Raw genomic sequence first — 57671 nt, forward strand, 5'->3', positions numbered from 1 at the left:
AATTATACGTCGAAGATTATTTCTGTTCATGTAAGACCTTTAGATATTTTTGTTCTTAATAAATTGTGGGTGGGGGGATAAATACTTTCTACGTGTTTGCATCATCTTTCAGTGATCATGAATTTTTCAGAATAATCTCCTGAAAAATCAAGAAATACCGTGACGTCGTTCATATACGTTCTTCGTCAAAATGTCTTATGGATGTCATGCCGGAAAGCTAATATATCGATGTGAGACTAATGAACATCATGTCTGAATCCCTGGCATAATATTTTGTGGAGATAATCATGACTGAAATGGTACACAATATAACCCGGTAAATGGATGGATCTTGTCGCGAGCGTATCAAAACGTGTCCCTCTGGATGCAGGTCCGCTTGTCATCACCTTGCCATGAGAAACGGGTTGAAGGACATCGGTATTTATTTCAAGTAAAAAGAAAAAAACAGCGTTTCAACGAAAAATTACTGCATGACAGATTTACACCCAAGAGACCGGAGGTTTATCAAAACGGAACGGGCAATTCGTTCCGCCTTCATCGACCTTGTCGCAAAAAAAGGCTTTGACGAGTTGTCAGTCAAAGACATAGTCGATGCCGCCGACATCGGCCGCGGGACTTTTTATCTGCATTATAAGGATAAATATGCCCTTCTGGAGACGTTTGAGATCCAGATCGGCAATGATCTCCGGGAAATCATACGTGGAGAGGTGTTTCCGCTGACCGAGGGTCGGACTCTGACAAAAACCGTTGTTGCTCTGTTCACGTATTTTGAAGAGAACATTCAGATAATGCGGGCACTTTTCGGAGAAAACGGATCATGTTCGTTCCAGAGCCGACTGAAAGACCGTCTCTGGCATGATGTTTTTGCGGAAAAACTCGTCACAGTGGCTTTGCAGGATAGTTTTTCCGTCCCGCTCGAGTATCTTCTGGCATACATCAACGCATCGCATTTCAATGTGTTTCTGACCTGGATCCAGAAAGAGGGGCCGGAACGGGAATCTCCGGACGAAATCGCCCGGATCATTCTCAAGATCAGTCTCCTTTCGCCTTATCGGATCAGATGATGCACGGGCTTGAGTCCTGTTTTCTCAAAAGCACGGGTGATTTCCGTCTCCGGGGAGTCTTTTCGATAGAAAAGGTGTGAGTCACAGGAACAGTCGGAACAGCCGAACTTTTCCACTCTGTCTCCGCCAATGTTTTTTGCGAGAATACACTCCAGTCTCTCTTCGGTTTCTGCACAGAAAACGCTCGTGAGGGTCACCCCACCCGCCGCCATCAGATAATCAATGTGCCATTTTGGTTTTCGGTAATGTTCATGAAAGAATTTGATGTGCCGGGTGACCCTTGAGAGTCCGCCTGAACCAAGAGCAGATCCTGCATACAGATACCAGCCTTTTTTGAATTCTGTGGGTCCGAGTGCGCCGATTCGGACCGTACACGGTTCTGCACAACTGAGGATCAGACAGTAAATGCCTTTATCCATATCTTACAACATCGTACTGCGATAAGAGAACATGGCGTTTTGCGTCTTTTACGACCGGCATTTCATGTCCACACCAAAGCGATTCCACCGGCAGTTCTGCGATGCGGTTGATTGAGCTGATCAGTTCTGCGTGATTTCCCGTTGACAGATCAAAGCGTCCGAATGAACCGTTTGGAAAGATCGTGTCTCCAGCGATTAATGCTCCGTCCGATTCTCTAAAAAGGCAGATACTTCCGTGTGTGTGTCCCGGTGTGTGGTACACGGTGAACTCGCCCACTTTGTCTCCGTCCTTCAGGATCTCTACCGGATACTTCGGCGGCTGTTCCCCGAACTGATTTGCGAGGCTGAGTTTTGCATCCGATAAAAACGGCAGATCATACTCGCCGATCATGACCTTTGCACTGCAGAGCTCTGCAAGCTTCACAAGATTTACTGTGTGATCATAATGTCCGTGTGTCAGAATGATCGTGTCGATCTGATCTTTGTATGGATATACTGCATCCGCCGATGCTGCAGCATCAAAAAGGATATTTCCGGCAATATAGGAATTTGCTCTCCAGCCTGTGCCTGAAAGCCAGATTATTGACTCGCTCATACTCAGATATCTTCGTTACTCAGGTTTAACTTTCTTTGTATAACCTATAATGCGAAAGGAAACCAACTAGGTAGGTACATATGCACTCCATCATCCAGAGCTGCCTTCACGGAGATTTATCCGGAGTTGTCGAGGCTGCAAAATCCGAGGGAATGACGCCGGAGGCTCTTTCCAGAAATATCATCGCAGGTCGGACCATTCTTCTGAAAAATGAGGCGCGTGAATATAATCCTTGTGCGATCGGCGAAGGAGCGACCGTCAAGATCAATGTAAATATCGGGACGTCCGGCGTCACCTGCGATCCGGCAAAAGAATTGGTAAAAGCTCAGGCTGCAATTGACAACGGCGCTGACGCAATAATGGATCTTTCGACAGGCGGGGACCTTCCTGCAATGAGAAAAGAGATCCTCAAACTCGGTATCCCGGTTGGGACCGTTCCGATCTATGAAGCAGTCCGCCGTGCCGGAAACGTGGTCGACCTGACGGCCGATATCCTGTTCTCCGTGATCATCGATCAGGCAAAACAGGGAGTTGATTTCATGACGCTTCACTGCGGTGTCAATCTCGAGGTTCTGGATGCTCTGACTCTCGATCCCCGGGTGATGGGGGTCGTCTCACGCGGAGGATCGTTCCATACGGCAATGATGCTTTCAAGCGGCGAGGAGAATCCGCTCTATAAAGAATATGATTATCTTCTTGAGATCCTTGATGAATACGATATCTCTCTGTCGCTTGGCGACGGTATGCGTCCGGGAGCCTATGTCGACTCAACGAAACTTGCCAAGTCCCAGGAGTATCTGACGCTTGGAAAACTTGCCAGACGTTCTCGGGACAAAGGGGTCCAGCGAATGATCGAAGGTCCGGGGCACATGGACTATAACGAGATCTCCTACAATGTCAAAATGATCAAGGAGATCACGGACTTCGCGCCGCTGTATCTTTTAGGTCCGCTGGTCACGGATATCGCTCCAGGGTATGATCATATCACGGGTGCGATCGGCGGGGCAGCTGCAGCGTGTGCCGGAGCGGATTTCCTGTGCATGGTTTCCCCTTCAGAGCATCTCGCTCTCCCAAATGTAGATGACATCATCGAGGGTACCCGGGTCTGTAAAGTCGCAGCTCACGTCGGCGATCTTTCCCGCAGGAGGAATGCTGAACTTCCCCGTCAGACAAAGATGGCTGAAGCCCGCAAAAATCTCGACTGGCAGGCGCAGTATGACCTCTCACTGTTTGGCGAACATGCAAAAGAGATCCACGATCGGGATGGGGAGTGCGAGACCTGTTCGATGTGCGGGGACCTTTGTGCGATAAAGATAGTCGAACAAGCTCTGCAAAAAAAGATCTAAATTACTTCTCCGGATGAGACGATGCCGGAGATACTTCCGCAGTCTTCACGGAGCAGGGTGTTTCTCCACCTGAGAAGCTTCTCAGTTCCGTCTTTACAACGGACCGCTCCTTCATAGACATGATCGTCATCATGGATATTTCCGGCAATGATCTTCTGGAAAGATTCAAACCTCTTTTGCGAGCAGTGCTCCGGGATCACGGTCGTGAACCAGTTTTTTCCCATCAGATCCGCCTCGGTGTAGCCGAGGATCTTCGTGCCGTATCGGTTCAGCATCTCTACATTTCCGTCCCGGTTCACAACGACAAGCAGGACGCCTGCCACATCAAGATAACTTCTTGTCCGGTCGCGTTCCCGCCGGAGTTCTTCCTGAACAAGACACCGGGATGCAACCGTACTGATCTGGAATGCTGTCGATAAAAGCAGGGTTCTGCGCACAGTGTCTAGTGGGAGTGCCGTTTTTGATCCGAGGATCACACAGGCAACTGCTCTGCTCTCGAAGATGACTGGCATTAATATCAGCGATTTTGCCTGATCCATCGGGGAAATGGTGTTTTCCGGCAGAAGCTTCATCCGGTGTTTGTCAAAGATGACTGGCTCTCCTTTTCGAATGATCCGGTGAATGATCGAATCGGTATGGATCGCCGGGATGAACCTGCCGTTCTTTGCCCGGAACAGCGTGTAATCATCAAAGATACTCCGCTGATATACTGCAACCGATTCGAATCCGGAAATTTTCGGGAGCATATCTAGGAGCGGGTCCCACATCTCCTGTGTCGTGGATACACCTTCAAGAATGAAAGCAAGCTCCCGGCTCATCATCTGCCGCTGCCGGTCTGCATCCTCTTCGGTGATGTCGTTGACGATTGTCAGCAGATACTGACGATCGACCGAGAGTTTCATCGGGATGACCCGGGCAGAGATGTATCTGGTTTCTCCGTTCACCACGATCCGGTCTTCGGGGACCCGGACCTCTTTCCCGGTAGAAGCCACCGTATCGTGTGCTTCGGTCAGCCGGACCGACCCTATTTTTGCCAGGATCTCTTTTGAGGTCATCAGGGAGAGTTCAGCTCTGGACTTCTGCAGAAACCTTTCAGCAGATTTGTTGACATAATAGTATTCCCGGGATTCCATGCCGATCACGGTGATGATCGCAGGAATGTTGTTCATCACGGAGTCCAGAAAACGTTTCCACCGTTTTGCCCCAAGTTCAGCATCTCTCCGGTCGGTAACATCGCGAAGAGCGCCGTTGTATCCAAGGAAGATGGATTCCTCTTCTTCAAGAAGGACAGGGGATCCGGAAAATTCGCAGTAGATTTTTCTTCCGTCTTTGCAGATGAAGGGAAATTCGGGGAGTGTGAATCCGTTTTCCCGGGAGACTGCCGAGGCGAGTTCCCACTCGAAGCGGGATGCTGCCCCGGTCGGCATGAACTCAGAAAGTTTCCGGCCGATAAGATCCTCCGGAAGGTATCCGGTCACTTCGGTAAGCTGGGGGCTGATGTACTGGATGCCGAACGTTTCATCCATGGACCAGATGACGTCATGGATCGTTTCAACGAGACGCCGGAACATTGCCTCGCTTTGTTCGAGCGCGGCCTCGGAGTTTACGTTTTCCGTGATATCGTCCCAGACGACGGTAACTCCAGGTCTGCCGTCGGAAAGGACCATGGGATAGATCCGCTGGTCCAGGAAACAATTTGTCCCGTTTTTCAAAAGGCGCAGTTCACTTCTGACCATCTCGCCCCTGAGAGCAGCTCTGATCTGATCAGTCAGGACGTCGTTGCAGAACGTCTTACAGGCACTGTCATATACATATTTCCCGACGATATCGTCGGTTTCTGCGGAAAGGAACGATAATAACGATTCATTTGCCTGAATAGCCTTCAGATCGGCGTCGATCAGGAGGACCATCTCGGATGAGAGATTGAGCATTGCTGATACGGGGACCCGTTTTGATAAGAAAAACACCTTGGCTTTTCCAAACGTGCGCATCTCGACCCGCCCGGACACGAGCAGGTTATCCATGTATCGTGCTATGGTGTTTCGGTTCAGGTGCGTGGCGTCGGCAATTTCTGTGACTGACATCCCACGGGGATTCTCTCGTAAAAGTGTGAGAATTTCGGAGAAATCGCCTGTCTGCTCGACCATTACTCTTTATTCGACTCCTGAAATTATAATGCTTTGCACTGTGCGAGGCATCAATGCACAACATCAATGCTGTGCATTGGGAGTTATATTTAAATACAAGAATAACAAATAGTAATGTAGCAGCTTGTGAGAAGAGCACAAGCGGCAAACAGACCCGTGAACAAAATCAGTTCTGTAAAATGGGAAACAAGGACACCACACACACCGGCCTTTTCCACAGAATATACACCTCACAAACACACACCACACCACTACTGTTTTCGGGTCTGTTCAATAAAAAAATACTCATGTTAATGACACGTACCACTCTCTTAAAACCTCTCCAAAATTTTTAATGTGTTTTTCCCTTCTTTGCCGGAAGCGGAAAAACATTCAAACAGCTGAACTGTTTTCAATGTTTTTTTGTATGCCTGCTTAATCTAGGTCGGCCTGCACAAAGGGTCTTCAATTTCAAAAAAAGTGTTAGGGTGCTCCTTCCGCTTTCAGGGGCAGGAGTAGGAGTCTACCATTTCTATACAGCGGTTGTCCTCTTCTTCTCCCGGTATCGCGACCGGGTATCTTCCGGTAAGACAGCCAAGACAGAGATCTTCCCGCGGGATGCCGATCGCCTCTATAAGTCCATCGAGGGAGATGTAAGCAAGACTGGTTGCCTGGATCTCCTTCTCCACCTCTGAAACGGATTTCGTTGACGCGATCAGCTCATCCCGTGTGGGAAAATCAGTTCCGAGATAACATGGAGCGATGATCGGCGGGGATGCGATCCTCAGATGGATCTCCCTTGCACCGAATTCACGCACAAGCGACAGGATCTTCTTCGAGGTCGTCCCTCTCACGATACTGTCATCAACGAGAACCACGGATTTGTCTTTGATATGTCCGCGGACCGGATTCAGTTTCATCCGAACGGCGATCTCGCGTCTCTCCTGTGTCGGCATGATGAATGTTCGTCCTGTGTACCGGTTTTTGATCAGGGCTTCACGGAACGGGATACCCGATTCGCTGGAAAATCCGGTCGCGGCCGCGGTACCGGAATCCGGGACCGGTGAGATAAGGTCTGCTTTTGCCGGGGCTTCTTTTGCGAGCAGTGCTCCGGTCTTTCTGCGCACGTCATAGACCGATACACCGTCGATTACTGCATCTGCCCGTGCGAAGTAGACGTACTCGAACATACAGTGAGCACAGGATCTTGCCTTCATCATCTTTCGGGAAAATACTTCCCCTTCCTGAAGTCTGACGCTTTCTCCGGGGGCAATATCCCGCACGAACTCTGCACCGATCGCATCCAGCGCCACACTCTCGGAAACAAGGATATGACCGCCCGTCTCCGTCTTTCCGAGACAAAGCGGTTTTATCCCAAGCGGATCGCGGAACGCATACAATGTTCCGTCCAGCATAAAGATCACGACATACGACCCGCTGATCATCCGCATGCAGTAACTGATCGCTTCGTCGGGCGTGTGATCATGAATGATCTCATTTGCGAGGATCGCGGCGATGACCTCAGTATCCGACGTCGTGGAAAAAACGTGCCCATGTCCTTCGTACTCGTATCTGAGTTCGTCGGTATTTATCAGATTCCCGTTGTGTACGAGAGATAGCGAATGTCCCCGGAACATAAAATGGAAAGGCTGGATGTTTTCCGGCTTCGACCCGCCGGTCGTTGGATATCTTACGTGACCAATACCGGTCGTTCCGATCAAACTTTCGAGAACAGGTCCGCTAAACACCTCGGACACGAGTCCGTATCCTTTGTATTTGTGTACGGTTTCACCATCATACGTGAAGATACCGGCACTCTCCTGACCTCGGTGCTGGAGTGCATATAATGCCAAGTATAATGATCCCGATACTTCTGTCGTATCGGTAATTCCTGCGATGCCGCACATGTTGTATAAATATTGGCTGTATTCAGATATAGGTTTAACAGATGAAGACCGCAGTTGCGACAACGGTCGTCCAGTTGCCGCTCTGGTCCGTCTCTGCAGAAATACTGATATTGCTGGTTTTCAGGATATTCCCGCCCTGTTTTTGCATAATGGTATCCAGCATCGTTCTTGCGAGTTCCTCGGCATATGCTCCGCACTCCTTTTCGGACATCCCGATGCAGTGATGCTCCGAAAGATATCCATGCTGTTTGTCATGAATCTGCGGTACTGCAAGTCCGATAGCTGCGGATATTTTTAGATTCGGCTCGTTTGATGCGTTTTTCGCCATAACACAGTAGACGATCTCTCCCGATTTCAGGGCGGCGAGCCCCTCATCGCGCGAGACGATATCAGCATCCGGCGGCATGATGGACGATACATACACCAGATTGAACGGGGCGATTCCTGCGTTTCTGAGGGCCATCTCGAACGATACGAGCTGATCTTTATGAACACCCCGGCCTCGGGTAAAAAATACTTTTGCGGGAACTACCATCGTAGTTAATTGGTCTCATTAACTAGCTCTTAAGCGTTTGGTTCAGAAAGCCAACATTAACTCAGCGTTCAATGAAGTGAATTAAATACGGGTATGTCCAATTAATTCTTACGTACAAAAATTCAGTTGGGGTATTATGTATCCCAATCTGGCTTTTTGAACAATGCACCAGTAATCGAGGGATTAATTGATGGCGGATTCAGTAGTTGACAGTATTTTAGCGGCAAGATATTACCGCACCGGTGAGGCATCTTTCGAAGATGTCTGTAGACGAGTTGCAGATGCATTGGGTGAAACACCGGAAGAGACGAAGGAATACTTTGACGCCATGATGTCATTGTCATTCCTTCCCAACTCTCCTACACTGATGAACGCAGGAACACCGCTAGGGCAGCTATCAGCCTGCTTCACCCTGCCGGTGAATGATTCCCTGCCGGAGATTTTTGATGCGATCCGCTGGGGAGCGATCATCCACCAGTCGGGAGGAGGAACAGGATACAACTTCTCCCACCTGCGTCCCGAGGGGTCACCCGTCCGTTCAACGGACGGTGTGGCCTCCGGTCCCGTCTCCTTTATGCGGGTGTTCAATGCCGCGACAGATGTCATAAAACAGGGCGGCAGAAGACGCGGGGCAAATATGGGTATCCTGAATGTCTGGCACCCGGACATCCTGAAGTTCATCAAAAGCAAAGCCAAGGAAGGCGACTTCAGTAACTTCAACATCTCCGTGATGGTCTCGGATGCATTCATGGATCATGTCGCGAAAGGTGAGATGGACAAAGTCTGGGTAACCAACACCGAATCGGCCGATATCACGGTCGGAGAGATTTGGAATGGGATCGTTGACGGCGTCTGGAAGAACGGCGAGCCCGGAATTCTTTTCTACGATACCATCAATCAGAAAAATCCCACCCCCAACCTTGGCGAGATCGACACCACCAATCCCTGCGGGGAACAGCCTCTCCTGCCGTTCGAATCCTGTGTTCTGGGCAGTATCAACCTGGCAAAATTCATCCGTGCCGACGGTCTGAACTACGAAGCTCTCGATAAAATGACCAGAATGGGTGTCAGATTCCTTGATGCCGTCATCACGAAAAACGTCTTCCCGATCCCTGAGATCCGTGAAGCGACCAATCGTACACGAAAGGTCGGTCTCGGTCTGATGGGTGTTCACGATGCAATGCTCATGCTCAGGATCCCTTACGACTCTGAAGCCGGCAGAAACTTCTGCATCGAAGTGATGGAGAGGGTCAATAACGTTGCCGTCGAAGAGTCAATCATTCTCGGCAAAGAGAAGGGAACATTCCCTGCATATGAAGGAAGTGTCTGGGATAAGAAGGGGATCATCATGCGAAACGCTGCTCTCACCACGATCGCGCCGACCGGAACGATCTCCCTTCTTGCAGGCTGCTCGTCCGGTATCGAACCGGTATTCTCGTTTGCCTACACCCGCCGGAACACGGTCGGCAAAACATTCGTGATGGTCCATCCGTACTTCGAATCGGAACTCAGGCGTGTCATCACGTCGATGGGTCTTACGGGCGCCGAAGCAGAAGCAAAACGCGACGAGGTCATCAACCATGTGCATGAAACCGGATCGGTCCAGGATGTTGATTGGCTGCTCGACTCATTCAAAGCCGTCTTCAAGACCGCTCTGGACATCGGATGGAAGGATCATGTCTTAATGCAGGCGGCATTCCAGAAACATGTTCACGCCTCGATCTCGAAAACGATCAACATGCCAATCTCCGCATCGAAAGAGGATGTCGAAAAGGCAGTCATTCTTGCATGGAAGGAAGGTATCAAAGGCATGACTTTGTACCGTACCGGGTCCCGGGAGGATGTTGTTCTCGCTCTCGAGAAGCAGGATACGGCGATGCCCGCCGACGTCCCGGCGATGCCGGTCCCGGGTGTCGTCCCGCAGTTACTCTTCACCCGCCCGCGGGAACTCGTTGGAAGAACCTTCCTTGCGCAGTCCGGCTGCTGCCGTCTGTATATCACGGTCAACACCATGGATGGAAAACCAATGGAAGTCTTCATCCGAACCGTCGGAGCCGGATGCGAGGCAAGCAGCAATGCACTTGGCCGCAGTATCAGCACAGGTTTACAGAACGGTGTCCCGTATGAGAAGTTTGTGAAACAGTTTGCGAAAGTGAACTGTGTCTCGGCGATCAAGAATAAAAACTCTGAGGGTATGTCCTGTGCCGATGTTGTGGGAAAATGCATCGAACTTGCGGCAACCAATCAGGCGATCACCACACTGGACAACTGGTCGCTGACCCCGGTGACGCCCGGAGAAAAGAAGAACCCGCCGTGCCCCGAGTGCGGCGAGCCTCTGGATTTCGGCGAGGGCTGTAATATGGGCATCTGCAAACACTGCGGATGGAGCGGCTGCAGCTGAGAATTTGCAAACATCTATGCATCCCTCTTTTTTTTTAAGTAGGACTTACGCGGTGTTGATTCAATTCTGGAAGGAGTTGATCGGGTGTGGATGTATGAAAATTCCACCGCGAATAATCGCGAATCTCCACGAATCGCATTTTTCCTGTTCCGCCCTCTTGACCTTCGGTCGCGTCCCTACGCTCCGCCTGATCGGCTCCGCGTGGTCGGGACGGCGGAACGAAAAATGCTGGAAAACCCGCGTCGCGGGTTTTCTTTAAAGAATCTCTAACACTTACAATAACAAACCAGATATGTATTTTTTCCGGAGAAAACCCGCGACGCGGGTTTTCCAGCATTTTCCACGCTGGCGTTCCGGCCACGCGTAGCCGATCAGGCGGAGCGTAGGAACGCGGCCGAGGAGTGAAACGACGAGGACAAGACGACAGCGTGAGGAAAATGCGATTCGCGTAGATTCGCGTAGATTCGCGGTGGAATTTTCATACATCCACACCCAGCCATACTCTTCCAAATTGGATTAAGATTAACACCGTGTAAGTTCTATCAAAAGCATAGTGTCGATAGTATGAAAGGATGTATTACTGTGTGTCGGATTAAAACCAGTCTGGAATTAAAGTTCAGCTCTATCTCACCAAAGGGATGGAATATTATCTTTGGAGCAATATATGGTGTTTTTGCAATAATTGTCGTTTTGCTGTTGTTCGGTATTGTGATTATTTTATTGAAACCTTTTGAGTTAAATGATGCCGCAATCGTTGCGTGTTCTGGTAGTGTTGTGATTGGAATTATCGCACTATTTACTCTTATAGTAACTTCAGTTAATAGTGAAAATGCACAAAAAACTTCGTATATGCCTTTTATCCTCATGGATTTTGGGAATAAGGATTCGAGTAAAGATATTTTTCATTCAGACGGGGAGTTTCGGGTCACTCTTGAAAGTGATAATAGTGCCTCTAACCTCCTCCCAGAAATTACTCGCGGGCAATTGCCTTACGTGCAAGAGACTCGCCGTCTTAAAGATCATTTAGGGTGGGCAATCTCTCTCAAAAATATCGGAAATGGGACTGCACACAGTATCTCGCTCAAAGTAAATAATGCTGAAATATTTTCCAGTCAAGTCTTGGAAAAGGGACAGATCCTTTCAGGATATTGTTATGTTCCAACCGATATGGTGGATACAGATCTGCATGTTGTCCTCACGTTTGAAGATATGATGAACAATAAATACGTGCAGGAACATGATTATTGTAAACATCCCGTGGGTATGCCAACAATATCACTAGGAAAACCACAGGGATAATTGGGACCTGGACATACTTTTTTTCATCCCTGCCTAATTTTCCGGATGTCGGAGTATCTCCGTTTCTGGTAATTACAACCCTGTCCTCTTAAAAAGTCCGAGACACCGTTTCTTATACTCATCCTCCGTGATGATCCCGTTCTCCCGCAGATACTTCAGCGCCTCGAGGGATTTATCGATCGCCTCATCGTCCAGCCCCTCCCGCGGCTCCAGCGTCATCGGGGAAACGGTCCTTGGCTCTGGAGGTCTGGGGATATCCTGTCTCTTCGAGACATACACCTCCGAGTCATCATCCGCCGGCAGACTCTTTGGATCATCATTAAGATGTTTATACCGCCCGCCGCCGACCCGGGTCCTTCCTCCCGGCAGGATCATCGCATCTCCTTTCCCCTCATCATGCCACTGATCGTCCATCTTCCCGGAATCGGTATCGAACACGATCACATCATTCAGGGGGACCTCGGTCTTCTCCTTAACCTCCACCGGGGGTTCCGTTGATTCGATCATCCGGGATACTCGGGTGGCTTTTGCCTCCTCCTGATCTTTCTCCGAAATCGTGTTCTTCCCTTCGAACACATCCTCTCCCGTCTCCTTCCCCTCAGGGAAATGGGAAAACAGGCTCTCTGTCGGCTCATTGCCTGACCCCGGCATCGGTGTATCTTCAAACACATCGTCCTCTCCGGTGTCAGAAAGAACTGCCGGTCCTGGTTCTGTCTCTCTCAGAATATACTCCTCGGTGAGAAAATTGCGTTTTACGGCGATCTCCCAGTTCCCGCCGGCTCGCATATTCATCATCTCGCGAAGTGAAAGAAGCGCAGCCCTCACCTCCTCCACCGAATTTTTCACGCTGTGGAAAATATATTTGTCCTTATTCACTGTTTTTATTGTCAGCGTCGGGGCAACCGCCGTCGGAAACCTGACTGACGCCTCCAGCAGATCGATATAGTTCATCTCATAGATCCGGTACACCGTCTCCCGTTCGGGATATCCCCAGATCATGCGAAGACGCGTAAGAAGGATCGGGATCAGAAATTTATCCTTACTCCGTGCGTATATCACATTCAGGACCTCTTCGGTCCGGGGAATGTCATCCAGGATCTCGATAGGGAGGTCATATTGATATAATACTTCGTGACGCACGGAAAAATTCCTCGAATACTACTATACCATTAGTGTCTGAAAATAGTTAAAGTTCGTGAATGATGAAAAAATGATGGGGGAGTATTCTCCCGGGGCATATCTGCCTTTACATCATTCCTGGGGGCATGCCGCCCATTCCGCCCATGCCTCCGCCCATCGCGGCCATCTCTTCGGGGGATGGTCCGGCTGACTTTGCGGATGCGATGACATCATCGATTCTGAGAATCATGACTGCGGCTTCTGCTGCTGAGGAAATTGCCTGGGTCTTCACACGGAGCGGCTCAACAACGCCTGCTTCCCACATGTCGACTGCCTTTCCTTCATAGACATCAAGACCATAGGTCTTCTTGCCTTTCTCGTGGGCTGCACGGAGCTCTACGAGTTTGTCGATCGGGTCGAGACCTGCGTTCTCTGCAAGGGTTCTCGGGATAATTTCCAGTGCGCCTGCGAATGCTTCGATTGCGAGCTGGATACGTCCACCCTGGGTTGCTGCGTATTCGCGGAGCCTGAGGGAGAGCTCAACTTCCGGTGCGCCTCCTCCGGCGACAACTTTCTTGTCTTCAACGACACAGGCAACGACACGGAGTGCATCTTCGAGAGCACGACCGAGCTCGTCAACAACGTGGTCGGTTCCGCCTTTGATGATGATCGAGACTGCTTTGGGGTTCTTGCATTTCTCAACGAAGATCATCTCTTCGCCGCCGACTTTACGCTCTTCGACGATACCTGCAATACCAAGTTCATCACCGGAGATTGCGTCGATCGAGGAGATAAGTGCTGCGCCGGTTGCACGTGCAAGTTTTTCCATGTCGGATTTCTTTACACGGCGGGCTGCAAAGATACCTGCTTTGGAGAGGTAGTGCTGTGCAATGTCGTCGATACCTTTCTGACAGAACAGGACATTTGCGCCGGATGCTTTGATCTTCTCGACGATGCTCTTGATCATACGCTCTTCCTCATCGAGGAACATCTGGAGCTGATCTGGGGAGGTGATGGAGATCTCTGCGTCGACTTCGGTCTTCTTGTATTCGACTGCAGCGTTCAGAAGCAGGATCTTTGCGTTCTTGACGGTCTTCGGCATGCCCGGGTGGACACGTTCTTTGTCGATGATCATGCCTTCGATGATCTCGGACTCGTCGATCGATCCGCCGACACGTTTCTCGACTTTGACGTTTTCAGTGTCAACAGTTCCGTCTGCGTCTGCAACGAGTGTGATTGCACGGACGATAAGGTCACAGAGTTTATCCTTGGAGGATTCTGCATTCTTACCGGTCATTGCGGTTGCGGCGATCTTTGCAAGGATCGCGGTGTCTTTTGCCTTGACGTCGATTGAAATGGTTTTGAGAAGTTCCTGTGCTTTCTCTGCTGCCTGTCTGTATCCAAGAGTGATAACGGTCGGGTGGATGTCCATCTCGAGAAGCTCTTCAGCTTTCTTTAAGAGTTCGCCTGCAATGATGACTGCGGTGGTGGTTCCATCTCCGACTTCGTCATCCTGGGTCTTTGCGATCTCAACCATCATCTTTGCTGCCGGGTGTTCGATGTCCATCTCTTTGAGGATGGTGACACCGTCATTGGTGATGACGACATCTCCGATGGTATCAACGAGCATCTTGTCCATTCCTTTCGGACCAAGGGTGGATCTTACGGCTCCTGCCACAGCTTTTGCTGCTGCGATGTTCATGCTCTGTGCATCCCGTCCGCGAGTACGGTTTCCTCCTTCTTTGAGGATATAAATTGGCTGTCCGCCAAGTTGTGCTGACATAGTATAATCACCTATACCCTGTTTTGACAGAGTAATGTATGGAATATGTTGTTTAGTAGTTCTATATAAACATGATTATTTTTAGTGACTATCGGCGAGGTTTCCGCGGAGTATCCCCAAGACGTAATGAAGGATATCCGATACGCGCCGAAGAAAAAAGAGCTTTGGAGGTTTGTGATACCGATCTCCGGACGGATGTCTTTCGTTCTTTTAATCATTGGGGATCCTGTCTTTGCAGGCAGTAATGAATCTGGTTTTCTTTCTCTCGTTTGGACTGCCTCGAAATTGTTGATCATCCAGTAACGGATATGCAGTATTATACCAGAATTTCACCTGATGAAACAAGCGATTGTGATTCTATGTCGTAGAACTGGTATGTGATGTATTCTCCAGGCGAGGCCAGTGTACTCGTATCAAATGAGATCAGTATCCGGTCCGCTACCTGTATGGAATTTCCGCCGGTGCTTGTAAACGAGGATGCATTCAACGGAATGCTTCGTGTCAGGTTGTCGCGAATCCCGAGAATGAGTTTCAGGTTGGAAAGAGCGATGGGATCTCCTGCACGGTGCTCGAAGATAAGATCGTTTCCGGAGTATCCGGCAAACACGAGCTCAGCAGAGACGGGTGTCTTGTTATCACTGATAAGTCCCGAGGCGCTTGCTCCGACAATACTTACGAGAAGGATGGTTACGACAAGCATGATCATCACACCAACCACCTCGGAAACGGCGTCATCGGTCATCGGACACTCACCGTTCCCGAAATATTGGTAAGCGTAACAGCCGTCGTATTCGCTGCTGTATACCAGATGTCTTCATTGAATCGAATCGTTTCTCCCGGTGCAAGAGTGAGTGCCGTCTGATTTTTCGCAGCGGCGATGTCCAGCTTGACCGATCCTGATCCGGTCACGTAATCCGCTTTAGGCTCTGCATTAAGATTGGTTAGCGTAATCGTTGCAGTATTGTTTCCGATTTCCAGTGACGCCTTCATCGCATCGATCCAGGATTCGGTATGAGTATCAGCGTATGAATCGCCGTCGAAAACGGTAAGATACGCCGGGGTCTGTATTGATCCAAGCGTCACCCAGACAAGTCCTTTTTCGTAGAGATACCCTTGCGGTTTCCAGACGGTTAAGTACGGCGTGTAACTCACGTTCACCGTCGTCAGGGCGATCTCGTTACTGCCTACATGGAGCGTTCCAAGAGATACGTTTTGGATCTCCACGGTCCCGCTTGATGTGGACGGCGAGAGCAGGATATCTCCGCCGCCAAGTTTGAATGTTTCGGAGAACACGGCGCTGCGGTCAAGGGCATACACCGAATCGACATCTCCTGAAAACCGCATGAATGCTTCTTCAACATCTTCTGAATGGAGGATCTCAGCGTTTTGCTTCAGCCCCGGAAGGTAGGTTGCAGAAAATGATGCCATGCAGATCGCAAGGATCGCTAAGATCAGCATCACGGAAACCACCGTTGATACCCCTGCATCATTTTTCATGGTACGACCCCCGAAAAGATGGTCGACCGTTGTGTCGAAAGACGGACTTCATCTCCCGGTGAAAGCGATTCAACTGTGTACGTAAGGCATCCGCCGAGTTGGAAAATTTCCGTTGGATACCCAGTTTGATTTGTGAGGGACACAAAGGTAACGTTACGTTTCTCGATTCCGTTATACACAGCGATCGTGAGGTCATCTTTGTCGATCCAGTCCCCTCCTTTATGCCAGAGGTAAATCGTTTCCGTAGGTACGGAAGGGTTCATTCCTACATTTACGACCTCTTCACGATCGCCGGGAATGAGACCGAGAATCGAGACCGCAAAGACCGATACCAGAACCAGAGCTATTACCAGAAGCAACATCTCACCCACAACACTCGTAACTCCATCATCTTTTTTCATTTTTCCTTCCTCCTAGATCAGATACACAAAGGTTATGATCGTCATGATCAACATCACAATCGAATGTTTCAAACCGGCAAGAATCGTATTCGAAGACAACTGACCCGCCATGATTCCGGAGAAAAAGGCGAGGATAATTCCAATGTGGAACATGTCGAGTTTGTTTGCCGTAAGATCAAACGAGATATTGAATGAGGAAAAACTCGAAATGAACGCGACATTCATTTCATATGCAGCGAATAGATAGATCCCGAATGAGAGGTAGATCACCGCGAGGTACACAAACGAGACGTTCATCCGCTTGTTCTTCATTTTTAGATAATGCTCAAGATCGGCCACTGCGATGCCGAGGATCTCCCGGATATAATCCGTGACCTCACTTGCCTTGACGAGAAGCGAGATCGCCCGCTTTACCGTAGTAAGGCCGATGCGTTCCTCCATCCGAACAAGTGCCCCCGACAGGGATGATCCATATTTCAGTTCTTCTGCCACAATCGAAATCTCTGTTGAGAGAACGCCGCTCTTATGTCCTGCTATCATGCCAATAGCACCCGGGAGCGTCATACCGATATCCCGCATATCAGCTATCTCCCGGAGAAATTCCGGAAGCTGTTTTTCGATACGGGTGACATAGCGATTTCGAAGTTCGTAGGCTGCCATCAGGGGAAAGATAGCCGCGATAATGAGGGAACTTAGCAGAACCTGAAGGGTAAAGACCGGAAAGATGTCCGCAAATATGCCGACATACCAGAGAAGAAAAACGATAAACGTAAGAATCCCCCCCATTACAGCAGCTATAGAATAGTCTGCAATGAAAAATTTGAGCGGATGCCGGAAGATTTCCTGTATCTTCAATAGATGTTTCCTTTTTTTGATCTGCCTGAGATATTTTTCGTCATCCGGGTGATGACCGGCGGCGAGAATCTCTTTGCTGTATTCGGTTTCGGTGATTTCTTTTCTTGTGATCTTGAGGTTATCCGGCGGGAGAATGATGTAGAGAATCACGATCAGAACTATTGCCCCAAGAGGGAGACCGATATACATAAGAGGCATGATGTTTCCGAGAGTGTTTTGACCAGTGAGATTCTGGGCAACAAGCATAATAATAATAGCAATGGGTCCCGCAAGGAATGCGGTTACATAAACCTCGGCGATCATTTCCAAAAACTGCAGGAGTGAGTCCATCTCATTTCGTGCGATTTCCCGGTACCCTTCCGACTTTGCATTGAAAAAAGCCGTGAGATTGCCTCCGCTCCGGTGAACGAGAAGGAGATCATTTAAAAGCTCCCGAAAATTATCGGAAGGGGTGATCTTTTTTGTCGCTTCGATTGCAGAAACGAGGTCCATGCCGAATAATTCCACATCGCGAACAATCAGACCGCATTCTTTGGAGACTTCACCATAAAGATCGTCTGCTTCGAAAACGCTTTTGAAGATATCGTAGAGAGGGATCGTTGAAGACAATGCCTGCATATAGGTGATGGCATACGGCAGATCGAGATCGATTTTGCTTTTTCTCCCGCCAGCTTCAAGGTTCGGGTAGTAGATGAGAGCAAAAAAAATCCCTGTAGGTACAAGGAAAAGAATGAGAATGAAGAGGAACCAGTTTGGAATGAATGATAAAATGGGTTGCTCTATTTTGAATAGATAAAGAAGGAGCCCGAGAACTGCGATGGAAACAAGAGAAAAAACTGCCGCAAGTACTGACGTCAGCAGATACTTTTTTGCCGGTTTTGCGATATGGGCCGCCTGCAGATTTCTGGTGAGATTATTCAGGTTCATTTGTCTCATCTCCGTTCAGATAGAACGAGGTCCTGAATCGCGGTCTCCACCTCAAGAGGAGTTGTTATTTCGTTTAACCTAAGTTGATCAAGGGTATTTTTCCTATTCATGAGCCGCTTTTCGAGTTCATCTTTGGACCAACCATTCTGATAAGCAATACTGTCAAAGACCTTTGACTCTTCAAAGATTTTGACGAATGAGTCGGTTTTATGATCCCAGATAAAAAGCGGTTTACAGATGATTTTTTCGTCGTTGGTTGAGATTTCGTGGAGTGATAAACAGCGCCGGAATCCTTTTCCTTCACCGTAAAGCAGACCCTGAATGACGATGAGGTCGAGAGCTCCAAACATGGCAATAGGCACATTGATGGGATCGTTGGTCAATCGGTTGACTGTTTCGTTGACATTCCCGGCGTGAAGTGTTGAAAACGTTGTGTGACCGGTGTTCATTGCCTGAAATAGTGTCTGTGCTTCGGGTCCTCTGACTTCTCCAACGATGATGTATTCCGGCCGCTGACGAAGTGCGGCCCTGAGGAGTGAGAACATGTCGATGTTTCCGGCAGAGACCGACGCAGTGCTTTCACGGGTCCGCATGGGAAGCCAGTTGATGTGGGGGAGCTGGATTTCACGTGTGTCTTCGATAGAAACAATTTTTGCGACATCGGGGATAAAGAACGAGGCTGCGTTCATTGTCGAGGTCTTGCCGCTTGCCGTGCCTCCTGCGATAATCATACTTTTTCTGTTTTCGACGGCGAGCCAGATGTATGCCATGAGTTCACTGCTGTATGTCCCTCCGGCGACCAGATCTGCGGGGGTCATAGGATCAGCTTTGAATTTCCGGATCGTGAACGAACTTCCCTTGGATGAGATAATGTCCGAATAGGTAATTTGCGCACGCGAGCCGTCGGGAAGAGCGGCATCTACCAGCGGGGTTGTGAGAGATAACTGTTTTCCAGCTTTCTGGGCAAGTTTCAGTACGAATTTGTTGAGTTCGATTTTTTCAAATATACAGTTCGTTTCGATATTACCGAATCTACTGTGATAGAGGAAGACGGGGATGTCCGCCCCATTGCAGGTGATGTCTTCGATCTTTTCATCGTGGAGGAGCGGATCAAGTTTTCCATAGCCAAGGAAGTTTCGGTAGAGATAGTAGATGAGTATTTCGACCCTTTCCGAAGAGATCTCTTTGTCGAAGGAGGTGATCGTTTTGATGAGAAGGTCCCGATCCATGCGTGCTTCATCACGTTTGCGGGGAGAGTCGTAGATGAGGGTGGATCGCAGGTACTCAAAGCTTTCTTCAAGGATCGCATACTCTTTTTCGCAGAGTTTTGGTTCAGTGATGAGGTAGCGTATATGATTTTTTCGGTCTTTGAGAATCGTTACGTATGCGTGGGGGGGAGTGAGCCAGTACTGGTCGAGAATTATATCGTTTGTTTCACAGGGGGGGATCTCTAAAACAACCGGGGGGGTTTCAAATATGATGGCGGAACTCTTTTTTCGGAAGAAACGTGGGAACTTTACGTCTGATTTTTTCTCTTTCTCCTCTGTTTCGACTGGTTTTTTGAAGAAACGGGAGCGGATCCTGGTCCTGAGATGTTTCTGTTTTTCCTTCCGGGCCTCTTGGGGTTTCATGCAAGTTTCCTTTTTCAATATCCATTTAATTTGTAAATGTTAATTATTTGTGTTGAATATTTATTATTTACTTATTGAAATAATTTACTCTTTCTCATTATTTTTAGATTCATATTTATTTGTGTTGTCATCTATATTAATTGATGTATGCTCATGGGTTTTACTCGGGCATATTAAACACAAATCCCTGAAGCAATTTCATCGAGTTTCATATATTTTGCCCCCATCATTTTTGCGAGTTTTTCCGCATATCCAAGTCTGACGAGTCCTGCTTCACTGTCGAGCATAAGAGATGGTATTTTTGCTTTCTGGATACGGTCTGCTATTTTCTTTAGTTCATCCAGAGGTTTTTCCGCAGCAGAACTGACATTTGCTTTTCCATCCGAGATAAGAATCAATAGGGGTTTTGTTTTCGGATCGCGACGTATCTCCTGAGATAGCACATCAAAACCCATCTGCAAACCTTTTCCGAGGGGGGTTCTGCCGCCGGTCGGAATTACTTTGAGTTTTGTTTCCGCGAGGTCGACACTCGATGTGGGAGACAGGAGAAGATCGGCGCAGTCGCCGCGAAATGTGACGATCCCAACCTTATCGCGTTTCTGATATGCATCGATCAAAAGGGAAAGGACTGCACCTTTTACTGCAGACATTCGTTTTTTCACACCCATACTGCCACTTGCGTCCACTACAAATATGATGGTGTTCCCCGTCTTTTCTTCCATGACACGTTCCCGGATGTCAGAACTGCATATCGTCACAGCAAGATTGCCATCTCGCGATTTCTGATGGGGGGCAGCCGCACGCAGTGTTGCGTCAAGAGCTATCGTCTTTGGTTTTTCAGGCGGGATCCTGCTGTTTGTATACTTACCGTTTTCACTTTCCGTAGCCGTTCTGCGCCCCGTGCTTTCCCGTACAATATCGTCGATTCTCAGTTGCGGGGTTAATTCCGATGGTTTTTTCTGAAAAGACGAGTCAGGAGCAAATTGTGTCGTTTTATCAGATTCCGGCATCTCTGATTTTAGGGATGGGTCCTCTGACTCGTAAGCTGATCCATCTTTCGGCTGCATTTTTGATTTTTCTATAGAATCATTTATAGAATCCTCATTGAGACTCTCATTTGAAAAGGGAGTCTTTTTCATTCGATGAGTCAGTACGAGTTGTGCGGCCTCCCTGACATCATCTTCATCAGGCTCGTTTTTCCCATAATATGCCGCTAACGTTTTTACGACTTTCATCATCGTAATATCGCCCCGGTGTCCGTCAACTCCTGCATCGATACATATCTGCACAATCATTCTCAGGAGCGTAGACGGGATTGTTATCTTCGGCAGCATTTCCTGGGCTGTGGTTATTGTATCTGCCAAATCTTTTTCAGATATTGCCCATTTTGCCGAAAATGCCTGCGGATCACTCTCGAAGTCCATCCGCCTGCGGATGATTTCCAGGCGTGTATCCGGATTTCGGATACCTTCTATCTCCACACAAAGACCGAATCTGTCTAATAGCTGGGGACGCAGATCTCCCTCTTCCGGATTCATGGTACCAACCAAAAGAAAAGCTGAAGGGTGAATAAAGGACACACCTTCCCGTTCAACAATGTTGATTCCCATTGCAGCTGCATCAAGTAAAACATCAACAATATGATCGTTGAGGAGGTTCACTTCATCAACGTAGAGGATATTTCTATGGGCAAATGCAAGTATTCCCGGCTCAAACTGTTTATCCCCGGTCTTAATCGCAGCACTGATATCAAGACTCCCGACGACCTTATCCTCTGTCGCAGATATCGGAAGTTCGATAACCTGCATCTTTCTTTTTGCGATTTGGAGGTCCTCTTTTTTCCGACATTCTTCACACATTTCATCAGGACGTTCCGGATCGCAGCCAAACATACATCCAAGGACCACAGCGTGTTCCGGAAGAAGAGCTGCAAGAGAACGGACCGCGGTTGATTTTGCAGTACCGCGCTCTCCTTTGATGAGGACACCGCCAATTCCCGGATTGATTGCGTTGAGTATGAGGGCCTTTTTCATTGCACTCTGCCCGACGATGGCAGTAAACGGGTAGAGTGAACGGAGATGTATCTCGGACATAGGATTATGTATTGTCGTATTACCTATTTGATATTAATCATATTTCATACTCTGTATTTTTAATTTTATATATTTTTAGTAATACTAATTTTATATTGGTGTTACTATTATATTGTTAAACCAAATATATGGTATCGGGAGACGGAGTTGTTATGAATATTACTGCAGTTATGTGGGATGCCTATGTCCCATTAATGAGGGAGGCGGCAGAAGACTGCGGGGCTTCCCTGAAGATTTATGCTAATAAAAATCTTGAAGAATCGCCGGAACTCTGCTCTGACGTCATCGCATCTGCAGAAAATGCCGATGTAATATTGATTTATCGAACGACGCACCGATTCTGGGATATACTTCTCGAAGCAATGGAAAAACTCAGGGGGTGCAAACAGATTATCTGTGTCGGTCATGATATTTCATATTGGTCGTTCTCAACCGTCGAACCGGATGTTGTAACAGAAACCTATCGCTATCTGACTAATAACGGCAGAGAAAATTTTCATAGACTGATGTTGTATCTGCAGGTACATTTTGGGGAGAAAAACACTCCTTTCCTGCCGCCGGTCGAGATTCCCTGGCAGGGCATCGTCCACCCGGATGCCGGAGACCACATCTTTCCTTCCATAGAAGAGTATCTGGCCTGGTACCCAAAAAATGAGGGAGAGCCGTACGTAGGGCTTCTGATGTCGCGTGTGGTCTGGGTATCTTCAAACCATTCCATTGAAAGAACTCTCATTGCGTGTCTGGAAAATGAGGAAAACCTGAATGTCATTCCCGTGTTTACCAACTCTATAGAGGATGATACAACCGGCTCACTGAATATTGCAGGATGTATAAGCAGATATTTTATTCAAAATGGTATCCCTATCGTAGATGCGGTTATCAAATCCGTTTCCTTCATGGTTGGAAAAACCACCGGCAGCAGCCCTGCCGATTGGGCAAAATCCGGCACGGAATTACTTACCTCACTTAACATTCCGGTATTTCAGCCGGTTACTGCATTTTATGCGACTCTTGAGGAGTGGAGGAATTCGAACGGCCTTTCCGCAGATATTACCTGGACTATCGCAATGCCTGAATTTGAAGGGATGATAGAGCCAATTATTATCGGTTCCACACGTTCAGACAAAAGTTCAGAATATGAGCGGGTCGCCCTCTTAGAGCGATGCAGAAAAGTCGCAGCACGCGTTCGTCGGAGGGTGGATCTTCGCAGAACACCAGCTGCCAAACGCAAAGTGGTCTTTCTTTTGAATAATAATCCATGTGCCGGGGTCGAAGCAAACATCGGGAGTGCAGTTCATCTTGATGCAGTGGAAAGCGTTGTTTTGATTCTGCAGCGGATGAAAGATGAGGGATATATCATAGATCCCCCAATCTCCGGAAAAAAACTCACAGAGATGTTCCTTGTAAAAAAAGCCATATCTGAGTTTCGCTGGACAACAAAATCTGAAATCGTTAAATCGGGAGGTACTGTCTTTCGTATGCCGAAATCCATGTATCAGAAATACTTCGATACCCTGAGTCCGGCGGTTAAAGAAAAAATGATTGCAACGTGGGGAGAGCCACCGGGAGAGGGCATGGTCTTAGATGACGAACTGCTCATAACCGGTCTTTCTTTTGGAAATGTCATAGTTGCAGTCCAGCCGAAACGCGGATGTTTTGGGGCTCAATGTGATGGATCGGTCTGCAAAATACTACACGATCCGGAGTGTCCTCCAACACACCAGTATCTGGCAACATATTATTATTTTAGTGAGATATTCAAGGCAGATGCCATTGTTCATGTCGGCACGCACGGAAATCTGGAGTTTCTTCCGGGAAAGGGGACCGCTCTTTCAGGAAACTGCTTTCCTGATATTGCCATCGGCAAGGCACCTCTCCTCTATATTTATAATACTGACAATCCGCCGGAAGGAACTATCGCCAAACGCCGGGCCTGTGCCACTCTTGTCGGGCATATGCAGAGTGTGATGGATTCTTCTTCCCTCTACGATGAACTGGAAACGCTTGATCAACTGCTTTCTCAGTACGAAACTGCACGGCTCGACACAGCAAGATGTCACGCTCTGCATCACATGATACTTGATGCGGCTTTTGCATCGAACTTGACACATCTTGGCATCTCTATGGATATGCCGATGGATGAGGTCGTCAGAAAATGTCATGAAGCTCTCAGCGGAATCAGAAACAGCAGGATAGATGTGGGAATGCATATTTTCGGGACATTCCCGAAAGGAGAAAAACGTATACAGATGATATCTTCCATTCTCCGCTACGACAGCGGGGAAAAGACTGCAGCACTTCGCCCGACAGTGGCAGAAATGTATGGGCTCTCGGTATCCAGTCTCCTGCAAGATCCAGGGTCTTTCAACACAAAATTCGGCATGTCTAACGGTGCACTTATAGAGTGGCTTGATGAGATAGGTAAAACTGTCGTCCAAATGACTATTCATGGAAATACCGCAGAGGAGATCGCTTATACCCTAAAAACCGCATCTTCCCCTCATCTGATGATACTGATGGAGAGGATTTGCGACCTTGATGCACGGATAACCGCGTCGAGTGAGATGGATTCTCTTTTGAATGGGCTTTCAGGCGGATATATCCTCCCGGGTCCGTCGGGTCTTGCAACACGGGGACATGATGAGATTCTTCCAAGCGGTAGAAACTTTTATTCACTCGACCCGTACCGTGTTCCAACCACTTCTGCATGGCGTGTAGGCAGTCGGCTTGCAGATGCCTGTATTGATAAATACCTGAATGAAGAGGGCTGTTTCCCCGAAACGATCGCATTCTACTGGATGTCAAGTGATATTATGACTGCAGACGGCGAGATGATGGCGGAATTATTTTCTCTTCTAGGCGTGGTTCCGGTCTGGGAGAAAAATGGGCAGGTGAGATCATTTTCAATACTTTCAAAAGAACAACTCACGCATCCGAGGATCGATGTGACGGTCAGGACGTCCGGGATATTGCGGGATAATTTTACGAATGCTATAGATTTGGTCGATAAAGCCGTCTCTGCAGTTGCCGGACTCGATGAGCCTTTTGAGATCAATTTCGTCCGAAAACATGTTATCCTTGAAATGGATCGGGGATCGGAGTTTTCTGCTGCAACGGCGCGTATCTTTTCGGCAAAGCCGGGTGCTTATATTTCGGGAGTGAGTTTAGCTGTTCTCGCAGGTGCGTGGCGTACGGAAAAGGATCTTGCTGAAATTTACATTTCTGGGAATGGTTATGCTTACGGCAACGGAAGAAATGGGGAAAAGGCACACGAACAGTTCGCAGCGAATCTGGAAACGGTTAATGTGACCTTCAACAACACTGTGTCCGATGAACATGATCTATTGGGGTGCTGCTGTTATTACGGGAATCAGGGGGGGATGACTGTTGCATCCCGATATCTTTCAGGAAAAGAGGTGAAGGCTTATTATGGAGATACGCGGGATGCGGAAGTAGTCACAGTTGGAACTCTTGCCGATGAACTGCGCCGTGTTGTGAGGACGAAACTGCTGAATCCAAAATGGATTGACGGAATGAAGGAACACGGTTACAAGGGAGCAGCCGATATCATGCAGCGTGTTGTCCGGGTTTACGGATGGGAGGCATCAACACAGGAAGTGGATGACTGGATATTTGATGACATCACCGAGACGTTCGTTAACGATCCGGATATGAAACAGTTCTTTGAAGAGAACAATCCATATGCCCTGGAAGAGATATCCCGCCGGCTTCTGGAAGCAGAGAGCAGAGGATTGTGGAGTCCGAAGCCGGACGTTCTGGATAAACTTCGGGAGTCTTATGTCGAGATTGAATCGTGGCTTGAAGAGAAGGCAGGTGACGGAGAGTATCAGGGTGGGTCTGTAGATGTTGTAACCGCTGATGAAGTCGCGGGATGGGGAGATTCTATTGCTGAAGTCATGGAGAAGATCCACAGGAGAAAAATGCAATGAATGCCATTGAAACATTTGGGCTGACGAAAAACTACGGGGATCTTTGTGCAGTAAATATACTGAATCTGAACTGTGATAATGAGATTTACGGTCTTCTTGGACCGAACGGTTCCGGAAAGACAACCACGATCAGAATGCTGACAACTCTTCTGCATCCAACTTCAGGGGCAGCTTCTGTCTGCGGATATGATGTGATGAATGATGCGGCAAAGGTTCGCAATTGTATCAGTTATGTTCCCCAGGATATGGCTGTGGATATTCGTCTGACCGGCAGAGAAAATGTTGACTTTTTTGCCAAACTCTATGGAATCGGCAACCGCAGCGAACGAAAACGCCGTGTCGATGATGCTCTGTCCGTGATGGATCTTTCGGATCGTGCCGATGATCTAACGAAAACCTACTCCGGCGGCATGCGCCGGAGGCTGGAACTTGCTCAGGCACTCGTCCACGAACCGGAGGTGTTGTTTCTCGATGAGCCGACAATCGGGCTGGATGTTGCAGCGCGCAGATCGATATGGGAACATATCTTTTCACTTCGCAAATCCGGTATGACGGTGCTGGTAACAACGCATCAGATGGATGAAGCTGAGCGATATTGTGACCGGGTAGGTATTCTCAAAAAGGGGGTGGTCGTTCGGGAGGGAACCCCAACACAGCTGAAGAGTGACCTGATGAAAGATGTTATCCTCATCAGAGCAGACGGAGGTGTCCCTTCAATTTTGCCGGATGGTCTGACATTTATCGGAGATGGAGACTTGGACGGCGAATATATTTTTGCGGCAAATCACGGATCAGAGGTGCTGCCTGCTCTCCTTCGGACTTTTGAAACTGCCGGTGTTAAGGTGTTTTCTTCTTCTATTCGGGAACCGACGCTTGAAGATGTGTATATGCAGTCCTGCGGCGTCGGGACTGAGGATACGGGAGCTTTCGATGATCGCCAGTTCCGGAATCTGATGGTGAGGCGTTAAGATGTATAGGATGTTTTCATACGTGGAACGGGATTTGAAACGCTGGATGCGGGCACCGATGAATGTTGTTTCCACACTTGCGATGCCTGCAGCCTGGCTGATTTTTGTCGGGCTGGCGATGCCCACGGCTTTTACCGACAATTATCTGGATTTTATCACGCCGAGTATTCTGGTGCTGACGATGCTTTCTGCAGGGCTTTCGGGAGGAACGAGTCTGATGTTTGATAAGGTCTTGGGATATCTGAACAAGTTTTTGTCGATGCCTGCCCCTCGTGAGAGTATTTTATTTGGGAAGATCGTTTTTATCACGATCAGGGGTCTGATCCAGGCGACGGTGATTTTGATTATTGCACTGCTGATCGGTGCGACGATCCAGCCGTGGTATGTATATCCGGCTTTTTACGGGATCTTATTCTTGTTCGGCGTGTTGATTTCTGCGTTCGGTACGACGGTTGCCCTGTATCTTGGCGAGCATGATTCGTATGCAGCGGTCCAGGCATTTATTTCGATGCCGCTTTTTTTTACGTCGAGTGCTCTGATGCCGTATTCTGCTATGCCGGACTGGCTGGCATTTTGTGCCCATTTGAATCCGGTGAGCTATGCGATTGATGCTCTGCGGGCGGCTGCATCTGGCGAGTTTCCCTTCATGTCCGTTCTGGTCCTTCTGATCGGAACGGGTGTGATGCTGGCAGTATGCATGGTGATTTTCAGGAAAGTCACTGTTAGGTGAATCATGAAAACAAAATTACTTGTTCTTGGAGTGCTTTTAGCACTGATTTGTATCGTTTGTACGGCAGGCTGCGTGGATACGCAGACTTCTGACGAGATTGTGATCACGCAGACGGACGGGACGCCATTTACACTTCCGCATGAAGCACAAAGGATCATTCTTCTTAACTCGAATGCGGGCGAGATGTTGTATCTTTTAGGGGTTTCCGATAAGGTGGTTGGCGTGTCCCAGTCTATTCTAGATAATAAAGAACTTGGATCGATGTTTCCAAATGCGGTGAGTGTTGGTAAGTGGAATGTTCCTGATGTGGAAACGCTAGCTTCTTTATCACCGGATGTGGTGATTGCTTTTGCAAGTTCCAAACCGCAGAATGCAGATATGATCGAAGCGGCCGGTATTCCGATTGTCTATATCGACTGTTATAAACCTACCACGATGATCTCTGATGTCACGGCACTTGGCACTCTTACCGGGAGCTCAAAAAAAGCTCGGGAGTTTGTAACGTTTTATCAGGATCAGATGGATATGATCACCGAACGTGTCCCGGATGATGTTGTTCCTCAAAGAGTATTCTGTGAAGGATACTCTGATTATGCGGCACAAGGAAAAGGGTCGGGTCTTGATCTTCTGCTGGATATCTGCGGTGCGGAGAATATCGTGAACTCTGATGTGACGGTTTCGACGACGACGGTCTCTGCCGAGTGGATCGTTACACAAAATCCGGATGTGATCATTAAAGCAACGACGAGCAATAATATGCAGGATGCAGAAAACCGTTATGTGAATCTTGTGTCGCGCACGGGATATTCATCGATGACCGCCGTCCAGAATGAGAAGGTCTGGCTTCTCGATGCTGGTCTTGCCTACGGCCCCAGGACATTTGCCGGCGCGGTCGCCGTTGCAAAGATGCTGTATCCGGATACATTTGCGGATGTGAACATTTCCGATATCGTGGAAGAGTATAATGAGAAGTTCGGGCTGAATGTGAGCCGGGGGGCCCTGGTATATCCGGAACTTTGAGACGTATCTTTCGTATCGTTACACAGACGCGCAGGGAATTTTGCTGCAGATTGGGGGAATATGCCTCCCCCATCTCTCCTCGATATGATCAATTATTATGCAGCACATCTGTTTTTCAAAAACCCCTGGTGTGTAGATTTTTAATCCGCATTTACATTAAAATAATGAAATTGGTTTAAATTTCGTGTGGCATCAATCCTTAATTCTGGATGACTCTGTCTCCGCATATTTGCTTTGACACATCATATTATTCATATTTAGTATTATTAATTATAAATTCGTATGTATAAAATAAAACAAAAATAATTTATATCATATCTGATGATATAAGTAGATTATAACTTCACACCAAAATCATACAAATTTTATTTTTGTACTATTCATGCGAGGTTATGGTGATTATTCATGGAACGCAGAACTAATCTGAAAAAAAGAACTGACGGCGTATCGCCGGTTGTCGGCGTTATGCTGATGCTGGTTGTTACGATCATTATTGCAGCGGTCGTTGCGACCTTTGCAGGAGGTCTCATGGGATCGGCGGAAGTAACACCCACTGCTGTAATAAACACGCAGATTAAATCCATAGACTCATCGACCGGGGTAAGCTCTGGTGGATGGGGGTTATTTTCAATGGAAGTAATCTCAACAACGAGTCCGATCTATACAAAAGATCTGAAACTGGTCACATCTTATAATGTGAGCAGCAGAGATGACCCGACGGTTATGGTTGGTAATATTACCACTGTCACGGGAACTGGTAACAACACAAATTACACAGGATATTACAAATCCAATGCTACTACCTATGTGTACAACAGTCCACTCGGATATGGCCCGGGAATCTCAGGAACCGCAAAGACCTATGGACAATACGCCACCACTCAGTGGTTTGGAAATTACACGCTCACTGCCGGGACCTATATGCAAAACACAGGAGCATCTTCATGGGATTCATCTTATCCCACAACAGTTGCCGAATTTATCGAACACGAGAACAAAGTCAATGCTCTTGGTGCCATTCTCGGCAGTAACTGGGTGAATCTCAAACCCGGAGATGAGGTTTCCGTCAATCTGATTTACGTACCGACAGGTGGAGTAATTTATTCCGGAACTGTGGTGGTTCAGTGAGGTAAGGAAAATGATCATAAAACATACCACTAAAAAAGATAATGCGGTCTCACCGGTTGTCGGCGTTATGCTGATGCTGGTTGTCACCATCATCATCGCAGCAGTTGTCGCCGCGTTTGCCGGAGGAGTCGTAACCACTACGGACAAAGCTCCTTTTGCTGTGATTAAAGCAACTTACAGTCAGAGTTCAGGTCTTCTCCTTACTGAAATCAGCGGCGACGTTCTGAGCGGTGTCGATGTTTATGTACGTCCGGGAGACGGCTTTAGTTCTTCATATAGTAAACTGGCTTGGAAAACCTTGTCTAGTGTTACTCTCAGTCCAGGTTCAGTCACTGAAGTTGCAGCGGTCAATATCCAGCCGGCAACAGATGGTGCACCGAATTCCGGAGTAAATAGCGGAGAGAACGATGGGAAAAATTCGGGTTATGGATTTAACAATGCAACAAAATCAGTTGGTAAGTTCATTGAGGTGGATATCTATAAGAACGGGAAAGTCGTAGCTACAACAACAACCGCGATTTCCGCATAACCGCAGAACTGGCATAAGAACATCCACGACGGGTATACTCCCGTTTCTTTTTTTTTTCAGAGGGATATGAAAGTATCGTCTCACCGAGATCATAGATGATCTGCATATATGACATACGTCATTTGTATGATGATCTAAAACGTACCGTTGACCATTGCCTGATATGTTCAGCTTACATTTTGGAATAATATAATAACCAAATGAATGCAAGCATCATGATTCCTATAGATACGATGATCGTTACAATATGCGGCATTGTGATCATGTTCTAATCGGCAGTATCTCATATAAATCGTGCTTTTGAGGATATTTTCACTCTGGACCTGGTGTCTTGAGACGATTCATCTGTAGTATATATTATTACTTTCGGAAAATGCAGTGATATCTATCAATGGAAATTACAAACAGCGCGGTTATAGATGATTCTGATATCGATCCTGAATTTGATCAAAAGTAGATATTACGTATTATGAGTACTCTGAAACATTATTCGAACGTTTTGTAAGATACACCCATGAGACACGTACTATTCGAATACATCTCATGTTTTCACACCCAAACACCCTCCTCTCTGCATTGGGCTCACACCAAAACCGCATATGTTTTATTTAATATATATCACATTATCATATATAAAATAGGAGTTACGTGGTGTAATTTCTAATGAAAAAACTGACGTTCTTATGAGATGTACTTCGATTTCGTGTACGGCATTAGTGTAGACGCAAGAGAAAAACCAACCGCGAATCGGCGCGAATCCCGCAAGCCGATGGCTTGCTCCCAAAATCGGATTTGCTGACCCTCACTCTCACAAGTCTCGTTCCTCGACTTGCTCGTCCCTTCATCGGGACCGTTCGGGCAAATCCTGTCGCCGCCCCAGCGGCTCCCATTATTGATTTGCCTCTTGATCTTATGTAGTAATTATCAGTAAAATGGATATTTTTCAGATTAAGAACTGCTCAATGAATCTCTCCCTCACAGGAGGCGTCGGGACGCCGACAGGATTTGCCCGAACGGTCCCGATGAAGGGATGAGCAAGACAGCGAAGCTGGATTGCGAAAGTGAGGATAAGCAAATCCGATTCTTTTCGCCCGAAGGGCGGATTCGCGCCGATTCGCGGTTGGTTTTATCTCATGTGTCCATACCCAGCCATACTCTTTCCAAATTGGGTTGACACGAACACCGCGTAAGTCCAATAAAAAAAGAAAAATTTGGAGGGATAACTCCCTTTGTTTTTCGGTGATCAGGCGCTGATGGTCACTCTCTTGGTACCAATAATTGCACCATCATAAACAAGCCTGACGGTAAATTCTTCACCGGTGATGTCATACGTATCCGCTGCGGTGATATATCCAGCTTTTAACACATCCCCGCCATCATATGCGAGAATTGCAGCTTTCAGATTTACTATTGAAGAAGTTAAAACCGTTCCTGCTTTCAGGTTATCCGTAGATGATGTGAAGTAAGTACTTGGAACATCGATGAACTGCGTGGTACTTCCAACTTGTGAAACCTGAATGATCAAATCTTCAGTGTCGACGGAACCTGAAGAAATACTGTTGATCGTCATTAGCAGACCGTCGGTTCGGCTGTAATCTGCACCAAATGTTACCATGGGTGTAGCTTCCGTCGAAGTGCTAAGTCCTCCGGCAAAACTGGCAACAACTGCAGCAAGAATGATCGTGACCACGAGCATCAGCATAACACCTACAACAGGCGAGACTGCATTTTCGCGTTGTTCTTTTTTTATCATTTTAGCTCACCACCACATCTTTCGAGAATATCGTCTGGCCGCTTGGAGTATGAACGATAGAAATGGTCATCTTATCTCCTCTTTCGAGAGCAGATAAGGAATCTGCTGCATACTTCACCGTCCATGGATTTTTAGAACCTGATGACCAGTCATCTGTGAATTCAACCATATAATATGCATAAACCTCAGGAACACCATAAGGATTACCAAGTTTCGAATAGGCACTCCATGTACCATCGTTTTGTGCAGTTACGGTTCCATTACTCCAGTAGCTGGGTGTTGAATCTCCGGGTTCCCAAGTCGAGTAATCTACCTGGGTTCCATTCTCATCGCAGGGATATGCCATGTCGCTCCAGATGGCAGCCGTCCCAAATTCGGTCACAGCATCTGTAAGATTATAGATTCTAGTATTGATACCGGCTATGCCAGAGAGATCATCTACATTAATTGTCGTTCCGCCGTAAAGGACAAAATTTCCAAAGTCTTTGTTTGCAGCGGTGATACCTGTCCCAGATCCTGTTGCATCAGACACCGAGTCGGTAAAAACCGCACCAGTTGTATTCGTGATGGCAAAAATAAGCTCTAAATCACTTGTGTCGATCGGTTCACTGATCGCATTTACTGCCAGTGTAACACCGTCTGTCGTCGCTTCTACATTCGCAGATAAGGAAGGTGCCTGCGAGACATCCTGGATCAGCCCGCCGGCAACACCTGATACGACTGCCGCAATAATAATTGTGACAACGAGCATCAGCATAACGCCGACGACGGGTGACACTGCATTTTCGTGTTTTTTGTATGTTCTTTTTTGATTCATGTTTTTATCACTTCAAAAAATGTTCTCCCCAATACAGAATCAGGAAGTACAAAGATGAATAAGAGGTTTGAGTATTTATGTTAATAGTACAAATTATATTTTTAGTAAATATAAACTAATGTACATTTACAAATTATGATAATTGACATCACTTTATCTGTTTATCAAGCGCGCATTCAATTATTTGAAAAAGTGGAGACTCGCTTTTCATTGAGTTATATGGTGTATTAGACAGAGGTGAACTGTTAAAATATTACATGTAAAATCGTAATTTCACCAAGTAAGTTCCTCAGTGTTATGGTATGAAAAACTCATCCGGGACCTGACACTGCCGCATGGAAAAACATTTGAAATCCCCGCAGGTCTCACTCTTACCGTTGCAAAAGGCGTGACATTCAATGCAGAGAATGCCGAATTGATTTACACTGATAATGCTCTTAACGTAGAAAGTCCGATGCCGTTAATCGGGATTTTTGCCGGGCTTGGTCTCGTGGCATTGCTGATCTGCAGAAGAGAACGGTGTTAGGCCCCCATCTTCTGTATTTTTTCTGATTTTGGTCTGTCTGTTGTGATCACTATTGATTATTCAACAGACGTTGATATTGATGAGGAATTCCTGTTTCCATACCGCATGGAGTTTTTCGCTCTTGCCTTTCATCAATAATGATTCATTCGCTGATCTACTTCGAGCTGACACTCGTAATTTTTTATTTTATTCCCACATGTGATCACGCTTGGAGTAACAAATTGAAATTAAAATGAGAATATGGTAAGCATGTGGTTCGCTGAATTTTGGAGCGGGAGAAGGAAAGGAAAAAAGGACGGTGTGGAGTCTTGCCGTCCAATCATGTTCGTGTTTGTATTACGGAACTACGAATGTACCGGAAGCAATAGCATTACCGCTGGTGAGATCAATTATCTTGTAGGATATCTGACTACCTTGATCAAAGTATGTGGTAGAAGCATCCACAGTAAGTGTATCACCAATACTTATTGCATTATTACCCGTCACTTTTCCATTGGCATTCGTAAATTCAACCGTCTGACCAAAAGACTGAAGTTGAACTGCGATTTTGCCCAATGCAAGTGTATCGCCACCTTTGTGGGTGAATACAACATCATTAAGGTTATTACTAGAGGTAGTAACATCACTAACAGTAAATACAGCTGTTGGTGTACCACTCACCCCGCCTCCAAGTCCGCTGGCAAAAGATGCAACAATTGCAGCGATAATAATTGTCACGACAAGCATCAGCATAACGCCAACAACAGGTGATACTGCATCTTCATTTATTCTCTTTTGAATCATTGTACATACACCTCTTTATCATAAATTGCCTGACCACTTGGCACGTGAAGGATAGTGACCTGTACTGCATTGCCTTTTGTAAGCCAACCATCCATGACTCCTCCACTATAGGTGCAAGTAGGTAATCCTGAATTAGTAGATTCTGTGTATCCTGTCTCATCCATCACACCACTGCCGAATAATGCATCCATAAATGGAGATCCAGTGTGATCAACAGTCATTGTCAGATAGTTTGCAAAGGTCTGGACATGATCACCAGTGGAAATAGTTACATTGCCCCATTGTGTGGTGGATGATGCATAGTTTTCATCATTTACGTAGAGTGCAGATCCGGTAGAACCATTAGTTAGATTACCCAGATAATCTACAGATTCATATGTAATTGGTCTAACACCTGTCGCATTACCGTAAGTGTACGTAGCAGTGTAAGACTCACTTGTAGTTTTGTTGGTCCAATGGAAAACAAGTTTCAAATCAGCTGTATTCAGGGAATCCCCCCCAAGATGATCAATGGTGAAATCTGGGGCATAATTTCCAGAATATGCAGCTGACATTTGAAGATAGTCAGCACTATATATATTCACATCAAGTGATGCAACCGGTGCTGCTTCCGTGTTTGTTACCAAACCTCCTGCAAATGACGCGACCACGGCCGCAATGATGATCGTTACGACAAGCATCAGCATAACACCGACAACCGGCGAAACTGCGCCGTCTCTTTGTTCTGTTCTTTTCTGAATTGAATTCATACATACTCCACAAACACACCTTTAACAAATAAATCGATGTTAAAGCATTTGTATTTGTTAAATTTAATATTTAGAATTTGTTGTATATAAAGTACACTTGTTATGTCCGAATCTAATGCCGCTCTATTCTTTCGTCTCAAAAGCACTGCAGTCATAATTTTCAGAGAGATAGCCCGGTCTTTCTCAATGCCCTCACTTCGGAACTGAAAGAACGTCTGCCCTGCATCAAATTTCAGTGACCCCATAACTCGTGGGGTGGTGCGCGCATTCTCTATGCACTGAGACGAGAATCAGGTACTTCAGCGACAAATCCCGAGATGACAGGCGAACCGCAGTTCTGAAAAAAAGTTAGAGATTTTCTATTCTGTCGAGCGCTTCTTCCAGCCGTTCCATGGATGCTGCGTAGGAAATCCTGATCCAACCCGGAGCTCCGAAAGCAAATCCCGGGGTCGCTGCGACATGAGCCTTGTCCAGCCAAAGATTTGCTGTCGCCCCGTCGTCTCCTCCGCAGTTGATGAATGCGTAGAATGCTCCGTTTGCCGGTGCAGTTTTCAGTCCCATGCCGGCAAGTCTGCCGATGACATATTTTTTCCTCTGCTCGAACTCTTTTCGCATCGACTCGACACAGGTCTGGTCACCCGTGAGAGCAGCGACGCCCCCCCACATGGCAAAGGTATTGACGTTTCCAACCGAGTGCTGCATGACTTTATCCATGTACGGGATAACGTTTTCCGGGGCAGAAATATAGCCAAGTCTCCATCCGGTCATCGCGTAGGCTTTCGAAAAGCCGTTGATGGTGATCGTGCGTTCGTCCATATCCGGCAGGGACCCCATCGACACATGCTCCTGTCCGTAAATGAGTTTTTCGTAGATCTCGTCCGAGAGACAGTAGAGGTCGTGGTCGATACAGGCATCCGCAAGGATCCTGAGCGATGAACGGCCGAGGATCGAACCGGTGGGGTTCGACGGCGTGTTGACGACGATCATCTTGGTCTTATCGGTGATTTTTTCGTAGAGGGATTCATCGACCTGAAAGTTTTCGTTGAGTGAGTGGTGGACCGGTTTTCCCCGGGCGATGGTGACACAGGGATCATAGGAGACCCAAGCCGGGTCGAGGATGATGACTTCGTCGCCGGGATTCAGGCATGCCGTCATAGTGATCCGAATGGCATCTTTTGCACCACTTGTACAGAGGATCCGGTTCTGCGCGGTAGGTATATGGTTTTCTGTATTGAGTTTTTCAGCGATCGCTTTGGTCAGAGCGGGGATTCCCCGGGACGGTGCATAATGAGTCTCGCCCCGATGTAAGGCGTCTATTGCGGCCTGAGTGATGTGGGCAGGAGTGGCGAAGTCAGGCTCGCCGACCGCGAGGCTGATGACATCTATACCGTTCGCGATCATCTCTTTTGAACGGTTGTTCATCGCCATCGTCGCAGACGGAGGTACTGCAGCGATGTTTTCTGAAAGAGGCAACATACCTTCTATGTCTGTTGTGCAAGATATTTAAGGAAAGACGTTGGCCTGAAAAAAAGAGATTAGGATAAGAAATCGATGGCTGCGGAAAGTCCGTCGCCTTCGAGTTTGTAGCCGGCTTTTTTGAAGCACATCTGGACGGCGGCAACAGTCGCGATGATCTCGGGTGTATCGATGATACCCATATTGCCGATCCTGAAGATCTTTCCTTTGAATCTGTCCTGACCGCCGGAAAACTCAATACCCATCTTTTTGCATGCTCCGCGGATTTTTGCATCTTCGACGCCTTCGGGATAGAAGAATCCGGTTACGGTGTTCGATGCTTTGTGCAGAGCGTCGACCTGGGGGACGAGTGAAAGCCCCCATGCCTCGCCGGCAGCGCGGACTGCGCCGGACATTCTGTGGTGACGGGCGATCCTGTTCTCGAGTCCTTCCTCGTCGATGAGTCTGCATGCTTCACGCATTGCAAGGAACAGCGGGACGGCTGGTGTGGCCGGGGTTTCCATCGGGTTGCCGTCAGCGGATTTCTTTGCCTTCTTTAAGTCGAGATAGAATGGTCTGTTCTCGGAGAGTCTGTCCCAGGCTCTTTGTGAAACGGAAACCGCAGCAAGTCCTGCAGGAGCTGCAAGACATTTCTGGCTTCCGACGATGGTCAGATCCGCACCCCACGCATCAGCCTTAACAGTGTCTCCGGCGATCGAGGTTATCGCATCAAGGATGAACAGTGCATCGTATTTTCGTGCGAGTTTACCTACTTCTTCGGCCGGGTTCAGGATCGCGGCGGACGTCTCGTTATGGACGAGAGTGACGACTTCGGCACCGTTTTCGAGTTCCTGTTTGAGGGCCTCGAGATCCAGCGCGTGTCCCCATTCGGATTCGATCATGGTGGTCTCGCCGTAGATTTTGGAGATCAGACCAAGGCGTTCTCCAAACTTTCCGTTCACGAGGGACACGATCTTTTTGCCTTTGGCAAACGAGCCGATCGCTGCTTCCTGACCAGCAGTTCCGGAACCGGAGAGAACGAGCATGTCATTTTTCGTTCCGAAGATGGGTTTTAAGGATTTGACAATATCTGCGTAGCAATCACCGAATTCTTTACTTCTGTGGTTGATCGCCTGTTTCGTCATTGCGTTCCGGACCGTTTCAGGCATTGGAACGGGACCCGGCATCATGAGCAGAGTTTCATTATACATGGGAAAGTCTGTTACATATATGAGAATAGACATACATATACTAATTCCATAGAGGTTTTATCAGATGCCAGAAGTCGCAGTAATAGCCGGTTCCGTTTCGGACCAGGCGATCGTTGATAAGGCAACGACCGTTCTTCAATCATACAATATTTCCTTCGATGTCCAGATCATTTCCGCTCACCGTGATGCCGATAAACTGGATGCATACGTGAAATCATCGGATGCCTTGGTGTTCATCTGTATTGCGGGAATGTCAGCAGCTCTTCCAGGTGTTGTTGCGGCGAGAACAAAGAAACCTGTGATCGGTGTCCCGGTCTCCGGCAAGATCGCTGGCGGACTGGACGCTCTTCTTTCGATCGCACAGATGCCGAAAGGGGTTCCAGTCGCCTGTATGGCGGTCGACGGCGGAGAAAACGCCGGACATTTCGCCGCCAGGATCCTTGGGAAAAACTGATCTTTGTGTCGATCCTGTCACTTCCTATTTTGAAGTGACAGGAAATAAAGCTCATATTATCCTTATTTTTTGAATTTAACTCGTTATGTCACTCATGTCACTTTTGTCAATGTTTTTGAGTCTCTCACTATATACATAATCTACGTATAGGGTCCGGGGATCCAAAAATAATCAACATAAGTGACAAAAGTGACAGGGGGCTCTGTTTTTTGAAATAAAGCCCTAATTCGGCTTTAAATTATGACGTATGTATTTTGAGATTGACACAGCAATCGTCTAAAAAAAGATACTGCCGATTTGGCAGCTGGATTTTACACTTATGCTTCAATGAGATACTTGGCGAGAAGTTCGTTCCATTTCTCGGAAGCCATCAGTTTAGTGATTCCGTCGTTCATCTTTGCCTGAAGTTCGGTGTCACCATTTCTCATAGCTACACCATATTCCTCACCGGTTGGGATGATGCCGAGCATGGCATAGACGTCTTTTCCTTTGATGTAATCGTTGATGTTTACATCATCGAAGATGACTGTCTGCACGAGTCCGTTCTCCAGAGCGACCATCGACTGCGGGAAGGTGTCGTAGAGTTTGATCTTTCCGTCTGTTACCATCTGGTCGTATTTTGCCTGACCAAAGAAGTCATCACTCTGGATGTACTGATCAGCTGAACAGCTTCTCTGAACACCGATAGTGAGATCTCCTGCCTTGAACTGGTCAAGAGTTACGGTAGATCCGTTCTTTACGGCGACACCCTGATCCACACTCCAGTAGGGAATTGAGAAGGTGACCTGGGCTGCACGTGCCGGCGTGATGGTCATTCCTGAGTAGACCATGTCGATCTTTCCTGCAAGAAGTGCCGGAATGATTCCATCCCATGCGACTGCCTTAATATCGACATTGAAACCTTCCTGTTCTGCGATCCACTGGACCGACTCAACATCGAATCCAACGAATTTTCCGCTCTCATCAACGTATGAATACGGCGGGTAGTCCCCGTCGATACCTACAACATACGTTTTTTTCTCTGTATCGTTGCCGATACAGCCTGCCGTTAGAACAGCAGCCACCACAATAAGGGCTATGATTACCCCAAAAAACACTTTTCTATCCATCTGTTAATCATTTCCATTTCTCCTATAAATCACTTACTTCCTATCTATAACGGCAGTATGATCTTTATAAAATAGTGTGTGAAATAATACTCAAATATATTATTTTTTGAAATAGAGATAACAATGGCAGTGACCAAAAGCTTCAATGTCTGCCGCGGAGTCCCTGCATGGACAGAGGTATATTTTATCGGCCTCGGCGTCCCCGGACGGGATCCGGCATGGACAGAATCGTTTTCCGTACACCAGTTTGTTTCTGGCAAGTCCTTCGATCGTAGAATCAGTCACATCTTTGTTTTCGTTCAGGACCCAGCCCTTTTTCACCGCAACTTTCTCAATTGATGGGCGGATATTCTCGGCGACTTCCAGAATTTCCTCGCGTGTGGGAATGAGATTCATTATCAAATATTCCTCCTCAGAAGTTATCAGGGTTTGGTTTGTGGATAAGATATGTCCATTATTTTTCCAGGGATTTAAGGATCATGCGTTTCTGTATCGGTTTCAGGTGGTCAAGGAATAGTATCCCTTCATGATGGTCTTTTTCATGGAGAAAAGCCCGGGCAGCTACCCCTTTGAGTTCGGTCTCGATGAGTTCGCCGGATATGTCGAGATATCTGCAGGTGATTTTTCCCGGTCGGCGGACCGGCCGCTGGATCCCCGGAATGCACGGACTTCCTTCCATCTCTTCAACGAGCGTGCCTTCTTTGAGAACTTCAGGGTTCGCCCCCCGAATGGTGACTCCGCCGATGTTTACGATGAACAGGCGTTTCGATACGCCTATCTGGGGAGCTGAAAGTCCAACACATCTGTTGTGGATCATGGTGTCCCACATATTGGTCAAAGTATCAAGCTCTGCTGTGCCGATTTTTTCAACCGTTTCTGCATGCAAAAAGAGCGCCGGATCTCCGTATTTTCGTATCTCACAGATCATATGATTCTTTTCTCACTGAAATCGTTTTAGTGTTGTGATTACACATACATATGTATGGAGTTACAGTATGATCGTCCGGGACATGCATCCGGAACTGTGAACGGGGTTTTGATCGAAGGTTTCTGCCTGCCTGTTCCTTCTTCGAATATGATATTCATTACAACTCCCGGAGGTTTTGTTGGATGCGGATTTTTTGATATGCGTACGTTTGCAAAACTCGGGATACATGCCGTCAGGATCACCGGCGTATCAACGCTCGAAGAGCTTCTTGCAGGGAAGATCTCAGAGGTCACCGAGTCTGCAGAAAAATCAGGGATCAGAATAGGAATGACCGGGTACGATGCACTTTTGCGGTTTTGCCCCTGATAAACCTTATCTCTAACCAAAGTTTTTTTAGCAATCACTTCGTTGTATTATCTATGAAACAGTCTATTCTCACTTTACTCGTGTTAGTGGCTGCCCTTTCCTTACTTTGTCTGCCGGCATTGGCAATCGAGGTAGGTTCGGATACGGCAGCCATTTATGTAACGTCTTCTCCTTCTGGGGCTACCGCTACTGATTCTGCTACCGGGAACACCGTTACTACGCCGGGCACTTTTATCGTCTACACGACCGGCACTCCAACGGATCATTACATCACCGTGTCGAAAAGCGGGTATTATGATTATCATTATGATGCCGGTTCCATCTTCACTGTGGGAGATTATGTCACGGTCAATGCTATATTGATCCCGATCCAGACCAATGGTTACCTTTCAATCTCCTCAAGTCCCTCGGGTGCCATTGTCTACATCGATGGTATATACAAAGGCGTCAGTCCGCTGACAGTTACTCTTCCAGCCGGTCCACACAGCATTCGCATGGTGATGTCAGGGTATAACGCATGGTCAGGCTCAACAACCGTGAATGCAGGTCAGACCACATCTGTTTCCGCCTCTCTGGATCCAACCGTGACATATGGGTATCTCTCCGTTTCTTCCAGCCCGTCGAATGCGGATGTTTACATCAATGGTGTTTACAAAGGAGATACTTCATTCACGATCGGTTTGAATCCGGGAACCTATCAGGTCATGGTAAAGAAATCAGGTTACACCTCCTATTCGACTACAGCGACCGTGAACACGGGGACGACAACTTCTGTTTCGGCAAATCTCCAGCCGAGTGCGAATGCCTATGTCCAGATCGCTTCCTATCCGTCTGGCGCCGCAGTCTATATTGACGGGAGCTATGTTGGAAACACCCAGTATTCAACAGCATCCAACCCGAACTACCTGGATGCGGGTCCGTTTACACCTGGAACGTCCCACACACTCCTTTTCACCCTTGATGGATTCAATCCCTACTCAACATCATTCATATTGAGTTCTGGTGAGACCAGAACGATTTCAGTGACGATGGTACCGGTTACGCCGGTAATTACTACCGCAACTCTTCAGATCTCATCAGATCCGTCTGGTGCTAGTGTTTATGTAGACAATGTGTTCAGAGGAGTTACCCCGGTGAATTTAAACGACATCACAGCCGGCACTCACACAGTACTTCTCCAGAACATTGGATATGATGACTGGTCTCAGTCCATCTCCTTCTCAGCCGGTCAGACCGTTGAGAGAACCGTTGTGCTGTCTCCGACAGTCGTTCCAACACCGACCTCCACACCGATCCCAATCATTGGTATTCTCGCCGGGCTTGGTGCCTGCGGAATACTGTTCGCTGCAAGACGCCGGTAATTCTCCCGGTTCTTGTAACAACTCTTTTTTTGTAAGCCGTTCCTTTTTGCAAACGATTTGATGTACGATTCCATCATCTTTCTTCGATGAAAGACTGCCACGGCTAAAGAGTTGGCGTAAACGACAATAAAATACTAAAAAAAAGTTAGATGCAGTCCTTTAAGTGGAACTTAAAGGGACCGAGGTTTCCGCCGTAGTTTCCTGCGGTGATCTTGACGACACCAGGTACTCTGCATGCTGCCTGGACACCGGCTTTCATTGCCTCATTTATTGCTGCTTCGGACACACCGTCGATGACGATCTCATAGACTGCCTTGACGCCTACTGGAATCTCGGTCTCGGGGATCTTCTCGCGGATCGTGGGGCAGAACTTTTCGTTGGTGGATGCTCCCATGAACTTGTATTTCAGGGAACCAACTTTGGATCCTGATGAAACAACTCCTCCCGGGAACGGGGTGATGGTTCCTGGAATACAGCTGATTGCATCAACTGCTGCTTCTGCTGCAATAAGTGCGGACATCTGGGAGTCTCCCATGATCAGGAAGTTACCGCCGGCAACTCCTTTGATTGCGCCGACTTCCTCTTCGATAATAAAGTCTCCGCCCATGATCGGGATTGACCAGCAGTTGATGCCGCCGACGACGACCTTGGACTCATATCCGTCACCGAAGAAGTGGAGTTTGACGGGGATGATCTCTTCCAAGCCTGCTTTTCCATTGAAAACTGCGGTTGTGGGTGCAGTTAAGACACACTCGGCAATACGTTCGAGAACCTGTTCTTTGAGTGCTTTCTTACCACAGCAGAGCATGATTGCATATCCTGGGCGGTTGTCGGGGGTCTCTGATGCCGGGACGAATCGTTCGATTCCAGCTTCACAGGGACAGCCGATGGTCGAGGTTGCAAAACCGGTTGCTTCGGTTGCTGCTTTGTATGCCCACTCTTTCGTTACTGCAGTGATGATAACACGGGCGGCCCACACCGGGAAGCCTTCTGCATATGTGTCTTCAAGAATTACACCGTTGAATTCCATATTATATGAATTGGGCATGGTGGTAAATAGCGTTTGCGGGTTGATACAGAAGGCGGCAAGATTAATGGAGCAAGACGCCGGTTTTGGCGGCACGAAAAAAGAGTGTGAGAAGATCTCACCAAATTTATTCTGCTTTTCTGCGGGTATGTTTCAGCAGTTTCAGCGGATAGGGAAGAGCAGCACAGAGAACGATGGCAGCAATCATCAGCCATACCTGGGAGAAGAGTGCCGTCGGCATGCTGATTGCATCCGCCATGATCCCGATAACCATAATTGCCATGGCAGCCAGGCCCTGGGGAATGCCGATCATGATCCCGGATGCGAGTCCTACACTTCCCGGCATAAGTTCCTGCACAGTCGCGATCTCCACGGAGGCAGTTGCCATCATAAAAAATCCGGCAATCACGAGTGAAATGACCGATCCAATGCCGGAAAGGAGAAATATTCCGAAATAGGCGGTCGTTGCTCCGATGTATGCAATGAACATAACTTCCTTTCGTCCGATCTTGTCTGAAAGAGGACCGGCAATGAGAGTGCCGAACATCCCTGCAAAGATCATACAGCTGACGACGCCGGTCGCGAGCAGATAATCGACCCCTGCATACTTAGTCAGATAGACGGCAGCGAAGGCAAGAAATCCATAGTAAACCCATGTTCTCAGTGAACTTATACTGAGCATAAGTGCGGCATTTCTCCATCTGGGTTTTACAGCTCCCTCCTCCGTGGATCTTGGCGGCAGGATCGTCGGTTTCTGCTGATGTTTCCTAAGCAAAACGGCAACTACGACCGCCGGGATCACCAGCCAGATGAGTGCGGGAAATCCTCCCCATGCAAATAATGCTCCGGCAACGAGGGGGGCGGCTCCATAACCAAAGGATCCTCCGACCGAGAAAAGTGAAAGGAATGTTCCCCGGTTTGCCGATGTGGTGAACTGATGGATCTGCTGATAGGCATTCGGATGAAACATGGAGTTTCCAGCTCCCACAAACACTGCCATGATCAAAAGAACCCAGTAATTCTGGGTAAATCCGTATATTGCGATGGCAAGACCTGTCATAAGGATACACCAGGATATTCCCGGGACCCAGCGTCCCTTATCGATCATCCAGCCGGTTAAGGGCTGGAAGATAACCATTGTCAGGGTTACGAGGGTGAAGAGACATCCTGCCATTGCATAGGACGTGATACCCTGTTCAGTAAATATGGGGATCAATGCAGGCAGTATCGCCGGAATCACCGGGATGTAAAAGTCCGCTGCTCCGTGGCCTGCAGCAAGACCTGCTATGCGTTTTGTAAGTTCATTCATGATATTCTCTCTAAACGGATGATCTCAACCGGGATCTCCAGATTTTCTTTTGTGTGGAAAGCGAATTGTTTTGGAATATTCAGCAGAGCTGCTGTTTTTGAGGTGATGACGGCGGTGTCTTTTGTGTATGCTTTGAGAAACGGGATACTGCCTTTATTGAAGATCCCGTAGCAGACCGGAGCTGTTTGAAGAGCAAAGTCGATAAACGGCCGGTCGGCATGTTCCTTTTGTGCGCCAAACGGCGGGTTCATCAATACGGTGTCTGCAGTAAGGAGTTCAGTGTTCTCGTCTATACGCATCCTTCTCCATTCGATATCGACCCCGAACGCTTCGGCATTTTTTCTGGCAATTTTCAGGGCTGCTTCGTCTATATCAATACCGATGACCGTTGCTCCGAGAAGTGCTGCTCCTATCGAAAGCATTCCTGTCCCACAGCCAAGATCCACGACCTTCATACCCTCTATATCTCCGGCAAGTGCCGCTTCGTGCAGAAGTCTCGCTGCAAGCGGGGCCGGGGTCATGTATTGTTCAAGATCCGCTACCGGTGAGTGAAATCCCTGTACCTTCTGCAGGCACATCTCAAGCTGCCTGAGTTTCATGGTAATATTTCATCGATGGTGTAATCGTCCCAGGTGCGTTTTCCGAGAACGATCTCAAACTCAGAGGGAGAGAGGACCGGCATGGGAAACCTGCTCTGGTCATCCAGAGCAAGTCTCGGACATGCTGTATTCACATAGGCATCGAAGCCAAGATTTCGGAGCTGCATCTCGGATATCTCCCGAATCAGAATGATCGTTGCATTTTCGTGGAGACCGGCAAGCCGTTCAGCCAGTTCACGGCGTGCCTGACCCGATTTGGAAGAGAGCAGGATCCCGAATGTCTTCGCACTCTTTGCCTTTTCGATCTGCGCAAACCGTTTTCTCAGCAGACGGTCGGCTGATACTTCCTGCAGGATACCGTCGGCGAACGGATCAAGAGCAAAGGTCGGTTTTTTCGTAGCGAGCGATACACCGATCGCATGGAAAATGCCAGTCCCGATGAACAGATATGCTTCGGCATCGGCGTTCTTTGCTGAAGCATAGGTACATCCAAGAACCTGACCGTCGAGAGGTGTTCGCGTTGATCCTGCTCCGATCACGGCGTTCACTCCGCGTTCATTCAGCCACTTGCTGATCGCCTGGGTCTGGTGGGCATGTTGGATCGTCGTTGTGATCCCGACGGATTTGTACTGCCTGAGTTGAGGTACGGCGGACTCCAGAATTTCCAGAGGATTGTCCTGCTGGAACGGGAGATAGATGACGTTTTTTTCCGGGGTCACCGGGGTATGTCCGATATGGACAAGAACATCTGCCCATTCCAAAGCATCCAGACTCAGATCGCAGGCACCCCAGCAGGCATCTCCGCTGACGAGGACCTCAAATCCCTCCTTTTTCAGCGTTGCCGATATCTCCGCAGCTTTCCGTTTCAGACCTTCAGGCAACTGAACGGCAACCCGTTTCGCATTCCGGCTTTTCAGCTCGGTTATTACTTCAGAAAGCTGAATCAATGATTTTCACACCGTTTTCGTCAACATCGATCGTGACAAGCGTTTTGTAGGGAATGCCGATGTCGGGAGATCCCCTGTTCACGACAAAAAGGATATCCACCAGCTCTGCTCCGGCGATCTTCAGTGCAGGCAGGATCCCTTTGATCGTGCCGCCGGTACTGATGACATCATCGATGATCACAACTCTGTCGCCTTTATTTACATAGTTCATATAGAGTGTCCCTTTGGAGTATCCGGTTTCCTGGCCGATGACGACTTCGCCCGGCAGACGGTATTCCCGCTTTCTGATAACAACGAAGGGAATGCCGGTCGCAAGCGTCAGGGCCGTTCCGATATGGATTCCCATTGCCTCGGACACCACGATCTTATCGACATTTTTCAGATCAAGTGATTTCAGCATGGCAGCTGTCACATCACGCAGAAGTTCCGCAGTGACTGCCGGGATCCCATCTGTTATCGGGTTGATGAAGTAATTGTAGACGACCCCGTCTTTTTCCCGTTTGACCATAGGGCATGTCAGAAGGGACTCTTTGAGGATTTCAAGCATATCCCATATGTTGACTTTTCTTACAAATACGTCTAACGTCGGGTGTTCTCTGACGAGACAAGGTTTTTCTCTTCATCCCGCTAATTCTCTTTCAATGAAATACATTCCGGCAGTTCTTCTTCTGATAGTGATGATCGTTATGAGTGCCGGCTGTATAAGTCTTGGAACACAGACAACAGATATCGTTATGGGAAATGAGACGATTGGGCATATTTATCTCACGCCGATCACCGACAATCTCTTTTCAAATGAATCAGTGACGGAAAAGTTCGACATGAAGGTGGAACTCTTCGGATTAACCTTCACAAAAGAGGGGATAACGCAAGGTGAGGCCGATGACCTCATGGGTACTCTTTCATCCTTTAATACCACAAACACCTCGTCATTGCTCGATTTAGGGTTCATTCCCTCGCTTGATGAGTTGTCTCCTGACGATTCTGATGATTTTCTTAACCAGATCCTCACTATGCCGGTGACCAATCAGGCAACAGAGGCAGCACTCGACTCAGTCGATTTTGACGGTGCCGGCGACCGAATACAGGCGTCAGCCGAACGTATCGCTGAACTTCTGGGTCTTGTCTGATTCAAAGACAGTATTCGATGAGGAACTTGATGCCGATCAGGACGAGGATGCCCCCTCCGAGAATCTGCATTTTGTTGCCAAGGATACTGCTGAGTTTGTGACCTGCCAATACTCCGGCAAAGGAAAATAAAAAGGTGACCACACCGATGATCACTGCCGGGAGAAGGATCGCCTCACCGATGAGGGCGAAACTAATTCCAATGGCGAGGGCATCAATGCTTGTTGCGACGGCAAGAAGGAGCAGAACTTTCCATCCTATCAGACTGACCCCTTCTTCATCTCCAAAAAAACTGTCCCATATCATTTTTCCGCCGATGAAGAAGAACAGACCGACCACGATCCAGTAGCCGAACGGATCGATCACCTGGGTTATGGGGATCCCGATCGCCCACCCCAAGAGCGGCATTGCAAACTGGAAAAACCCAAAAAATATCCCTGCAATGACTGCAGTTTTTACAATATTTTCTTTGAGAGCTGCGCCGCCGGCAAGCGATACAGAGAATGAATCCATCGCAAGACCGACTGCGATTATCAGTGATGAGAGAAGAAAGTCAGGCATTACTGGACGGGTTTTCCGTTCCTGCGCACATGCTCAACGCCTTCCGGATCCTCGACGACGACGACAAATGTGCCGTGACAGGGTTTTGTATAGGCGTAAATGAGCTTTTCATTAGCGATACCAATGATCAGCGGCGGCACTCCTATCAGGGCTTTTTCCAGCAGTTTGAATCCCGGCGGGACCTCATATTTCTCCGTGCTGTTCGTTCTGATGATTTCCCGTGCTTCTTTGAAACTGCAGTTTCGCCCCAGGATCTCGTAGTTCATATTTTCAAGACAGCCCATTCGAGTACCTCGTCTAATTTTGTGAGAAGGGGCCTGGTGTTGTGTGTTACCGGGGCCACGACCTTTTCTGTTGGATATTCGATCTCTTCAGCGAGATCATATGCGTGTTCTCCGAAGAGAACAGAAATGAGAAGAGCTTTGGGAGCTACCGCGGACGTTGTTGCCGTGTAAGTGAGTCCTGCATCATTGTGGATAAGGGATATGATCAGCGGATACTGGATAGTTCCGTCAGCCAGCTCCCCGATAGTCTTATCCACGTCTTTGTATTCCGCAACATAGTGACTTTTCGGATCGCTGGTTTTAATGAGCTGCTTAGCTGACGGATTCGCCGCAACGACCGGGCGGTGTCCCGCATCCTGAAGAAAGTCTGCAATGTAGAGTACAAGCGGCGACTGAACAGGAATCTGGGGGCAGCCGATTAAAATGAGCACATCTCCCATAGTAGGTATTCATCTGTTTTGTTAGGGTATAAATATTGGTTTGAGGGTGATTATCCGATGTATTCACTCTGTATTTTCAGTATTTCTGCGCTGTCTTTTGCGTTGGCATACTCTTCCAGCGGCTCTTCGTTGAGTTTAAGAAAGTTCAGACCCCAGTTGAATTTTCCCAGGATCTGCTCAGCCTGATCTTGCTCTCCGAGGATCACGAGAGCTGCCGAGAGCGCCTCGACGGATGTCAGGGTGAAGGGTTTTCCAAAGTTTACCGGGTTTGCGGCGACCAGATACGGCAGAGCCCGCCGGTTTTTCCAGGGATTGAGGTTGGTCGTGTCAAGAACTATCCATGAACAGTCTAGTGCGGTGATGGACGTGACCCATTTTTTATCGGGAGGTGAGATGACGTATTCGGCAGTAGGGTCAAGGAGAAGTGTGGTTTTTGGGACATGATTCATTTTTTTGACGACGTTGATCATCCCAAACTTTTCCAGCTTTTTGACTGTACATTTTTTTGGATCGCAGGAGTTATCACGAAATGCAATCAAGGAGATCAACATGCTCATGCTCTTTATTTATGTTTTCCTGGTACTAATAGTATATCTATGTTTATCCTCTCCTCTCCCTGTGTCCTGAACGAAAATCTTCGTGCAGATGGTATCACGACCGATGAGGATCGTGAGGTTTTTTCCCGATGCAGGAGACGGTGCGAGGAGTTTGATATCGACGTTGTTCCGCTGCCGTGTCCAGAGACATTGTATCTGGGGACACCCCGCTCTCCTGGTTCGTTTGCCGAAAGGCTTGATACCCTGGAGTTTTCCGCTCTTCTTGACCGGTTAGAGCAGGAGGTAAGGGAGCTCATTTCAGTGAAAGGTGAACCTCTCTGTATCCTTGGAGTGAATTCGTCCCCAACCTGCGGAGTGACGACTACGTATCTGACGAGTGAGAAGTCTGCGGGTCCGGGCGTGTTCCTAAAACGTTTTGCCGAGTTCAGGCTCGTTGATGCTCGCGTGTTTGCAAAATATCGGATATATCTGGCATCCCCGCTCTTTTCGGAGGGGGAACGCCGGTACAATACGTACCTTGCTGAAGTTCTTCGAAAGAATTTCTTTTCGGTGTATCTTCCGCAGGAGTTTGACGACACTGCAGAGGCGAGAGGAGAGAATCGTGAGCGGATGATCTATGATAAAAATCTCTCTGAACTGAAAAAAGCGGATATCGTTGTCGGGGTCATCGACGGATCTGATGTTGATTCAGGTACTGCCTGGGAGATGGGATATGCCTTTGCATCCGGTAAACGGGTGATAGCTCTTAGAACGGATTTTCGGAAATTCAGCGTGAATGAGCGGGTGAATCTGATGCTTGAGATGGGAGCCGAGGTCGTTACAAGCGTTGAAAACTTAGTTGATATAGTAAATAATATTAAAAAATAACTCGTTTTATTTCGAGTCTTTTTCTTCTTTCTTTGAGTCTATTTTCTCGTTGATTGCATCCTTTGCTTTTTTAAACAAGTTTCCAAGGTCTACATTTTTTTCAATATTAATTAAAGCCATTTTTTACATACCTCCCTAAAATTAGGGGTTGGTAGTACACTTACCTGAGGTGTTATAATAATTCCGGTTAATTTGACGCGGATAAGCGTCGTGCGACTGCCATATTATCTTTATCTGTCCTAATCTCGTCAGAGGGTGTCTCCATAATAAAGGCACAGTGTGAGATCTTTGGAAATGTCAGGACATCATGGATGGTTTCTTCTCCAAGATAGCCAAGCCCCAGATGTTCATGTCGGTCCAGGTGGGATCCGATCCCTCCTTTCATGTCGTTGAGATGGATTACTTTGAGCCTCGTGAGGCTTCCTGCTTCGTCATTGAACCAGCCAAACACCGTCTCAACCCCGTGACCTTTCAGGTCGTAGCCGGCTGCTGCGGCATGGCAGGTATCAAAACAAAATCCGATCCGCTTTTCATTTGAGAGGGCGTCAGCGATTATTCCCACGTCAGTGAACGTTCCTCCTACAGTATTCTTTTCGTTCGCGGTGTTTTCGAGCAGGATCATCGTCTCTCCTTTTGATTCATCCAAGGCTTGACCGATCGCTCCGATCACCTTCTCCTGCCCTATTTTGTGCCCGTCTTCCTTTCCATGATGACCCAGATGTGTCACGAGGTAGGGGATCTTCAGCTGATCACAGCGGTCCAGTTCCTCGGTCATCGTGAAGATGGATCTTGCATATATCTCGGTTTTTTCTGCAGCCGGATTCGGGAGATAAGGCATGTGATCTACGACCGGACCGATACCTGAGGCTTTCACGTCATCAATGAAGGCTTCAGCGACAGCGGGGTCGATCGGTTTTGCAGCCCAGACACGCGGGCTTCTCGTGAAGATCTGGAAAGTGTCGCATCCTGTTTCCTGAGCACGCGACACGGCTAGAGGTAAGGAACCTGCGATCGATACATGGAATCCGAGTTTAATCATTTCGTTCTCTCCATTCTTTCATCATTCCAAAAAGTGCATCGGCAATCGTTTTCGGGTTCGCTCCCCAATGGACCACTGCGCCGAAGTATCCGTTGTACATCCCTATTCCGCTGTTTTCCGCACGACAGCATCTTGCGATGAAGGGCTCTCTGTTTACCTGGGTGATCGGGCATATGTCTTCGAATTCGAAGTCGTAACCGTAATTCTCGTGACAGATCTGCCTGCCGGTCCTACAGCAGGCGATCCTTGATCCATGCGGCGGGATATCACGGTCCAGAGTCTGGGGAAATCCGCCTGCCCTGCATGGATAGACCTCAGTGTCGAGTTTACTGATGTCTCTGATATGGTGATCAAAGACAACATTTTCCGTTTCGAAAAAGCCGAGTGATTCGAGCCCTGTGAGCGTATCGACGAGAGAGGGGTTTGGCGGCGTGATGTCAAAGACATGGACCTTTTCAAATGTCGAGAGGTCCGGTTCGAAGACAAACGTCATGTGATCGTCCTCTTTTCCAAATACTGTGCATTTTTTCTTCGTTGAAAGCGCTTTTCTGACCAGACCCGCTCTGTCGTGTGTGTTTACTTCATCACTCCATACAGCGATGTCCTCGGGTCCCGCGATCAGTTCCACCGATTCGATCTCCCGCATGAGTCCTATACCATCTTTTGGTTGTATTTTCAGGACCTCAAAACCATCTGGGATTGGACGGATCAGATATTCCGTGAGAAAATACACCTTATCACCCAAAGGTGATGTGGCGGCATTGCCCACGAATTTACACTCTTTTGGGAATATCATCATTCAGGTCTTTCTATTTTTGCCAGTACTTCGATGAATTTGTAGGTGAGTTTGACCGAGCCGCCGCCAATGTGGCGGATGGTGATCGGTGATTCCAAAGCGGTGTTTATGGGAAGTTTGTGTCCTTCATATACAAAGACTACTTCATTATTTTTTACATAGGCTGAAGCATCTGCTCCGGTCATCTTGACACTGCCTACTTCTAGTATCTGCTCCTTAAGTGAGTCCCACATGATTACAAGTAAATTGGGGTTTGGAGGATTAGTATTTTATCCAGTCCGAGAGTGGTGTCCCGGCGGATCCTCAATGAACAACACAAATCATTATATTCCCATCAGTCACACATATTTGTTAACGAAATTTTCGTTTGCGAAAATATCGGCAACAACCCCTGACTGATCACTATGAATGAAGAACCCTGTATGATTGATAATCCATATTCCATCTCCTATCCGGAAATACTTGCTGTCGCATCCGAAGACGATACAACTGTCGAACTCATCGAAAGGTTTGATTGTATCGGAGGGGCGATGTGGGTAAAAAATCATTATGCCAAGAGTCCACTTGTAAAAAGTTCCCGTATAGTTTCGGATACTCAGCGATTTATGCTTCAGACCGGCGATGTCAGCCTGCAGCTTGAAGGTTCATATTTTCCTGCCGGGATCTCCGGTGTGGAAGTAAATGATTCGGAGATATCCATCTCTTATCTTGGTCTTGGCGGCGGGGGTGTCGGGGCAAGTATCTGCCGGGCGACCGCCGGCGGGGTCTTACGTCATACTAGTGATGTGTGCGGCGGGGGAAAAGTTGCCGGATCGACCATTTATCTACCGAGATATACCAGGGTCATCATCGGTCTCGATGATACGGATACGCCGGAAGAGGGTGCGACCTGGACGCTTGCCCACAACATATCGAAGGCTGTCCAGAGTCAGCAGTCCCGTTACCTTTCTCACACGATAACCCAACTCTTTCCGGTTCCCTACCGGACCAAGAACTGTGTTGCTCTCGCCTGTGAGTTTGCGACGACAGAACCCGAAAAACTCATCGACCGGTTTGAAGCTCTGGTCAGACGCTACACGCTTTCCGATGAGACGGGTCTTTGTGCCTACATCGGTTTTGATCCATCTGTGATAATGCCGTATGCAAGGAAAGTCAAAGCCGGCGAGGTAACTCTGGATGATTTTGAGACTGTTCGCCATCATCTTGATGTACGTATCGAGGGCCGGGGCATCATCGGAGCGGCGGCGGCGATACCGTTTTACACTAACTATACAGAGGCCCTTCTGATATGATCCAGAGGGCAGAGACCGAACATTCGAAGGAACTCGGCTGCGCTAAGCACCTGCTTCTAGCGATCGGCTCTGCAAATGTTATTGGCGTTTCCCTTCCGGCTTCTTTGTCATCTCACGCGGGACCTGGTGCCGGACAAGGCAGATCGGTATTTTTCTCCGACGGTGTTTCCCGGATACGGTTAACGCTGGATGAGAATAGTCCGGTTCTGATCGAAAACTCCGGAGAAACCGCTGTCCTAACGTTCGATGGACCTGGTGGTCTCATCTCTGTCGAAGGATTTGTGGAGAAAACCGGTTGTCACTGTCCAAAACAGGCATATATCACGATAAATGAAGGCTGTATCTTCTCGTGCAGATATTGTAATGTCCCAAACCTGGATAAACACATTAAAACGCCTGATGAGATAGCTTCACTCATTTCAGATGCAGTCAGACGGGAAAATGTTGAGTGTATTTCTCTTACGAGCGGTGTTGTCGGCACAATGCAGGAAGAAGATGAACGGCTTTTTGCCATTCTGGAACGGGTGAGACCCTTTGGTCTCCCGATCGGCGTTTCAGTTTATCCGACTCCCGGTCTTTCTCAAAGGCTCTTTGAACTCGGTGTTTCCGAGGTGAAGTTCAATCTCGAGACCGCGACCGGGAAATTATTTGCTGAGATGTGTCCGAGTCTTGACCGGGATGTGTTATGCAATGCCCTTAAAGAAGCGGTCGGTATCTTTGGAAAAAACCGTGTTTATACCAACATCATTCTGGGTCTTGGCGAGTCAAAAGCCGAGATGAAACAGTGCATCACGCACTGTCTGGAAAACGGCGTGATCCCGATCATCCGGCCCCTGACTCCGTCAGCGCAGCTCTCTCATTTTTCCCGTCCTTTGGCTGAAGATATTCTCAGCATCTCTGAATTCCTGCAGAGCGAACTTCTACGTTTCGGGCTTGACCCGTCAGCATCCAAAACCATGTGCGCAAAGTGTATGGGTTGTGATCTGACTCCGATGACTGATTTACACTTAGGGGAAGTGACACCATGAAGGCTGAAGATCTTTTTGCATCCGCTGTTTTACATGCGGCGGATGTTTGTTACGCAGTTCCCGGCTATCCGGTCACGGATCTTGCAGAGAAGTGCGGTGCCGAATACACTGTCAATGAAAAGATCGCTCTTGAGTATGCTCTTGGGGCGTCTCTTTCCGGGAAAAGAGCTGTGGTCATCGTCAAAAATGCCGGTATGAACACTCTTTCTGATCCATTGGTCAGCACGACTTATCAGGGACTCAGGTCCGGAGTCGTGATCATTGCCGGTGATGATACTGAGGTTCGCGGTTCCCAGACACGGCAGGATTCCCGTGAGTATGGGGATGTTGCCTCGGTCCTGGTACTTGAACCAAAAACGAATGAACTCTGCCTCTCGATTGAGGCGGCCATGCAGAGTTCGGAAACCTACTCGAGGGTCGTGATCATCCGGGTGACCCCCGCGGTTTTGGATGCGGATATTCCGGAGGTTTCCATTCCTGAACGAAGAAATGGGTCTGGACCATTATTTCCGGATGATCTGACGATGAAAGGGCGGTGCGAATACGCAGAGAACATCACCGCCGATATGAAAGATGATCAGACCCGGCAGATGATCGTTCCTGAGACATTTGCAGCAAGAGGCCATTTTCGAACTCTCTGTAAAAACTGTCCGTACAAACCGCTCTTTCGCATCCTGAAAAGCACGCTTTCGCTGAATAAGACCGCCGCGATCTGCGATACCGGCTGCTCGCTTCTTTCAAAGAACCCGCCTTTTTGTTTCTCACTCGCAAACTATGGGCTCGGCTCTTCTCCCGCGGTTGCTTCGAAGAGCACGAAGGTCGCTCTCATGGGCGATTATGCGGTTTTGCACTCAGGTCTGAATGCTCTCATAGATATTTGCGAAAAGCAAGGCTCTCTGTTCTGCATTATTTTGAAAAACAGAAAACTGGCCATGACCGGCGGTCAGGACTGCCCGGATATTCTGCCCTATCTGGTCCCATTTACCCCTACTGTCGTTTCCGCCGCCGATCCGTGCCTTGAAGAGTTGATTGAAAAAGGAGTTGTCGAAAACACCGGACTCGTAATTCTGGTCATCGAAGGGGAATGCCCCTCTGGAGAAAATCATGAAACCATTGAATGTTGAGATATGCGATGTAACGCTCAGGGATGGTGAACAGACACCTGGCGTGTCGTTCACCTGCGAAGAAAAACAGGATATCGCCCAACGCCTTTCCGATATCGGAATCGATATCATCGAAGCAGGATTTCCCAGCGTATCCGAGTATGAAAAGCGCAGCGTCAGATCCATCGTCGAGATGGATCTGCCGTCCGAGATCTGCTGTTTATCCCGCTGTGTCCAAAGCGATATCGACGCGGCGATAGACTGTGGTGTCGATCTTGTCAGTCTGTTTTTTGCCACGTCGGATCTGCATCTCCGTATAAAATACAAAAAGACCCGGGAAGAGATGCTTGATCTTGCTCTTGGCATGCTGGATTATGCTCTCGATCACGGAATAAAGGTCAGGTTCTCCGCCGAGGATGCGTCGAGGACCGACGTCGGATTTTTGAAAGAGATGTATGCAAAAGGAGCTGAGCGTGGAGCTTCATATAGCAGTTATGCCGATACGGTCGGCTGTATGACGCCTATTTCAATGTACGAGACCGTGCTTGAACTGAACGCCGGGCTGAAAAATCCTCTGTGTGTTCACTGTCACAATGACATGGGTTTTGCGAGTGCAAATACGTTTACTGCAGCCCAGGCGGGGGCATTTCAGCTTCACACGACCGTTAACGGCATCGGCGAACGATGCGGGAACGCTTCTCTTGAGGAAGTTCTCGTCGCACTCAGGATGCAGGGGGGTGTTGACCGATATGATCTGTCTGCTCTTCAGTCTCTTTCACGGACTGTGGAAACCTATTCCGGTATCAAAATTGCAAAGACAAAACCAGTTGTGGGTGAGCATGCCTTCTGTCATGAAAGCGGGATCCACATCGCTGCTTTGATCCAGGACAGAAATACGTATGAGTATTATCCGCCCGAGATGGTCGGATCCGAGCAGAAGTTCATTCTCGGAAAACATACCGGAAGAAAAGGACTCGAGTATATTCTGACGACCATTGGATACAGCCCTGTCCCAGGTGAGGTCGATGTAATTTTGGAGCGGATCAAATCGATCAGCGAGACAAAACAGAGTATCACTCAGGATGTTCTTCTCTCGGTAATTACTGAGACAAGACAGGAAACTGAATTACAAAAGACGTCAGGTTCGGATAAAGCCAGGACGGGATGAATATGGCAGGAACACTTTCAGAACGGATCCTCGGGTCTGCCGAAGGAACGTATGTTGACCGGATGGTCGATCGTGCATTTGCCCATGACGGGACCGGCGCCCAGGCACTGGTTGCATTTGAAGACTTCCGGATCCCGGACAAGACCGTAGTTCATCCGGAAAAACTGTCTATTATATATGATCACATCTCGCCGGCGAATAACTCGGTCACGGCCAATCTTCAGGGAAATCTTCGGACGTTTTCCCGACAGAACGGGATGCAGTTTCATGATGTCGGCTGCGGGATCTGTCATCAGATAATGAGTGAAGGAGGCTGTCTTCCAAATGAGATAGTTGTCGGGGCAGATTCACATTCATGCACTCTTGGAGCACTGGGTGCATTTGCGACCGGGGTCGGAGCAACCGATATGGCGGGGATCTGGGCTACCGGTGGGACCTGGTTTAGAGTTCCAGAGTCGATAGGTATTGTGCTTTCAGGCAAACTGTCTGGTCATGCTGAGCCGAAGGATGTCGCACTATCTTATGTAAAGGCGCTTGGAATGGACGGCGGGACCTACAAAGCTCTGGAGTTTATCGGTGATGGGGCTGCCGGCATGCCTGTCGAAGGAAGACTGACCCTTTCAAATATGGCTGTTGAGACCGGGGCGAAAGTTGGTCTTTTCTATGCGGATGCATTGACCCGGGAACATTTGTTAGTATATGGTGCGAATGAAAAAACGATTCATATGCAGAAACCCGACGACTGTGCCTATGAATCAGAAGTACATATTGACCTCGATAACATTGAACCGCTTCTCGCGGTTCCTCACCGGGTCGATAATGCCGTATCAGTGACACAGTATTCGGGCACTCAAATCGATCAGGTATTCGTCGGTACTTGTACAAACGGGCGGTTTGAGGATCTTAAACGGTTCGCTGATATTGTCAGGGGCAAAAAAGTCGCTATCAGAACGATCGTTACGCCTGCTTCAAAGGATGTTTATGCAAAAGCCGTAGCAACAGGCGTTCTGTCCGATATCCTCGAGGCGGGGTGTGTCATATGTCCGCCGGGCTGCGGTCCCTGTCTTGGGGCACATATGGGTGTCCTTGGCGAAGGCGAGGTGGGTCTTTCAACAGCGAACCGGAATTTCAAAAATCGGATGGGTGTCGATGCCGAGTACTATCTCTGTTCTCCCTCGACGGCTGCTATTAGCGCTCTCTATGGTGAGATCAGATCTCCAGATGAACTGGAAGGGGGGGTGAACTGATGATTCTATCAGGACATGCCGTGGTGATCGGTGAGGATGTGGATACCGATATGATCATCGCCGGGCGTTATCTTAGGACGACTGATCGTTCGATATGGGTGGAGCATGCCTTTGAAGATTATGATAGGAGTATTGCCGGAAGACTAAACGGTTCTATACTGGTTGCCGGGAAAAACATCGGGTGCGGATCATCCCGCGAGCAGGCGGCAGCAGCTCTCAAGGAAGCGGGGGTTCGTGCCGTCGTTGCTCCTTCTTTTGCTCGGATATTTTTCCGGAACTGTGTTAATCTTGGATTATATGTATTTGAGGCGGATGTCGTGTGTGAGGATGGGGATATCATTTCCTTTGACACCGATGATTCGTATGTCAAAACATCAGATTCCGTTTATCAGGCAAAACCTCTCTCAAATCGTATGAAGGAGATACTGTCTGCCGGCGGTCTGA

General features: G+C 48.0%; 58 protein-coding genes (2 of these 58 only partly in view). 22 read left to right on the top strand and 36 right to left on the bottom strand.

Features of this window, described 5'->3' with window-relative positions; translation table 11 throughout:
* Positions 1-30: the 5' portion of a hypothetical protein gene (locus Q7J08_RS04785; RefSeq protein WP_304910552.1), read on the bottom strand. Its footprint begins 1146 nt before the window's first position; the window shows 30 of its 1176 coding nt (coding positions 1-30); the start codon lies at positions 28-30; its stop codon lies beyond the left edge, outside the window.
* Between the two features lie 440 nt (positions 31-470).
* Here Q7J08_RS04785 and Q7J08_RS04790 point away from each other — a divergent pair, with 440 nt between their 5' ends.
* Positions 471-1064 carry a TetR/AcrR family transcriptional regulator gene (locus Q7J08_RS04790; protein ID WP_304910553.1) on the top strand — a complete coding sequence of 198 codons (594 nt, stop codon included), beginning with the start codon at positions 471-473 and terminating at the stop codon, positions 1062-1064.
* Here the strand turns inward: Q7J08_RS04790 and Q7J08_RS04795 are convergent.
* Entirely contained in the window at positions 1049-1483 is a 435-nt protein-coding gene (locus Q7J08_RS04795; RefSeq protein ID WP_304910554.1) for a DUF123 domain-containing protein, read from the bottom strand. The two genes, Q7J08_RS04790 and Q7J08_RS04795, sit on opposite strands and share 16 nt — an antisense overlap.
* Complete coding sequence (locus Q7J08_RS04800; protein ID WP_304910555.1) at positions 1476-2078, bottom strand: MBL fold metallo-hydrolase; 603 nt, start codon at positions 2076-2078, stop codon at positions 1476-1478. Before Q7J08_RS04800 ends, Q7J08_RS04795 begins: the two co-directional genes overlap by 8 nt.
* A gap of 80 nt (positions 2079-2158) precedes the next feature.
* On the opposite strand from Q7J08_RS04800, the gene thiC reads away from it, so the two are divergent.
* On the top strand, positions 2159-3424 hold the full coding sequence (thiC, locus tag Q7J08_RS04805; protein ID WP_304910556.1) for a phosphomethylpyrimidine synthase ThiC: 1266 nt from the start codon (positions 2159-2161) through the stop codon (positions 3422-3424).
* On the opposite strand, the gene Q7J08_RS04810 is transcribed toward thiC, so the two are convergent.
* The 3 genes from Q7J08_RS04810 to Q7J08_RS04820 all read right to left on the bottom strand — a co-directional run bounded on the left by Q7J08_RS04810 (position 3421) and on the right by Q7J08_RS04820 (position 7992).
* Complete coding sequence (locus Q7J08_RS04810; RefSeq protein WP_304910557.1) at positions 3421-5571, bottom strand: PAS domain S-box protein; 2151 nt, start codon at positions 5569-5571, stop codon at positions 3421-3423. The two genes, thiC and Q7J08_RS04810, sit on opposite strands and share 4 nt — an antisense overlap.
* 482 nt (positions 5572-6053) lie before the next feature.
* The gene (purF, locus tag Q7J08_RS04815) at positions 6054-7457 is read right to left on the bottom strand and encodes an amidophosphoribosyltransferase (protein ID WP_304910558.1); all 1404 of its coding nucleotides are present in this window, start codon (positions 7455-7457) and stop codon (positions 6054-6056) included.
* Between the two features lie 34 nt (positions 7458-7491).
* Positions 7492-7992 carry a pyruvoyl-dependent arginine decarboxylase gene (locus Q7J08_RS04820; protein ID WP_304910559.1) on the bottom strand — a complete coding sequence of 167 codons (501 nt, stop codon included), beginning with the start codon at positions 7990-7992 and terminating at the stop codon, positions 7492-7494.
* Positions 7993-8182: 190 nt separating this feature from the next.
* On the opposite strand from Q7J08_RS04820, the gene Q7J08_RS04825 reads away from it, so the two are divergent.
* Positions 8183-10393: an adenosylcobalamin-dependent ribonucleoside-diphosphate reductase gene (locus tag Q7J08_RS04825; protein ID WP_304910560.1), complete on the top strand. Its 2211-nt coding sequence runs from the start codon at positions 8183-8185 to the stop codon at positions 10391-10393.
* Positions 10394-10957: 564 nt separating this feature from the next.
* The gene (locus tag Q7J08_RS04830; RefSeq protein ID WP_304910561.1) at positions 10958-11692 is read left to right on the top strand and encodes a hypothetical protein; all 735 of its coding nucleotides are present in this window, start codon (positions 10958-10960) and stop codon (positions 11690-11692) included.
* A gap of 72 nt (positions 11693-11764) precedes the next feature.
* On the opposite strand, the gene Q7J08_RS04835 is transcribed toward Q7J08_RS04830, so the two are convergent.
* The 8 genes from Q7J08_RS04835 to Q7J08_RS04870 all read right to left on the bottom strand — a co-directional run bounded on the left by Q7J08_RS04835 (position 11765) and on the right by Q7J08_RS04870 (position 21998).
* Positions 11765-12832 (bottom strand): hypothetical protein, encoded by a 1068-nt coding sequence (locus Q7J08_RS04835; RefSeq protein ID WP_304910562.1) that lies wholly within the window; start codon positions 12830-12832, stop codon positions 11765-11767.
* Positions 12833-12938: 106 nt separating this feature from the next.
* Positions 12939-14594, bottom strand: coding sequence for a thermosome subunit alpha (gene thsA / locus Q7J08_RS04840; protein ID WP_304910563.1), 1656 nt, complete (start codon positions 14592-14594; stop codon positions 12939-12941).
* Between the two features lie 316 nt (positions 14595-14910).
* Positions 14911-15336, bottom strand: coding sequence for a type IV pilin N-terminal domain-containing protein (locus Q7J08_RS04845; protein ID WP_304910564.1), 426 nt, complete (start codon positions 15334-15336; stop codon positions 14911-14913).
* Positions 15333-16091, bottom strand: coding sequence for a hypothetical protein (locus tag Q7J08_RS04850; protein ID WP_304910565.1), 759 nt, complete (start codon positions 16089-16091; stop codon positions 15333-15335). The genes Q7J08_RS04845 and Q7J08_RS04850 overlap by 4 nt, the downstream gene beginning before the upstream one ends.
* On the bottom strand, positions 16088-16492 hold the full coding sequence (locus Q7J08_RS04855) for a type IV pilin N-terminal domain-containing protein (RefSeq protein WP_304910566.1): 405 nt from the start codon (positions 16490-16492) through the stop codon (positions 16088-16090). The genes Q7J08_RS04850 and Q7J08_RS04855 overlap by 4 nt, the downstream gene beginning before the upstream one ends.
* Before the next feature lie 12 nt (positions 16493-16504).
* On the bottom strand, positions 16505-18274 hold the full coding sequence (locus tag Q7J08_RS04860; protein ID WP_304910567.1) for a type II secretion system F family protein: 1770 nt from the start codon (positions 18272-18274) through the stop codon (positions 16505-16507).
* A 5-nt stretch (positions 18275-18279) separates the two neighbouring features.
* Entirely contained in the window at positions 18280-19905 is a 1626-nt protein-coding gene (locus tag Q7J08_RS04865) for a type II/IV secretion system ATPase subunit (RefSeq protein ID WP_304910568.1), read from the bottom strand.
* Positions 19906-20078: 173 nt separating this feature from the next.
* The gene (locus tag Q7J08_RS04870; RefSeq protein WP_304910569.1) at positions 20079-21998 is read right to left on the bottom strand and encodes a putative cobaltochelatase; all 1920 of its coding nucleotides are present in this window, start codon (positions 21996-21998) and stop codon (positions 20079-20081) included.
* 152 nt (positions 21999-22150) lie between these two features.
* On the opposite strand from Q7J08_RS04870, the gene cobN reads away from it, so the two are divergent.
* The 6 genes from cobN (at position 22151) to Q7J08_RS04900 (ending at position 30323) form a co-directional block, all read left to right on the top strand.
* Positions 22151-25948, top strand: a complete 3798-nt coding sequence (gene cobN / locus Q7J08_RS04875) for a cobaltochelatase subunit CobN (RefSeq protein ID WP_304910570.1) — start codon at positions 22151-22153, stop codon at positions 25946-25948.
* Complete coding sequence (locus tag Q7J08_RS04880; RefSeq protein WP_304910571.1) at positions 25945-26916, top strand: ABC transporter ATP-binding protein; 972 nt, start codon at positions 25945-25947, stop codon at positions 26914-26916. The genes cobN and Q7J08_RS04880 overlap by 4 nt, the downstream gene beginning before the upstream one ends.
* A 10-nt stretch (positions 26917-26926) precedes the next feature.
* On the top strand, positions 26927-27646 hold the full coding sequence (locus Q7J08_RS04885) for an ABC transporter permease (RefSeq protein WP_370651232.1): 720 nt from the start codon (positions 26927-26929) through the stop codon (positions 27644-27646).
* Between the two features lie 3 nt (positions 27647-27649).
* Positions 27650-28666, top strand: a complete 1017-nt coding sequence (locus Q7J08_RS04890) for an ABC transporter substrate-binding protein (RefSeq protein WP_304910573.1) — start codon at positions 27650-27652, stop codon at positions 28664-28666.
* 405 nt (positions 28667-29071) lie between these two features.
* Positions 29072-29794, top strand: coding sequence for a type IV pilin N-terminal domain-containing protein (locus Q7J08_RS04895; protein ID WP_304910574.1), 723 nt, complete (start codon positions 29072-29074; stop codon positions 29792-29794).
* Positions 29795-29804: 10 nt separating this feature from the next.
* Positions 29805-30323, top strand: a complete 519-nt coding sequence (locus Q7J08_RS04900; RefSeq protein ID WP_304910575.1) for a type IV pilin — start codon at positions 29805-29807, stop codon at positions 30321-30323.
* Between the two features lie 943 nt (positions 30324-31266).
* Here Q7J08_RS04900 and Q7J08_RS04905 read toward each other — a convergent pair.
* The 3 genes from Q7J08_RS04905 to Q7J08_RS04915 all read right to left on the bottom strand — a co-directional run bounded on the left by Q7J08_RS04905 (position 31267) and on the right by Q7J08_RS04915 (position 32893).
* Entirely contained in the window at positions 31267-31398 is a 132-nt protein-coding gene (locus Q7J08_RS04905; protein WP_304910576.1) for a hypothetical protein, read from the bottom strand.
* Between the two features lie 168 nt (positions 31399-31566).
* Positions 31567-32025, bottom strand: a complete 459-nt coding sequence (locus Q7J08_RS04910; protein ID WP_370651233.1) for a type IV pilin N-terminal domain-containing protein — start codon at positions 32023-32025, stop codon at positions 31567-31569.
* Between the two features lie 52 nt (positions 32026-32077).
* Positions 32078-32893 (bottom strand): type IV pilin N-terminal domain-containing protein, encoded by an 816-nt coding sequence (locus Q7J08_RS04915; protein ID WP_304910578.1) that lies wholly within the window; start codon positions 32891-32893, stop codon positions 32078-32080.
* 292 nt (positions 32894-33185) lie between these two features.
* Between Q7J08_RS04915 and Q7J08_RS04920 the strand changes: the two genes are divergently transcribed.
* Positions 33186-33419 carry a hypothetical protein gene (locus Q7J08_RS04920; protein WP_304910579.1) on the top strand — a complete coding sequence of 78 codons (234 nt, stop codon included), beginning with the start codon at positions 33186-33188 and terminating at the stop codon, positions 33417-33419.
* Between the two features lie 336 nt (positions 33420-33755).
* On the opposite strand, the gene Q7J08_RS04925 is transcribed toward Q7J08_RS04920, so the two are convergent.
* From Q7J08_RS04925 to Q7J08_RS04940, 4 genes are all read right to left on the bottom strand, one after another.
* Positions 33756-34202, bottom strand: a complete 447-nt coding sequence (locus tag Q7J08_RS04925; RefSeq protein WP_304910580.1) for a type IV pilin N-terminal domain-containing protein — start codon at positions 34200-34202, stop codon at positions 33756-33758.
* Positions 34199-34951 (bottom strand): type IV pilin N-terminal domain-containing protein, encoded by a 753-nt coding sequence (locus tag Q7J08_RS04930; protein WP_304910581.1) that lies wholly within the window; start codon positions 34949-34951, stop codon positions 34199-34201. The genes Q7J08_RS04925 and Q7J08_RS04930 overlap by 4 nt, the downstream gene beginning before the upstream one ends.
* Before the next feature lie 348 nt (positions 34952-35299).
* The gene (locus Q7J08_RS04935; RefSeq protein WP_304910582.1) at positions 35300-36427 is read right to left on the bottom strand and encodes a pyridoxal phosphate-dependent aminotransferase; all 1128 of its coding nucleotides are present in this window, start codon (positions 36425-36427) and stop codon (positions 35300-35302) included.
* A 59-nt stretch (positions 36428-36486) separates the two neighbouring features.
* Entirely contained in the window at positions 36487-37617 is a 1131-nt protein-coding gene (locus tag Q7J08_RS04940; RefSeq protein WP_304910583.1) for an alanine--glyoxylate aminotransferase family protein, read from the bottom strand.
* Between the two features lie 64 nt (positions 37618-37681).
* On the opposite strand from Q7J08_RS04940, the gene Q7J08_RS04945 reads away from it, so the two are divergent.
* Positions 37682-38071: an AIR carboxylase family protein gene (locus Q7J08_RS04945; RefSeq protein ID WP_304910584.1), complete on the top strand. Its 390-nt coding sequence runs from the start codon at positions 37682-37684 to the stop codon at positions 38069-38071.
* A gap of 317 nt (positions 38072-38388) precedes the next feature.
* Here the strand turns inward: Q7J08_RS04945 and Q7J08_RS04950 are convergent, their stop codons facing one another.
* The 3 genes from Q7J08_RS04950 to Q7J08_RS04960 form a co-directional block, all read right to left on the bottom strand.
* Positions 38389-39180 (bottom strand): transporter substrate-binding domain-containing protein, encoded by a 792-nt coding sequence (locus tag Q7J08_RS04950; RefSeq protein ID WP_304910585.1) that lies wholly within the window; start codon positions 39178-39180, stop codon positions 38389-38391.
* Between the two features lie 99 nt (positions 39181-39279).
* On the bottom strand, positions 39280-39576 hold the full coding sequence (locus tag Q7J08_RS04955) for a ferredoxin-thioredoxin reductase catalytic domain-containing protein (RefSeq protein WP_304910586.1): 297 nt from the start codon (positions 39574-39576) through the stop codon (positions 39280-39282).
* A 58-nt stretch (positions 39577-39634) separates the two neighbouring features.
* Positions 39635-40108 carry a peptide deformylase gene (locus Q7J08_RS04960; RefSeq protein WP_304910587.1) on the bottom strand — a complete coding sequence of 158 codons (474 nt, stop codon included), beginning with the start codon at positions 40106-40108 and terminating at the stop codon, positions 39635-39637.
* Positions 40109-40162: 54 nt separating this feature from the next.
* On the opposite strand from Q7J08_RS04960, the gene Q7J08_RS04965 reads away from it, so the two are divergent.
* Positions 40163-40474: a YunC family protein gene (locus Q7J08_RS04965; protein WP_304910588.1), complete on the top strand. Its 312-nt coding sequence runs from the start codon at positions 40163-40165 to the stop codon at positions 40472-40474.
* 53 nt (positions 40475-40527) lie between these two features.
* Complete coding sequence (locus Q7J08_RS04970) at positions 40528-41835, top strand: PEGA domain-containing protein (RefSeq protein WP_304910589.1); 1308 nt, start codon at positions 40528-40530, stop codon at positions 41833-41835.
* Positions 41836-41980: 145 nt separating this feature from the next.
* Here Q7J08_RS04970 and fhcD read toward each other — a convergent pair whose 3' ends face one another.
* The 5 genes from fhcD to hpt all read right to left on the bottom strand — a co-directional run bounded on the left by fhcD (position 41981) and on the right by hpt (position 46264).
* Positions 41981-42865: a formylmethanofuran--tetrahydromethanopterin N-formyltransferase gene (gene fhcD / locus Q7J08_RS04975; protein WP_304910590.1), complete on the bottom strand. Its 885-nt coding sequence runs from the start codon at positions 42863-42865 to the stop codon at positions 41981-41983.
* Between the two features lie 124 nt (positions 42866-42989).
* Entirely contained in the window at positions 42990-44171 is a 1182-nt protein-coding gene (locus tag Q7J08_RS04980) for an MFS transporter (protein ID WP_304910591.1), read from the bottom strand.
* On the bottom strand, positions 44168-44770 hold the full coding sequence (locus tag Q7J08_RS04985) for an METTL5 family protein (RefSeq protein ID WP_304910592.1): 603 nt from the start codon (positions 44768-44770) through the stop codon (positions 44168-44170). The genes Q7J08_RS04980 and Q7J08_RS04985 overlap by 4 nt, the downstream gene beginning before the upstream one ends.
* On the bottom strand, positions 44767-45717 hold the full coding sequence (gene dph2 / locus Q7J08_RS04990; protein WP_304910593.1) for a diphthamide biosynthesis enzyme Dph2: 951 nt from the start codon (positions 45715-45717) through the stop codon (positions 44767-44769). The genes Q7J08_RS04985 and dph2 overlap by 4 nt, the downstream gene beginning before the upstream one ends.
* A complete protein-coding gene (gene hpt, locus Q7J08_RS04995) occupies positions 45701-46264 on the bottom strand; it encodes a hypoxanthine/guanine phosphoribosyltransferase (protein ID WP_304910594.1) in 564 nt (187 codons plus the stop codon). The genes dph2 and hpt overlap by 17 nt, the downstream gene beginning before the upstream one ends.
* A 94-nt stretch (positions 46265-46358) precedes the next feature.
* Between hpt and Q7J08_RS05000 the strand changes: the two genes are divergently transcribed.
* Positions 46359-46847, top strand: coding sequence for a hypothetical protein (locus tag Q7J08_RS05000; protein WP_304910595.1), 489 nt, complete (start codon positions 46359-46361; stop codon positions 46845-46847).
* Position 46848: 1 nt separating this feature from the next.
* On the opposite strand, the gene Q7J08_RS05005 is transcribed toward Q7J08_RS05000, so the two are convergent.
* The 4 genes from Q7J08_RS05005 to Q7J08_RS05020 are packed head-to-tail and all read right to left on the bottom strand — an operon-like array spanning position 46849 to position 48687.
* The gene (locus Q7J08_RS05005) at positions 46849-47406 is read right to left on the bottom strand and encodes a manganese efflux pump MntP family protein (RefSeq protein ID WP_304910596.1); all 558 of its coding nucleotides are present in this window, start codon (positions 47404-47406) and stop codon (positions 46849-46851) included.
* A complete protein-coding gene (locus Q7J08_RS05010) occupies positions 47406-47690 on the bottom strand; it encodes a DUF1894 domain-containing protein (protein WP_304910597.1) in 285 nt (94 codons plus the stop codon). Before Q7J08_RS05010 ends, Q7J08_RS05005 begins: the two co-directional genes overlap by 1 nt.
* A complete protein-coding gene (locus Q7J08_RS05015) occupies positions 47669-48130 on the bottom strand; it encodes a DUF1890 domain-containing protein (protein WP_304910598.1) in 462 nt (153 codons plus the stop codon). The genes Q7J08_RS05010 and Q7J08_RS05015 overlap by 22 nt, the downstream gene beginning before the upstream one ends.
* A gap of 50 nt (positions 48131-48180) precedes the next feature.
* A complete protein-coding gene (locus tag Q7J08_RS05020) occupies positions 48181-48687 on the bottom strand; it encodes a DUF367 family protein (RefSeq protein WP_304910599.1) in 507 nt (168 codons plus the stop codon).
* A 39-nt stretch (positions 48688-48726) separates the two neighbouring features.
* Here Q7J08_RS05020 and Q7J08_RS05025 point away from each other — a divergent pair, with 39 nt between their 5' ends.
* Complete coding sequence (locus Q7J08_RS05025; RefSeq protein ID WP_304910600.1) at positions 48727-49554, top strand: nucleoside 2-deoxyribosyltransferase; 828 nt, start codon at positions 48727-48729, stop codon at positions 49552-49554.
* Between the two features lie 187 nt (positions 49555-49741).
* On the opposite strand, the gene Q7J08_RS05030 is transcribed toward Q7J08_RS05025, so the two are convergent.
* Genes Q7J08_RS05030 through Q7J08_RS05040 form a run of 3 tightly spaced genes read right to left on the bottom strand, consistent with a single transcriptional unit; the run spans position 49742 to position 51622 of the window.
* Entirely contained in the window at positions 49742-50593 is an 852-nt protein-coding gene (locus tag Q7J08_RS05030; protein ID WP_304910601.1) for a deoxyribonuclease IV, read from the bottom strand.
* Positions 50586-51392 (bottom strand): hypothetical protein, encoded by an 807-nt coding sequence (locus Q7J08_RS05035; protein ID WP_304910602.1) that lies wholly within the window; start codon positions 51390-51392, stop codon positions 50586-50588. The genes Q7J08_RS05030 and Q7J08_RS05035 overlap by 8 nt, the downstream gene beginning before the upstream one ends.
* Positions 51389-51622: a hypothetical protein gene (locus Q7J08_RS05040; protein ID WP_304910603.1), complete on the bottom strand. Its 234-nt coding sequence runs from the start codon at positions 51620-51622 to the stop codon at positions 51389-51391. The genes Q7J08_RS05035 and Q7J08_RS05040 overlap by 4 nt, the downstream gene beginning before the upstream one ends.
* A 189-nt stretch (positions 51623-51811) precedes the next feature.
* Between Q7J08_RS05040 and mmp11 the strand changes: the two genes are divergently transcribed.
* The 6 genes in view from mmp11 to Q7J08_RS05070 are tightly spaced (each overlapping or abutting the next) and all read left to right on the top strand, a layout consistent with a single transcriptional unit that may run on beyond the window.
* Positions 51812-52681, top strand: coding sequence for a methanogenesis marker protein 11 (gene mmp11, locus Q7J08_RS05045; RefSeq protein ID WP_304910604.1), 870 nt, complete (start codon positions 51812-51814; stop codon positions 52679-52681).
* Entirely contained in the window at positions 52678-53709 is a 1032-nt protein-coding gene (locus tag Q7J08_RS05050; protein ID WP_304910605.1) for a radical SAM protein, read from the top strand. The genes mmp11 and Q7J08_RS05050 overlap by 4 nt, the downstream gene beginning before the upstream one ends.
* The gene (locus tag Q7J08_RS05055) at positions 53706-54833 is read left to right on the top strand and encodes a thiamine pyrophosphate-dependent enzyme (protein WP_304910606.1); all 1128 of its coding nucleotides are present in this window, start codon (positions 53706-53708) and stop codon (positions 54831-54833) included. Before Q7J08_RS05050 ends, Q7J08_RS05055 begins: the two co-directional genes overlap by 4 nt.
* Entirely contained in the window at positions 54814-55980 is a 1167-nt protein-coding gene (locus Q7J08_RS05060; protein WP_304910607.1) for a homocitrate synthase family protein, read from the top strand. Before Q7J08_RS05055 ends, Q7J08_RS05060 begins: the two co-directional genes overlap by 20 nt.
* Positions 55977-57227, top strand: a complete 1251-nt coding sequence (locus Q7J08_RS05065) for an aconitase/3-isopropylmalate dehydratase large subunit family protein (protein ID WP_304910608.1) — start codon at positions 55977-55979, stop codon at positions 57225-57227. The genes Q7J08_RS05060 and Q7J08_RS05065 overlap by 4 nt, the downstream gene beginning before the upstream one ends.
* A protein-coding gene (locus Q7J08_RS05070) for a 3-isopropylmalate dehydratase (RefSeq protein ID WP_304910609.1) crosses the window boundary here: on the top strand, positions 57227-57671 show its 5' portion. Its footprint extends 32 nt past the window's final position; 445 of the gene's 477 nt are visible here — the first part of the coding sequence; it begins with the start codon at positions 57227-57229; the stop codon falls past the right edge of the window. The genes Q7J08_RS05065 and Q7J08_RS05070 overlap by 1 nt, the downstream gene beginning before the upstream one ends.

Source organism: Methanocorpusculum sp., assembly GCF_030655665.1.
Lineage (GTDB): Archaea > Halobacteriota > Methanomicrobia > Methanomicrobiales > Methanocorpusculaceae > Methanocorpusculum.

Coding starts and splice junctions, on each gene's coding strand:
- Q7J08_RS04790 (WP_304910553.1), top strand. CDS start 471: ATGACAGATTTACACCCAAGAGACCGGAGGTTTATCAAAACGGAACGG.
- Q7J08_RS04795 (WP_304910554.1), bottom strand. CDS start 1,483: ATGGATAAAGGCATTTACTGTCTGATCCTCAGTTGTGCAGAACCGTGT.
- Q7J08_RS04800 (WP_304910555.1), bottom strand. CDS start 2,078: ATGAGCGAGTCAATAATCTGGCTTTCAGGCACAGGCTGGAGAGCAAAT.
- thiC (WP_304910556.1), top strand. CDS start 2,159: ATGCACTCCATCATCCAGAGCTGCCTTCACGGAGATTTATCCGGAGTT.
- Q7J08_RS04810 (WP_304910557.1), bottom strand. CDS start 5,571: ATGGTCGAGCAGACAGGCGATTTCTCCGAAATTCTCACACTTTTACGA.
- purF (WP_304910558.1), bottom strand. CDS start 7,457: ATGTGCGGCATCGCAGGAATTACCGATACGACAGAAGTATCGGGATCA.
- Q7J08_RS04820 (WP_304910559.1), bottom strand. CDS start 7,992: ATGGTAGTTCCCGCAAAAGTATTTTTTACCCGAGGCCGGGGTGTTCAT.
- Q7J08_RS04825 (WP_304910560.1), top strand. CDS start 8,183: ATGGCGGATTCAGTAGTTGACAGTATTTTAGCGGCAAGATATTACCGC.
- Q7J08_RS04830 (WP_304910561.1), top strand. CDS start 10,958: ATGAAAGGATGTATTACTGTGTGTCGGATTAAAACCAGTCTGGAATTA.
- thsA (WP_304910563.1), bottom strand. CDS start 14,594: ATGTCAGCACAACTTGGCGGACAGCCAATTTATATCCTCAAAGAAGGA.
- Q7J08_RS04845 (WP_304910564.1), bottom strand. CDS start 15,336: ATGACCGATGACGCCGTTTCCGAGGTGGTTGGTGTGATGATCATGCTT.
- Q7J08_RS04850 (WP_304910565.1), bottom strand. CDS start 16,091: ATGAAAAATGATGCAGGGGTATCAACGGTGGTTTCCGTGATGCTGATC.
- Q7J08_RS04855 (WP_304910566.1), bottom strand. CDS start 16,492: ATGAAAAAAGATGATGGAGTTACGAGTGTTGTGGGTGAGATGTTGCTT.
- Q7J08_RS04860 (WP_304910567.1), bottom strand. CDS start 18,274: ATGAACCTGAATAATCTCACCAGAAATCTGCAGGCGGCCCATATCGCA.
- Q7J08_RS04865 (WP_304910568.1), bottom strand. CDS start 19,905: ATGAAACCCCAAGAGGCCCGGAAGGAAAAACAGAAACATCTCAGGACC.
- Q7J08_RS04870 (WP_304910569.1), bottom strand. CDS start 21,998: ATGTCCGAGATACATCTCCGTTCACTCTACCCGTTTACTGCCATCGTC.
- cobN (WP_304910570.1), top strand. CDS start 22,151: ATGAATATTACTGCAGTTATGTGGGATGCCTATGTCCCATTAATGAGG.
- Q7J08_RS04880 (WP_304910571.1), top strand. CDS start 25,945: ATGAATGCCATTGAAACATTTGGGCTGACGAAAAACTACGGGGATCTT.
- Q7J08_RS04885 (WP_370651232.1), top strand. CDS start 26,927: ATGTTTTCATACGTGGAACGGGATTTGAAACGCTGGATGCGGGCACCG.
- Q7J08_RS04890 (WP_304910573.1), top strand. CDS start 27,650: ATGAAAACAAAATTACTTGTTCTTGGAGTGCTTTTAGCACTGATTTGT.
- Q7J08_RS04895 (WP_304910574.1), top strand. CDS start 29,072: ATGGAACGCAGAACTAATCTGAAAAAAAGAACTGACGGCGTATCGCCG.
- Q7J08_RS04900 (WP_304910575.1), top strand. CDS start 29,805: ATGATCATAAAACATACCACTAAAAAAGATAATGCGGTCTCACCGGTT.
- Q7J08_RS04910 (WP_370651233.1), bottom strand. CDS start 32,025: ATGCTGATGCTCGTGGTCACGATCATTCTTGCTGCAGTTGTTGCCAGT.
- Q7J08_RS04915 (WP_304910578.1), bottom strand. CDS start 32,893: ATGAATCAAAAAAGAACATACAAAAAACACGAAAATGCAGTGTCACCC.
- Q7J08_RS04925 (WP_304910580.1), bottom strand. CDS start 34,202: ATGATTCAAAAGAGAATAAATGAAGATGCAGTATCACCTGTTGTTGGC.
- Q7J08_RS04930 (WP_304910581.1), bottom strand. CDS start 34,951: ATGAATTCAATTCAGAAAAGAACAGAACAAAGAGACGGCGCAGTTTCG.
- Q7J08_RS04935 (WP_304910582.1), bottom strand. CDS start 36,427: ATGTTGCCTCTTTCAGAAAACATCGCTGCAGTACCTCCGTCTGCGACG.
- Q7J08_RS04940 (WP_304910583.1), bottom strand. CDS start 37,617: ATGTATAATGAAACTCTGCTCATGATGCCGGGTCCCGTTCCAATGCCT.
- Q7J08_RS04945 (WP_304910584.1), top strand. CDS start 37,682: ATGCCAGAAGTCGCAGTAATAGCCGGTTCCGTTTCGGACCAGGCGATC.
- Q7J08_RS04950 (WP_304910585.1), bottom strand. CDS start 39,180: ATGGATAGAAAAGTGTTTTTTGGGGTAATCATAGCCCTTATTGTGGTG.
- Q7J08_RS04955 (WP_304910586.1), bottom strand. CDS start 39,576: ATGAATCTCATTCCCACACGCGAGGAAATTCTGGAAGTCGCCGAGAAT.
- Q7J08_RS04960 (WP_304910587.1), bottom strand. CDS start 40,108: ATGATCTGTGAGATACGAAAATACGGAGATCCGGCGCTCTTTTTGCAT.
- Q7J08_RS04965 (WP_304910588.1), top strand. CDS start 40,163: ATGGAGTTACAGTATGATCGTCCGGGACATGCATCCGGAACTGTGAAC.
- Q7J08_RS04970 (WP_304910589.1), top strand. CDS start 40,528: ATGAAACAGTCTATTCTCACTTTACTCGTGTTAGTGGCTGCCCTTTCC.
- fhcD (WP_304910590.1), bottom strand. CDS start 42,865: ATGGAATTCAACGGTGTAATTCTTGAAGACACATATGCAGAAGGCTTC.
- Q7J08_RS04980 (WP_304910591.1), bottom strand. CDS start 44,171: ATGAATGAACTTACAAAACGCATAGCAGGTCTTGCTGCAGGCCACGGA.
- Q7J08_RS04985 (WP_304910592.1), bottom strand. CDS start 44,770: ATGAAACTCAGGCAGCTTGAGATGTGCCTGCAGAAGGTACAGGGATTT.
- hpt (WP_304910594.1), bottom strand. CDS start 46,264: ATGCTTGAAATCCTCAAAGAGTCCCTTCTGACATGCCCTATGGTCAAA.
- Q7J08_RS05000 (WP_304910595.1), top strand. CDS start 46,359: ATGAAATACATTCCGGCAGTTCTTCTTCTGATAGTGATGATCGTTATG.
- Q7J08_RS05005 (WP_304910596.1), bottom strand. CDS start 47,406: ATGCCTGACTTTCTTCTCTCATCACTGATAATCGCAGTCGGTCTTGCG.
- Q7J08_RS05010 (WP_304910597.1), bottom strand. CDS start 47,690: ATGGGCTGTCTTGAAAATATGAACTACGAGATCCTGGGGCGAAACTGC.
- Q7J08_RS05015 (WP_304910598.1), bottom strand. CDS start 48,130: ATGGGAGATGTGCTCATTTTAATCGGCTGCCCCCAGATTCCTGTTCAG.
- Q7J08_RS05020 (WP_304910599.1), bottom strand. CDS start 48,687: ATGAGCATGTTGATCTCCTTGATTGCATTTCGTGATAACTCCTGCGAT.
- Q7J08_RS05025 (WP_304910600.1), top strand. CDS start 48,727: ATGTTTATCCTCTCCTCTCCCTGTGTCCTGAACGAAAATCTTCGTGCA.
- Q7J08_RS05030 (WP_304910601.1), bottom strand. CDS start 50,593: ATGATTAAACTCGGATTCCATGTATCGATCGCAGGTTCCTTACCTCTA.
- Q7J08_RS05035 (WP_304910602.1), bottom strand. CDS start 51,392: ATGATGATATTCCCAAAAGAGTGTAAATTCGTGGGCAATGCCGCCACA.
- Q7J08_RS05040 (WP_304910603.1), bottom strand. CDS start 51,622: ATGTGGGACTCACTTAAGGAGCAGATACTAGAAGTAGGCAGTGTCAAG.
- mmp11 (WP_304910604.1), top strand. CDS start 51,812: ATGATTGATAATCCATATTCCATCTCCTATCCGGAAATACTTGCTGTC.
- Q7J08_RS05050 (WP_304910605.1), top strand. CDS start 52,678: ATGATCCAGAGGGCAGAGACCGAACATTCGAAGGAACTCGGCTGCGCT.
- Q7J08_RS05055 (WP_304910606.1), top strand. CDS start 53,706: ATGAAGGCTGAAGATCTTTTTGCATCCGCTGTTTTACATGCGGCGGAT.
- Q7J08_RS05060 (WP_304910607.1), top strand. CDS start 54,814: ATGAAACCATTGAATGTTGAGATATGCGATGTAACGCTCAGGGATGGT.
- Q7J08_RS05065 (WP_304910608.1), top strand. CDS start 55,977: ATGAATATGGCAGGAACACTTTCAGAACGGATCCTCGGGTCTGCCGAA.